At 51.6% G+C, this 55,167-nt stretch carries 61 protein-coding genes, 2 tRNA genes and 1 pseudogene (1 of these 64 only partly in view); 47 read left to right on the top strand and 17 right to left on the bottom strand.

What is annotated here, in order from left to right:
* From ACQY36_RS00760 to ACQY36_RS00785, 6 genes are all read left to right on the top strand, one after another.
* Nucleotides 1-659 (top strand): type IV pilin protein (locus ACQY36_RS00760; RefSeq protein WP_428077311.1); only part of this gene is annotated, 659 nt, incomplete at its 5' end.
* A 149-nt stretch (nt 660-808) separates the two neighbouring features.
* On the top strand, nt 809-2,023 hold the full coding sequence (locus ACQY36_RS00765; protein WP_428077313.1) for a pyridoxal phosphate-dependent aminotransferase: 1,215 nt from the start codon (nt 809-811) through the stop codon (nt 2,021-2,023).
* A gap of 2 nt (nt 2,024-2,025) precedes the next feature.
* Entirely contained in the window at nt 2,026-3,642 is a 1,617-nt protein-coding gene (gene pckA, locus ACQY36_RS00770; RefSeq protein WP_428077315.1) for a phosphoenolpyruvate carboxykinase (ATP), read from the top strand.
* A 132-nt stretch (nt 3,643-3,774) separates the two neighbouring features.
* Nucleotides 3,775-4,032 carry an SWIB/MDM2 domain-containing protein gene (locus tag ACQY36_RS00775; protein ID WP_428056481.1) on the top strand — a complete coding sequence of 86 codons (258 nt, stop codon included), beginning with the start codon at nt 3,775-3,777 and terminating at the stop codon, nt 4,030-4,032.
* A 141-nt stretch (nt 4,033-4,173) separates the two neighbouring features.
* Nucleotides 4,174-4,788 carry a carbonic anhydrase gene (locus tag ACQY36_RS00780; protein WP_428056482.1) on the top strand — a complete coding sequence of 205 codons (615 nt, stop codon included), beginning with the start codon at nt 4,174-4,176 and terminating at the stop codon, nt 4,786-4,788.
* Nucleotides 4,789-6,183, top strand: a complete 1,395-nt coding sequence (locus ACQY36_RS00785) for a PTS transporter subunit EIIC (protein ID WP_428077317.1) — start codon at nt 4,789-4,791, stop codon at nt 6,181-6,183.
* A gap of 100 nt (nt 6,184-6,283) precedes the next feature.
* Here ACQY36_RS00785 and ACQY36_RS00790 read toward each other — a convergent pair whose 3' ends face one another.
* The gene (locus ACQY36_RS00790) at nt 6,284-7,108 is read right to left on the bottom strand and encodes a radical SAM protein (protein WP_428056484.1); all 825 of its coding nucleotides are present in this window, start codon (nt 7,106-7,108) and stop codon (nt 6,284-6,286) included.
* A 65-nt stretch (nt 7,109-7,173) separates the two neighbouring features.
* Between ACQY36_RS00790 and ACQY36_RS00795 the strand changes: the two genes are divergently transcribed.
* The 6 genes from ACQY36_RS00795 (at nt 7,174) to ACQY36_RS00820 (ending at nt 11,361) form a co-directional block, all read left to right on the top strand.
* A complete protein-coding gene (locus tag ACQY36_RS00795; protein WP_428056485.1) occupies nt 7,174-7,596 on the top strand; it encodes a hypothetical protein in 423 nt (140 codons plus the stop codon).
* A gap of 188 nt (nt 7,597-7,784) precedes the next feature.
* Nucleotides 7,785-8,642, top strand: coding sequence for a pirin family protein (locus ACQY36_RS00800; RefSeq protein WP_428077319.1), 858 nt, complete (start codon nt 7,785-7,787; stop codon nt 8,640-8,642).
* A 65-nt stretch (nt 8,643-8,707) separates the two neighbouring features.
* The gene (locus ACQY36_RS00805) at nt 8,708-9,502 is read left to right on the top strand and encodes a hypothetical protein (protein WP_428077321.1); all 795 of its coding nucleotides are present in this window, start codon (nt 8,708-8,710) and stop codon (nt 9,500-9,502) included.
* Between the two features lie 77 nt (nt 9,503-9,579).
* Entirely contained in the window at nt 9,580-10,332 is a 753-nt protein-coding gene (locus ACQY36_RS00810; RefSeq protein ID WP_428071446.1) for a hypothetical protein, read from the top strand.
* Nucleotides 10,333-10,459: 127 nt separating this feature from the next.
* Nucleotides 10,460-10,738 (top strand): LysO family transporter, encoded by a 279-nt coding sequence (locus ACQY36_RS00815; RefSeq protein WP_428077323.1) that lies wholly within the window; start codon nt 10,460-10,462, stop codon nt 10,736-10,738.
* Nucleotides 10,735-11,361, top strand: coding sequence for a lysine exporter LysO family protein (locus ACQY36_RS00820; RefSeq protein WP_428071450.1), 627 nt, complete (start codon nt 10,735-10,737; stop codon nt 11,359-11,361). Before ACQY36_RS00815 ends, ACQY36_RS00820 begins: the two co-directional genes overlap by 4 nt.
* 247 nt (nt 11,362-11,608) lie before the next feature.
* Here ACQY36_RS00820 and ACQY36_RS00825 read toward each other — a convergent pair.
* The 3 genes from ACQY36_RS00825 to ACQY36_RS00835 form a co-directional block, all read right to left on the bottom strand.
* A tRNA-Arg gene (locus ACQY36_RS00825) sits at nt 11,609-11,680 on the bottom strand.
* Nucleotides 11,681-11,727: 47 nt separating this feature from the next.
* Nucleotides 11,728-13,047 carry a Na+/H+ antiporter NhaC family protein gene (locus tag ACQY36_RS00830; protein ID WP_428077325.1) on the bottom strand — a complete coding sequence of 440 codons (1,320 nt, stop codon included), beginning with the start codon at nt 13,045-13,047 and terminating at the stop codon, nt 11,728-11,730.
* A gap of 160 nt (nt 13,048-13,207) precedes the next feature.
* Nucleotides 13,208-14,392 carry an iron-containing alcohol dehydrogenase gene (locus ACQY36_RS00835; protein ID WP_428077327.1) on the bottom strand — a complete coding sequence of 395 codons (1,185 nt, stop codon included), beginning with the start codon at nt 14,390-14,392 and terminating at the stop codon, nt 13,208-13,210.
* 88 nt (nt 14,393-14,480) lie between these two features.
* Between ACQY36_RS00835 and ACQY36_RS00840 the strand changes: the two genes are divergently transcribed.
* Nucleotides 14,481-15,350, top strand: a complete 870-nt coding sequence (locus ACQY36_RS00840) for a hypothetical protein (protein WP_428077329.1) — start codon at nt 14,481-14,483, stop codon at nt 15,348-15,350.
* Nucleotides 15,350-16,582 carry a CinA family nicotinamide mononucleotide deamidase-related protein gene (locus tag ACQY36_RS00845; protein ID WP_428056494.1) on the top strand — a complete coding sequence of 411 codons (1,233 nt, stop codon included), beginning with the start codon at nt 15,350-15,352 and terminating at the stop codon, nt 16,580-16,582. The genes ACQY36_RS00840 and ACQY36_RS00845 overlap by 1 nt, the downstream gene beginning before the upstream one ends.
* Before the next feature lie 68 nt (nt 16,583-16,650).
* On the opposite strand, the gene ACQY36_RS00850 is transcribed toward ACQY36_RS00845, so the two are convergent.
* Nucleotides 16,651-16,974, bottom strand: coding sequence for a thioredoxin family protein (locus ACQY36_RS00850; protein ID WP_428077331.1), 324 nt, complete (start codon nt 16,972-16,974; stop codon nt 16,651-16,653).
* Nucleotides 16,975-17,306: 332 nt separating this feature from the next.
* Between ACQY36_RS00850 and rfbF the strand changes: the two genes are divergently transcribed.
* From rfbF to ACQY36_RS00915, 13 genes are all read left to right on the top strand, one after another.
* Complete coding sequence (gene rfbF / locus ACQY36_RS00855; protein WP_428077333.1) at nt 17,307-18,086, top strand: glucose-1-phosphate cytidylyltransferase; 780 nt, start codon at nt 17,307-17,309, stop codon at nt 18,084-18,086.
* Nucleotide 18,087: 1 nt separating this feature from the next.
* A complete protein-coding gene (locus tag ACQY36_RS00860) occupies nt 18,088-18,996 on the top strand; it encodes an NAD-dependent epimerase/dehydratase family protein (protein ID WP_428071876.1) in 909 nt (302 codons plus the stop codon).
* Nucleotides 18,983-20,065, top strand: a complete 1,083-nt coding sequence (rfbG, locus tag ACQY36_RS00865; RefSeq protein WP_428056498.1) for a CDP-glucose 4,6-dehydratase — start codon at nt 18,983-18,985, stop codon at nt 20,063-20,065. Before ACQY36_RS00860 ends, rfbG begins: the two co-directional genes overlap by 14 nt.
* A gap of 3 nt (nt 20,066-20,068) precedes the next feature.
* A complete protein-coding gene (locus tag ACQY36_RS00870; protein WP_428077335.1) occupies nt 20,069-21,352 on the top strand; it encodes a protoporphyrinogen/coproporphyrinogen oxidase in 1,284 nt (427 codons plus the stop codon).
* The gene (locus tag ACQY36_RS00875) at nt 21,345-22,439 is read left to right on the top strand and encodes a glycosyltransferase family 8 protein (RefSeq protein WP_428077337.1); all 1,095 of its coding nucleotides are present in this window, start codon (nt 21,345-21,347) and stop codon (nt 22,437-22,439) included. Before ACQY36_RS00870 ends, ACQY36_RS00875 begins: the two co-directional genes overlap by 8 nt.
* A 13-nt stretch (nt 22,440-22,452) precedes the next feature.
* Entirely contained in the window at nt 22,453-23,538 is a 1,086-nt protein-coding gene (locus tag ACQY36_RS00880) for a glycosyltransferase family 8 protein (protein WP_428077339.1), read from the top strand.
* Nucleotides 23,539-23,693: 155 nt separating this feature from the next.
* Nucleotides 23,694-24,323 (top strand): TetR/AcrR family transcriptional regulator, encoded by a 630-nt coding sequence (locus ACQY36_RS00885; RefSeq protein WP_428077341.1) that lies wholly within the window; start codon nt 23,694-23,696, stop codon nt 24,321-24,323.
* Complete coding sequence (locus ACQY36_RS00890) at nt 24,320-25,651, top strand: TolC family protein (protein WP_428077343.1); 1,332 nt, start codon at nt 24,320-24,322, stop codon at nt 25,649-25,651. The genes ACQY36_RS00885 and ACQY36_RS00890 overlap by 4 nt, the downstream gene beginning before the upstream one ends.
* Before the next feature lie 7 nt (nt 25,652-25,658).
* Complete coding sequence (locus tag ACQY36_RS00895) at nt 25,659-26,390, top strand: efflux RND transporter periplasmic adaptor subunit (RefSeq protein ID WP_428056504.1); 732 nt, start codon at nt 25,659-25,661, stop codon at nt 26,388-26,390.
* Nucleotide 26,391: 1 nt separating this feature from the next.
* Nucleotides 26,392-27,108 carry an ABC transporter ATP-binding protein gene (locus tag ACQY36_RS00900; RefSeq protein ID WP_428077345.1) on the top strand — a complete coding sequence of 239 codons (717 nt, stop codon included), beginning with the start codon at nt 26,392-26,394 and terminating at the stop codon, nt 27,106-27,108.
* Nucleotides 27,105-28,031, top strand: coding sequence for an ABC transporter ATP-binding protein (locus ACQY36_RS00905; RefSeq protein WP_428077347.1), 927 nt, complete (start codon nt 27,105-27,107; stop codon nt 28,029-28,031). The genes ACQY36_RS00900 and ACQY36_RS00905 overlap by 4 nt, the downstream gene beginning before the upstream one ends.
* Nucleotides 28,028-29,173: an ABC transporter permease gene (locus ACQY36_RS00910; RefSeq protein WP_428077349.1), complete on the top strand. Its 1,146-nt coding sequence runs from the start codon at nt 28,028-28,030 to the stop codon at nt 29,171-29,173. The genes ACQY36_RS00905 and ACQY36_RS00910 overlap by 4 nt, the downstream gene beginning before the upstream one ends.
* Entirely contained in the window at nt 29,170-30,285 is a 1,116-nt protein-coding gene (locus ACQY36_RS00915; protein ID WP_428072039.1) for an ABC transporter permease, read from the top strand. The genes ACQY36_RS00910 and ACQY36_RS00915 overlap by 4 nt, the downstream gene beginning before the upstream one ends.
* Before the next feature lie 47 nt (nt 30,286-30,332).
* Here the strand turns inward: ACQY36_RS00915 and ACQY36_RS00920 are convergent, their stop codons facing one another.
* A complete protein-coding gene (locus ACQY36_RS00920; protein ID WP_428077351.1) occupies nt 30,333-31,280 on the bottom strand; it encodes a bifunctional 4-hydroxy-2-oxoglutarate aldolase/2-dehydro-3-deoxy-phosphogluconate aldolase in 948 nt (315 codons plus the stop codon).
* 180 nt (nt 31,281-31,460) lie between these two features.
* On the opposite strand from ACQY36_RS00920, the gene ACQY36_RS00925 reads away from it, so the two are divergent.
* Nucleotides 31,461-31,763, top strand: coding sequence for a hypothetical protein (locus ACQY36_RS00925; RefSeq protein ID WP_428077353.1), 303 nt, complete (start codon nt 31,461-31,463; stop codon nt 31,761-31,763).
* 62 nt (nt 31,764-31,825) lie between these two features.
* On the opposite strand, the gene ACQY36_RS00930 is transcribed toward ACQY36_RS00925, so the two are convergent.
* Nucleotides 31,826-31,900, bottom strand: a tRNA-Arg gene (locus tag ACQY36_RS00930).
* 168 nt (nt 31,901-32,068) lie between these two features.
* On the opposite strand from ACQY36_RS00930, the gene ACQY36_RS00935 reads away from it, so the two are divergent.
* The 3 genes from ACQY36_RS00935 to ACQY36_RS00945 are packed head-to-tail and all read left to right on the top strand — an operon-like array spanning nt 32,069 to nt 34,104.
* Complete coding sequence (locus ACQY36_RS00935) at nt 32,069-32,215, top strand: hypothetical protein (RefSeq protein WP_428056510.1); 147 nt, start codon at nt 32,069-32,071, stop codon at nt 32,213-32,215.
* Nucleotides 32,205-32,921 carry a hypothetical protein gene (locus tag ACQY36_RS00940; RefSeq protein WP_428056511.1) on the top strand — a complete coding sequence of 239 codons (717 nt, stop codon included), beginning with the start codon at nt 32,205-32,207 and terminating at the stop codon, nt 32,919-32,921. The genes ACQY36_RS00935 and ACQY36_RS00940 overlap by 11 nt, the downstream gene beginning before the upstream one ends.
* A 19-nt stretch (nt 32,922-32,940) precedes the next feature.
* The gene (locus tag ACQY36_RS00945) at nt 32,941-34,104 is read left to right on the top strand and encodes a tetratricopeptide repeat protein (protein WP_428056512.1); all 1,164 of its coding nucleotides are present in this window, start codon (nt 32,941-32,943) and stop codon (nt 34,102-34,104) included.
* A 114-nt stretch (nt 34,105-34,218) separates the two neighbouring features.
* On the opposite strand, the gene ACQY36_RS00950 is transcribed toward ACQY36_RS00945, so the two are convergent.
* The 7 genes from ACQY36_RS00950 to ACQY36_RS00980 all read right to left on the bottom strand — a co-directional run bounded on the left by ACQY36_RS00950 (nt 34,219) and on the right by ACQY36_RS00980 (nt 39,072).
* On the bottom strand, nt 34,219-34,656 hold the full coding sequence (locus ACQY36_RS00950) for a YqaA family protein (protein ID WP_428056513.1): 438 nt from the start codon (nt 34,654-34,656) through the stop codon (nt 34,219-34,221).
* A gap of 65 nt (nt 34,657-34,721) precedes the next feature.
* Nucleotides 34,722-35,573, bottom strand: coding sequence for a hypothetical protein (locus ACQY36_RS00955; RefSeq protein WP_428077355.1), 852 nt, complete (start codon nt 35,571-35,573; stop codon nt 34,722-34,724).
* Nucleotides 35,574-35,635: 62 nt separating this feature from the next.
* The gene (locus ACQY36_RS00960) at nt 35,636-36,073 is read right to left on the bottom strand and encodes a YqaA family protein (RefSeq protein ID WP_428056515.1); all 438 of its coding nucleotides are present in this window, start codon (nt 36,071-36,073) and stop codon (nt 35,636-35,638) included.
* The gene (locus ACQY36_RS00965; RefSeq protein WP_428077357.1) at nt 36,070-36,573 is read right to left on the bottom strand and encodes a DNA-deoxyinosine glycosylase; all 504 of its coding nucleotides are present in this window, start codon (nt 36,571-36,573) and stop codon (nt 36,070-36,072) included. The genes ACQY36_RS00960 and ACQY36_RS00965 overlap by 4 nt, the downstream gene beginning before the upstream one ends.
* 31 nt (nt 36,574-36,604) lie before the next feature.
* Nucleotides 36,605-37,066 carry a C-GCAxxG-C-C family protein gene (locus ACQY36_RS00970; RefSeq protein ID WP_428056517.1) on the bottom strand — a complete coding sequence of 154 codons (462 nt, stop codon included), beginning with the start codon at nt 37,064-37,066 and terminating at the stop codon, nt 36,605-36,607.
* A gap of 54 nt (nt 37,067-37,120) precedes the next feature.
* On the bottom strand, nt 37,121-38,044 hold the full coding sequence (locus ACQY36_RS00975; protein ID WP_428071111.1) for a hypothetical protein: 924 nt from the start codon (nt 38,042-38,044) through the stop codon (nt 37,121-37,123).
* Nucleotides 38,045-38,112: 68 nt separating this feature from the next.
* Nucleotides 38,113-39,072, bottom strand: a complete 960-nt coding sequence (locus ACQY36_RS00980) for a hypothetical protein (RefSeq protein WP_428077359.1) — start codon at nt 39,070-39,072, stop codon at nt 38,113-38,115.
* 110 nt (nt 39,073-39,182) lie between these two features.
* On the opposite strand from ACQY36_RS00980, the gene ACQY36_RS00985 reads away from it, so the two are divergent.
* The 5 genes from ACQY36_RS00985 to ACQY36_RS01005 all read left to right on the top strand — a co-directional run bounded on the left by ACQY36_RS00985 (nt 39,183) and on the right by ACQY36_RS01005 (nt 41,466).
* Nucleotides 39,183-39,659: a methylated-DNA--[protein]-cysteine S-methyltransferase gene (locus ACQY36_RS00985; RefSeq protein WP_428077361.1), complete on the top strand. Its 477-nt coding sequence runs from the start codon at nt 39,183-39,185 to the stop codon at nt 39,657-39,659.
* A gap of 218 nt (nt 39,660-39,877) precedes the next feature.
* Entirely contained in the window at nt 39,878-40,345 is a 468-nt protein-coding gene (locus tag ACQY36_RS00990) for a copper resistance protein NlpE (protein ID WP_428071116.1), read from the top strand.
* Between the two features lie 185 nt (nt 40,346-40,530).
* Nucleotides 40,531-40,830: a DUF2924 domain-containing protein gene (locus tag ACQY36_RS00995; RefSeq protein ID WP_428077363.1), complete on the top strand. Its 300-nt coding sequence runs from the start codon at nt 40,531-40,533 to the stop codon at nt 40,828-40,830.
* 11 nt (nt 40,831-40,841) lie between these two features.
* Nucleotides 40,842-41,033, top strand: coding sequence for a DUF5681 domain-containing protein (locus tag ACQY36_RS01000; RefSeq protein ID WP_428077396.1), 192 nt, complete (start codon nt 40,842-40,844; stop codon nt 41,031-41,033).
* Nucleotides 41,023-41,466, top strand: a complete 444-nt coding sequence (locus ACQY36_RS01005) for a DUF2924 domain-containing protein (protein WP_428077364.1) — start codon at nt 41,023-41,025, stop codon at nt 41,464-41,466. Before ACQY36_RS01000 ends, ACQY36_RS01005 begins: the two co-directional genes overlap by 11 nt.
* On the opposite strand, the gene ACQY36_RS01010 is transcribed toward ACQY36_RS01005, so the two are convergent.
* Entirely contained in the window at nt 41,446-42,168 is a 723-nt protein-coding gene (locus tag ACQY36_RS01010) for a hypothetical protein (protein WP_428077365.1), read from the bottom strand. The genes ACQY36_RS01005 and ACQY36_RS01010 overlap by 21 nt on opposite strands.
* A 191-nt stretch (nt 42,169-42,359) precedes the next feature.
* Between ACQY36_RS01010 and ACQY36_RS01015 the strand changes: the two are divergent.
* The 3 genes and pseudogenes from ACQY36_RS01015 to ACQY36_RS01025 form a co-directional block, all read left to right on the top strand.
* Nucleotides 42,360-42,899: pseudogene (locus ACQY36_RS01015) on the top strand (recombinase family protein); the annotation flags it as partial.
* On the top strand, nt 42,838-43,245 hold the full coding sequence (locus ACQY36_RS01020) for a recombinase family protein (protein ID WP_428077366.1): 408 nt from the start codon (nt 42,838-42,840) through the stop codon (nt 43,243-43,245). The pseudogene ACQY36_RS01015 and the gene ACQY36_RS01020, both read left to right, overlap by 62 nt.
* Nucleotides 43,246-43,510: 265 nt before the next feature.
* Nucleotides 43,511-43,867, top strand: a complete 357-nt coding sequence (locus tag ACQY36_RS01025; RefSeq protein ID WP_428077367.1) for a hypothetical protein — start codon at nt 43,511-43,513, stop codon at nt 43,865-43,867.
* Nucleotides 43,868-43,903: 36 nt separating this feature from the next.
* Here the strand turns inward: ACQY36_RS01025 and ACQY36_RS01030 are convergent, their stop codons facing one another.
* Nucleotides 43,904-45,892 (bottom strand): DUF2075 domain-containing protein, encoded by a 1,989-nt coding sequence (locus ACQY36_RS01030; protein WP_428077368.1) that lies wholly within the window; start codon nt 45,890-45,892, stop codon nt 43,904-43,906.
* A gap of 64 nt (nt 45,893-45,956) precedes the next feature.
* Between ACQY36_RS01030 and ACQY36_RS01035 the strand changes: the two genes are divergently transcribed.
* Complete coding sequence (locus tag ACQY36_RS01035) at nt 45,957-46,190, top strand: hypothetical protein (protein WP_428077369.1); 234 nt, start codon at nt 45,957-45,959, stop codon at nt 46,188-46,190.
* A gap of 344 nt (nt 46,191-46,534) precedes the next feature.
* On the opposite strand, the gene ACQY36_RS01040 is transcribed toward ACQY36_RS01035, so the two are convergent.
* Nucleotides 46,535-47,653, bottom strand: a complete 1,119-nt coding sequence (locus tag ACQY36_RS01040) for a Fic family protein (RefSeq protein ID WP_428077370.1) — start codon at nt 47,651-47,653, stop codon at nt 46,535-46,537.
* 1,023 nt (nt 47,654-48,676) lie between these two features.
* Here ACQY36_RS01040 and rfbA point away from each other — a divergent pair.
* The 7 genes in view from rfbA to ACQY36_RS01075 are tightly spaced (at most 3 nt apart) and all read left to right on the top strand, a layout consistent with a single transcriptional unit that may run on beyond the window.
* Nucleotides 48,677-49,561: a glucose-1-phosphate thymidylyltransferase RfbA gene (gene rfbA / locus ACQY36_RS01045; protein WP_428077371.1), complete on the top strand. Its 885-nt coding sequence runs from the start codon at nt 48,677-48,679 to the stop codon at nt 49,559-49,561.
* A complete protein-coding gene (gene rfbC, locus ACQY36_RS01050) occupies nt 49,548-50,102 on the top strand; it encodes a dTDP-4-dehydrorhamnose 3,5-epimerase (protein ID WP_428077372.1) in 555 nt (184 codons plus the stop codon). The genes rfbA and rfbC overlap by 14 nt, the downstream gene beginning before the upstream one ends.
* Entirely contained in the window at nt 50,093-50,932 is an 840-nt protein-coding gene (gene rfbD, locus ACQY36_RS01055; RefSeq protein ID WP_428077373.1) for a dTDP-4-dehydrorhamnose reductase, read from the top strand. Before rfbC ends, rfbD begins: the two co-directional genes overlap by 10 nt.
* Nucleotides 50,911-51,924 (top strand): dTDP-glucose 4,6-dehydratase, encoded by a 1,014-nt coding sequence (rfbB, locus tag ACQY36_RS01060; protein WP_428077374.1) that lies wholly within the window; start codon nt 50,911-50,913, stop codon nt 51,922-51,924. Before rfbD ends, rfbB begins: the two co-directional genes overlap by 22 nt.
* A gap of 1 nt (nt 51,925) precedes the next feature.
* Nucleotides 51,926-53,005, top strand: coding sequence for a DegT/DnrJ/EryC1/StrS family aminotransferase (locus ACQY36_RS01065; protein WP_428077375.1), 1,080 nt, complete (start codon nt 51,926-51,928; stop codon nt 53,003-53,005).
* Between the two features lie 3 nt (nt 53,006-53,008).
* Nucleotides 53,009-54,559 carry a glycosyltransferase gene (locus ACQY36_RS01070; protein WP_428077376.1) on the top strand — a complete coding sequence of 517 codons (1,551 nt, stop codon included), beginning with the start codon at nt 53,009-53,011 and terminating at the stop codon, nt 54,557-54,559.
* Nucleotides 54,556-55,167 carry the 5' portion of a WbqC family protein gene (locus ACQY36_RS01075; protein ID WP_428077377.1) on the top strand. 117 nt of this gene lie beyond the right edge of the window, so 612 of the gene's 729 nt are visible here — the first part of the coding sequence; its start codon is at nt 54,556-54,558; the stop codon falls past the right edge of the window. The genes ACQY36_RS01070 and ACQY36_RS01075 overlap by 4 nt, the downstream gene beginning before the upstream one ends.

Consider the following 55,167-nt stretch of genomic DNA (forward strand, 5'->3'; position numbering starts at 1 on the left):
AGCCCAGGCTCTGGGCCCTGCCCCCGGCAAGGGGGTTGATTTGTTTTTTTTTTTTTGATAAATTGGAAAAAGCACGGCCCGTCTTGCTTGGCGTTTTTATACGGCATCTGCGCCGGGCAAATCTGCGTTTTCCCGGAGTATTTATGAAGAAAGGTTTTACTTTGATAGAACTGCTGGTTGTCGTGCTTATTATTGGTATTTTATCCGCGGTGGCATTGCCTCAGTATACCAAGGCGGTAGAAAAATCCCGATTTACAGAGGTTGAAACAATTATCAATTTGGGGCAAAAACAGTGCCAGCTGTATTATTTGCAAAATGGGCTGCCGAGCGCTGATGTGTATTTCAGCGGAAATAATCCGGAATCTGTTGGGGTGGACATTCCCAATAGCTTTACGGCGTTTAATAGGTATGTTAGTTATTCTAAATACTATCAGTACTGGATTAAGCTTCAGAGTAACGGTTGGTGCAATATTACAGCAGACAGATTATCTACCCCGGGCTCAGCGACGGGAAATGAAGGCTCGGCTTCTTTGTATTCTTTGCATAATAGCGAACATATGGTCAATCACACCCAAGAATTACGTTTTTACAAAAGAACGAGCGGTTCCGAAGCGGAAGGCATATGGAATTATTTAAAAAATAAGGGTTATACGCTGTAATAAATTGCTTTGAAACTCCCCGCGCGAGATGTATGCGCGGGGAGTTTTTTGCGCGCGTAACGCCGCCGGCGGGGCCGCACGCGGCCCGGACGGATTTTTAATCTCCCTTTTCGGCAAATTAAATGTTAGAATGTGCGTAGAGGGAAAATATGTCCGTTTCTTTAAGCAAACTAGCCAATACCGTCGGCGATTCGCCGACTTTAAAAATAAACGCCAAAGCGCGCGCGTTGAAAGCCGCGGGAGAACCCGTCATCCATCTGGGCGGCGGCGAACCCACGTACCCCGCGCCGCAGGCCGCGGTGGACGCGATTATACAGAAAGCGCAGAGCCGCAGGATTAAATACTCGCCTTCCTCCGGTACGCCGGAAATGAAAAAGGCCGTGCTGGATTATACCGAAAAACATTACGGCCGCCGCTACGAACCCGCGAATGTGCTGGTGTCGGCGGGTGCGAAACAGGCGCTGTTTAATTTCCTGCTGGCCGCGGTGGACGCGGGGGATGAAGTGGTGTTCCCGGCCCCGTATTGGGTCAGCTACCCGGAAATGGTGCGTATGGCGGGGGGAACGCCCGTTATCGTGCGGCCGGAGGCCGGCAGGGGGCTTCACGTCCGCGCCGAGCAGATTTTAAAAGCCGTAACGCCTAAAACCAAGGCGATTTTAATCAACAGCCCGTGCAACCCTTCGGGGCAGATTTACGGCGAAGATTTTATTCAAACCATCGTGGAATTTGCCGAAAAAAACGATATCTTTCTGGTGATGGACGATATTTACCACCAGCTCGTTTTTGACGGCAAAAAAACGCCCAATCCCGCCGCTTACGCCAAAAACGCCCATAATTTGGTGATTATAAACGGCATATCCAAGCTCTACGGGCTGACGGGGCTTCGCATCGGCTGGGCCGTGTGCGCCAACAGAGAACTCATCGGCGCGATGGGCCGTATGCAGGCGCAGAGTACGTCCTGCAACAGCGATTTGTCCGAAGCCGCCGCGGCCGCCGCGTTAAACGGCGACCAAAGCGTGGTACAAGATTTGTGCCGTATCTTAGAAGAAAACCGCGACGCTTTGCTGCAAGAAGCGGCGGCCATTCCCCACGTGCGCGTGGAGAAGCCTGCGGGAACCTTCTATTCGTTTATAGATTTCAGCCACTACAACGCCGATTCCAACGCGCTTGCGCAATATCTGTTGGAAAAAGCGCTGGTGGCCGTTGTGCCCGGTGAAGCCTTTGGGGCGGAAGGGTACTTGCGCATCAGCTACTGTGCGGATAAAGCCTCCATCGTGGAGGGGATGCGCCGCATCCGCTGGGCGCTTGATAAAAACGCTCCGAACGAAATTAAAATCGGGGATAAATTAGTTGCGAGGGATTAACAATGAAAACACTGAATGCAAAACCGGATTTCTTTAAACCGGACTTTGGCCTTGAACACGTCGGCATTAAAACGGATAAAACCGTCTACTGGAACTATTCCACCCCGGCCCTGTACCAGGAATCGCTCTCGCGCGGCGAATCCAACATCGTTTACGGCGGCCCGCTGTGCGTCAGCACCGGCAAACATACCGGCCGCAGCCCCAACGACCGCTATTTTGTGGAAACCAAAGACATTGAAGGCAAACTCTTCTACAACAAAAGCAACAAAGGCATCAAGCCCGAATACTTTGATAAAATTTTCGCCAAAGTGCAGGCCTACGTGCAGGATAAAGATTTGTTCGCGCGCGACGCTTACGTGGGCTCCAGCGAAGCTTCCCGCCTGAAAGTGCGCGCTATTACCGAATGCGCGTGGACGAATATGTTTGTTAAAAATATGTTCATTGAGCCCAAGCAGGAAGAATTAAAAGCTTTCCGGCCCGATTTTACGCTCATCTGCCTGCCCAAAATGAAAGTGGACCCGACCACCGACGGCACCGTGTCCGAAACCGCCATTTTGATTAACTTTGAGAAAAAGGTGATTCTGGTCATCGGCTCCGAGTACGGCGGCGAAAACAAAAAAGCCCTGTTTACCGTAATGAACTTCCTGCTGCCGCAGAAAGGCATTATGACCATGCATTGCTCCGCCAACGTGGGCGATAAAGACGACAGCGCCATTTTCTTCGGCCTCTCCGGCACCGGCAAGACCACGCTGTCCGCCGACATTACCCGCGGCCTCATCGGCGACGACGAACACGGCTGGGACAATGACGGCGTGTTTAACTTTGAAGGCGGCTGCTACGCCAAAGTAATTAAACTGAGCCAGGATGCCGAACCGCAGATTTATTCCACCACCCACCGCTTCGGCACCGTGTTGGAAAACGTGGTGTTTGACCCGGAAACCGGCAAGCTGGATTTGGACGACGACTCGCTGACCGAAAATACCCGCGCCTGCTATCCGCTTAACTTTATTGAAAACGCGGTGGAAAGCAAACGCGCCGCGCACCCGAAGAACATCATCTTCCTTACCTGCGACGCTTTCGGCGTGATGCCGCCCATTTCCAAGCTGACCCCGGACCAGGCCCTGTACCACTTTATCAGCGGATACACCGCCAAAGTGGCCGGCACCGAAAAAGGCGTAAAAGAGCCCACCAGCACTTTTTCCACCTGCTTCGGCGGCCCGTTTATGCCGCTGCACCCGTCCGTGTATGCGGAGCTGCTCAAAAAGAAAATTAAAGAGCACAATGTGGATTGCTGGCTGGTAAACACCGGCTGGATCGGCGGCCCGTACGGCGTCGGCCACCGCATCAGCATCAAATACACCCGCGCGCTCTTAAACGCCGCGCTGGACGGAAAACTGGCCAAAGTTGATTTTATCACCGACCCGGTGTTCGGCTTCCAGATTCCGACTTCCTGCGAAGGCGTCCCGTCCGACATTTTAAACCCGGTGAACTCTTGGGCCAATAAAGAAGAATATATGGTAAAATATGAGTCCTTGGCCAAGTCGTTTATTGAGAACTTTAAAAAGTACGAAGACGGTTGCTCCAAGGAAGTTCTGGCCGCCGCGCCGAAAGTGAAATAACGCGCCGCGCCGAACCTGGATTTACGCCGTACGGAGCCCCTTTGCGGGGACACCCCTTACAATCGGGCTCCAAATATAATAAAATCTAAGAAACGATATTATACGTATCAAGACAACAGGAGAATTAGCAATATGGCAAAAGCAAATGCAAAATTTATGGCGCCTTTGACCCCCAGCGCCGAACTCGCGGCCGTGGTGGGTTCCGCCGCCCTTCCGCGCACCGAAGTCGTTAAAAAAATGTGGGATTACATTAAAAAGAACGGCTTGCAGGACGCCAAAAACAAACGCATGATCAATTCCGACGCCAAACTGGCCGCCATTTTTGAAGGCAAGAAACAGATCAGCATGTTTGATATGAGCAAATACCTTTCCAAACACCTTTCCAAATAAGACAAGCGTGTAACTGGATTTAAAGCCCCGCTCTGAAGAGCGGGGCTTTTTTACGGGCCGCGGACGCGGGGCGCGCGCCGCCCCCGCCGGAAGACGGAGAGAATATGCGCCGGAGGCTTTGTAAACTGCTAAAATAAAAGAATGAGTGAAACTACTTATCCCAATGACGGGTTCCGCCAGCTGATAGAAGGCTACCGCCATTTTTTTGAAGGAAATCCGCCGCGTAAAGGTTTTTGCGCTTTGCGCGCGGAACAAATCGCCAATACCCAACGTCCCCACTCCATGGTGGTAAGCTGTTTTGACAGCCGCGTCTGCCCGGAAGCTATTTTTGCTACGAACGACGGCCATATCTGCGTACACCGCAATATGTTAAACCAAATTGACCCTTCCGATGCTTCCATGATGGCTTCCCTGCGCTTTGCGGCGGAACATTTACAGGTGCAAAATATCATCGTTTTGGGGCACAGCGACTGCAACGCCGTGGCCAAACTCAAAGACCTGGCGGGCCTGCCCGCGGAAATAAGCGCGTGGCTGGGCGGCTGCGGCGCGCGTTACCGGGGGGACAGCTACGCGGACGCCGTTAAAAACAACGTGCTGGACCAATTGGCGCGCCTGAGCGGCCTTGAATTTATCGCGCGCGCGATGCGGGAAAACGGCCTGAATTTGGAAGGGATGTATTTTCATATTGATACCGGACGGCTGGAACGTTACCATTCGGGCCAGGGCCGGTGGGAATTTATTCAAACGGAGGAGTAAATGCCGGCAGATTTAAAAGCGATGTACGAAGGAATTTTGACCGCGGCGGGCGGGGCGGAAAATATCACCACGCTGGGCTGCTGCATGACGCGCCTTCGTTTTACGGTCAAAGATGAGGCGCTGGTGGACCCGAACGCCCTGCGCCGCGTAAAAGACGTGGCGGGATATTTTTATTCCGGCTCCCAGCATCAGCTGATTGTCGGCCCTTCCACCGCCAACAAACTGACCGCGTATTTTAACGAACGCCACGCGTTTGCTCCGCTGAATCTGTCCGGCGTGTATATGCCGGCGCCGGAGCCTTCCGTGGGCGAAACCAAAGAAAACAAAGCCGCCGTGCGGAAAAAATACTCCAGCCGTTTAAGCCGCGTCTGCGCGATTATCGGCAACATTTTTCTGCCGCTTATCCCGGCGTATATCGGCTGCGGGCTGATTTTGGGGATTAATAATATTTTGTCCAAAACCCTGCTGGCCGGAGACCCCAATACCACGGGGCTGCTGGCGGTGTTTGGCAACGGGATTTTTTTCTACTTAAACGCCATTGTGGGTTATAACGCCAACAAAGAGTTCGGCGGTACGCCTTCGCTGGGCGTGGCGTTTGCGGGTATTTTGAATATGGCCGCGCTGGCCGACGTAACGCTGTTTGGCAATGCGCTGGTGCCGGGCAAAGGCGGCGTGATTGCCGTACTGCTGGTATGCTGGGCGGGCAGCTGGTTTGAAAAATTCCTGCGCGCGCGTATCAAGGGCAGCGCGGAGATGTTCATCACGCCGACGGTTACCATTTTAGCGGTGGGCTTTGTGTCGCTGGCGCTTATCCAGCCGCTGGCCGGTTGGCTTTCCGACCAGCTGGCCGTGCAGACGCAAAACGCGCTTAAACACGGCGGCGTGCTGGCGGGCGCGGTGCTGGGCGGCACGTTCCTGCCGCTTGTTATGCTGGGCATTCACCAAAGCCTGGTGCCGATTCACCAGCAGCTGATGAATACGCTGGGCGGCAATCCGCTGTTTCCGATTTTATGTATGGCGGGCGCGGGGCAGGTGGGCGCCGGACTGGCCGTATTGTGGAAAACGAAAAACACCCGGCTTAAAACCATTGTCAAAAACGCTTTGCCGGTGGGCGTGCTGGGCATTGGCGAACCGCTTATTTACGGCGTTACGCTGCCGCTTTTCAAACCGTTTATCGGCGCGTGCGTGGGGGCCGCCCTGGGCGGCGCGGTGATTGCCGCGGCCCACGTAACGGCGGCCATTCCGTTCGGCGTTTCCGGCGTGGTGTTGTTTTTGGCCCTGTCCAACCTGCACAGCGTGCTGTTTTACGCGCTTGGCTTTGCCGTGGCGATGGCGGGCGGATTTGTCTGCACCTGGAAAATGGGTTTTGACGACCCGCCCAACGAAGAAGCTTAATCTTAAAAACCCCGTCTTTTAAGGCGGGGTTTTTGTATGTTGTGAAAACCCCCGGCTGGGCCGGGGGTTCGGTTTTACGGGCCGGTTTTTGTAAAACGTCTTAATTGCCGGAGTAAGAGCGGAAAGAGCCGAAATAAATATCCGCCGGGATGCCCTCGGCGCGGCAGTAGTCCCGTATTTCTTCGCCCAGTTTGCTCCAGTAATCCGTGGGTTCTTCCTGCAGGAAAATATCCCCGTACAGCGCCAGCAGATGCGGATAATGCGCGGCGATGAAAGACATCACTTTTCGCTGGTACGCCGGGCGCATATTCAGGCTGTCAAAGCCGTAGCGGTCCGTGTACGGGCGCGTGAGCGCGATGATTTGTTTCCAGTCGCTGAGTTCCGGAAACAGCGGCGCCCCCATCACCGCCGTGTGTATGCCGGCTTCGTGCAGGATTTTTAAAGCTTCCGTTTTTTCGGAAACGGAAGAAGCCCCCGGCTCGGCCAGCTGGCGGAACGCGTCGTCTGCTGACGAAAAAGAAAAAGCCACTTCGCAGTACGGGATTTGTTTGAATAAATCCAGGTCGCGCAGCACCAGTGCGGATTTGGTCAGCACGTAGACTTGCGCCTGACAGACGACCAGCTGTTTGATTAACCGGCGGGTCAGTTCGTATTGTTTCTCGTAGGGGTTATACGGGTCCGTAACGGAACTGAGCATCACGCGGGTGCGGAACAGCTTGGCCGGACGGAGCGGAACTTCGCAGACTTTGACGTCCAAAAATTCGCCCCATTCTTCGGAGTGGCCCGTGAACTTGCGCATATATTCGGCGTAGCAGTATACGCATTTGTGCGGGCATCCGATATAGGGGTTAATCACGTAATCAAACCCCGGTATTTTAGATTTTGACAGGTATGTTTTGACGGGTGCGGTAGCGATGGTAATCATAAGCGGAGTCTCCCTGGCGAAATATAATTATATAGTGTACAATATCTACAAAGGAGAACGAAATTATGGCATGGGAATGGGCCTCGTTTTGGGAGCGCGTGAAGCGGTTCTTTGATTTCGCCGCCCGCCGCCGCGAACTCTACCGGCAGTGGGACCGCGAAGCGGACAACGGCGATGAAGAAGCGCGCTATAAACTCCTAATGCTTTACCAGGACGAGGGCGAAGAATACTACCCTTTGGCTTTTAAATGGACGGTGGCGGTGGCGAATGCCGGCGCGGACTGCGGGGTGATGCTGCAGGCCGCCGAAATGTACGCCGCCGGCCACGGCGTTCCGCCGGACGACGAAAAAGCCCTGCTGTGGTTTGAGCGGGCTCTTTCGCTGCATATTTTGCAGGGGAAGCAATCCCCCTTGTCGGTAGAAGCCGCCAATTATATCCAGGAGCGCATTCAGGAACTGCGCGCCAAACTGGGTAAAGACATGCGCTGACCGCTACGCATTTACTTTTTTACTGCTCCCCCGCGCTACAGCCGCGTGGGGATTTTTTTTGTTTTTACGGTTTCTTTTAACGGCTCCGGCCTGTACACCGGGGAAATGAACTAGTACATTTCCCGGGGCGGCCGGGGAGAATGGATAGTGTAAAATAAGTAGAAGAAGGACAGTACAGGGGGGAGTTTATGAAAACCGTAAGAAAAGTAAAAGAGCTGGTGCGCGGTTCTGCGCAGCAGGACGGCGCCGGCGTGAAACTGGTGCGCGTGCTCGGGCGCGACACCGTACGGAATTTTGATCCGTTTTTAATGCTGGATGCGTTTGATTCCACCAACCCGGACGATTACACAAAAGGATTTCCGTTCCATCCGCACCGGGGGATTGAAACCGTTACCTATTTGGTGTCGGGGTGTATTGAACACCAGGACAGTATGGGCAACAAAGGGAAAATTACCGACGGCGCCTGCCAGTGGATGACCGCCGGAAGCGGCATTATCCACCAGGAAATGCCCCGCCCCGCCAGGCGGATGCTGGGCCTGCAGCTGTGGATTAACCTGCCCCAAAAGGATAAAATGGCGGACCCGGCTTACCGCGATTTGCGCGCCGATAAAATTCCGGTTGTTGCGGTGGACGGCGCCGAAGTGCGCGTAATTTCGGGCTCGTTCGGCCAAACCGAAGGCGTGTTTCAGGGGGAATATGTAAAGACCACGCTGTTGGACGTAACGCTTGCCGCCGGGGCCGAATTCCGGCTGCCCGTTGCCAAAGGCAACACCGTATTTGCCTATATTTTAGAAGGCACCGGCGCGTTTGAAGAAGGGGGCGAAAATATCGCTTGTAAAACGGCCGTTCTGCTGGGCGGCGGAGACGAAGTCTGCGTCCGCGCCGCGGCGGGCGGCATGCGCTTTGTGCTCTTTTCCGCCAAGCCGCTGGGCGAGGATGTGGCCTGGGGCGGGCCCGTGGTTATGAATACGCGCGAGGAAGTTCGGCAGGCTTTTGGCGAAATCGGCGCGGGAACGTTTATCAAGCATAAACCTTCCGGCGTGTAAACGTATATTTTGCTCCGGGCGCAGGCTCCCTGCGCCCGGAAGTAAGGTTTAAAGGAGGCAGTTCTATGACCCAAGAACACGAGGTCCGTCCGGTCTGGTGGGAGTTGTCGGCCGGCGGTCCGTGTATGCTGTTAAAAAGACTGATTGACCGCCATAACGAAACGCAGTTTGATCCTTTTTCGTGGCTGTCGGTTTGTTATTGCAGCCCGGAATTTGACCGTTCCGACGTTATTGCTCCCCATGTCCGTCCGGACCGCGAAACCCTGAATTACCTGGTAACCGGCCTGGTGGACCCGCCGGACTTGAGCGATGAACGTTTGTCGGAAGTGACTGCTTCGCGCTGGATAAATATGGTGGGCGGCTTAAAACAGGCGGCCCGCAGTGAGAGCGTATATGTGCTGAATATGGAACTGTGGATGCGCGTGCTTCCCGGCGGAGGGAACGGCGGCGGAAAACGCTGGGAATTTGAAAGCGAATACGTACCGCTCGTACGCACGGACGGCGCGGAAGTGCGCGTCGTGTGCGGCCAATTCCAGCACCGCGAAGGCGCCGTGGCGCAGCATCCGCTGGGCACGACCATTTTTGACGTTACGCTCTCGCCGGGAGGCTCGTTTGAGTTTTCCGTCCCCGAAGAAAACACCACTTTTGCCTATATGTTCGGCGGCAAGGCCCAGTTTGGCAAAGACGGCGACACCTACTACGGCGCCGATTCGCTTTTGCGCGTGCGCGGCGGGGAGATTTTTGCCTCCACGCTCAGCACCGGGGGGCGGTTTCTGCTGTTTTCGGCGCGCCCGGTTGTGCGTAAAGGGCCCGCCCCGTGCCCGGATAAAACGTCCGACGTCTGCCAGGTAAAAAAGTAAATCCGTCCCGGCGGACTTGATTTTTAGACAAAAGACAGGTAGAGTAAGATTATACTTCGCAAGCTATGGGGGAATTTATGCGAAAATGGGCTGTGTTGGGAGTGCTGCTGCTGGCGGCTGCGCCCTTGTGCGCGCAAATCCAGCGGACGTATCATTACGGCGTAGTGCCTACGGAAAACATCACTACGTTTGAAGTCAATCCCGCTACCACCGTCATTGACGACAGCGGCGGCGTTTCCGTCAGCCAGGTAACGCTTAAAACCTACCGCGTGATTAACGAGCAGTACAACTGGGGCGTGGAGGTGCCGCTTTCGCGTTATGAGTCGCCGGAGAAATCCGTAAGCGGGCTGGGCGATATGTTGGCTAACGTGTCCTGGTTTCACCCGGAAGAGGACGGACTGTTCGGGTTTGGCGCCAAGATGGAGTTTATTCTGCCTACCGCCACCGACAAACGGCTCGGAGCGGGCAAACTGCAGGCCAGTCCGTCGGCGTTTGTACTGATGTCGTTTCTGGACGGGTTTTATGCCGCCGCGGGATATAAGCATTATGTTTCCGTGGTGGGAGACCACGCCCGCGACGATATTAATATGGGCCGTCTGCGCGCCAACATCGGTTATACGTCGCCCAACCAGTGGTGGGTGCTGACCAATCTGTATTATTATATGGATTACGAGCACAGCGGAATGGCGGAGTTTATCCCGGAGCTGGAAATCGGCACGCTGGTAAACGACGGAACGGCGTTTTATGTAAACGCCAGCACGCACGCCGCCGGAAACTGGAAAACCAAGGACTGGGGCGTGAGCATCGGCTTTAAACTGCTGTATTTGTAAGATATTCCTGCTGAAAAGGCCCGCTTTCCGGCGGGCCTTTTTATGCGTATTGGACGGCCGCCGCCGTTATTGGTATCATAATATATACGCTCCCCGCCCGCTTGGACGGGGACTTTTCTGGCGGAGAATGATGATTACACTGATTGGAACTTTATTTGCAGGGCTTTTTATCGGCTTTCTGGCGCGCGGCCGCCGCTGGACGCTGTGGGCCGGAAAAAGCGTTTCGGGCACGGTATACGTATTGCTGTTTTTGATGGGCATTGGCGTAGGCGGGAACCGGGAGCTTTTGGCTAATCTGTCGGCGGTGGGCGCGGAGGCGCTGGCGCTTTCGCTGTCGGCCGCCGCGGGGAGCATAGCCGTGGGGGCGTGGATGTATAAGAAACTGCTGGAGCGGGGGAGCCGATGAAATCCAGCCTGGCCGTATTGGGGTTTTTTACAGCGGGGTGCTGGCTGGGGACGCGGCCCGAACTGCCTGAATTTTTGCGCGGCGGATTGCTGCCGCTGGCGGCGCTGTATTTGCTGATGCTGGAAGTGGGCGTCAGCCTGGGAAGCGACGCAAAACTGAAAGAAATTTTACGCTCCGTCAAACTGCGCTGGCTGTTGTTGCCCGCGGGCACGGCGGCGGGAACTTTGCTGGGCGCGCTGGCGGCTTCGGTATTTATTACGCGCTGGAGCTGGAGCGAGTGCCTGGCCGTGGGGAGCGGGTTTGGATATTATTCGCTCTCGTCCATTTTAATTGCCCGTCTCAAAGAACCCGTACTGGGCGCGCAGGCGGCGGGTGCATTGGCCACGGTGGCCTTGCTGTCCAATATGATACGCGAAATGTTTACCCTGCTTTTTGCGCCCTTGCTGGTGCGGTTTTTCGGCAAATTTGCGCCGGTGGCGGCGGGAGGCGTAACGTCTATGGATGCGACCTTGCCCGTGATTGCGCGCTACTCGGGAAAGGATATGACTTTTCTGGCCATTGTGCACGGCGTAACGCTGGATTTTTCAGTTCCGTTTTTGGTTGCGTTCTTTTGTTCGCTGTAGAACGGAATAATTTTTGATATTTACAAACTCCGTTGTTAAGCGGGGTTTTTGTTTATGCCGGAAACGGGTCCCTGCCGTTAATTTTCTGACGGAAATTGCTTTCGGGCCGGACCTCGCGGTTTTTGCCTTTCAGCCTGCGGCTTCAAACAAAAACATCGCTCCGGTCTTCTCCTCCCGGCGCGGGCCAAGCAGTTGGCCCGCTTCTCGCGCAAAAACAAAAACCTCACTGACGTGAGGTTTTTATATTTGCGCTCGACGGGAGTCGAACCCATATTACCAGCTTCGGAGGCTGGTGCTCTATCCATTGAACTACGAGCGCGTAAATCTTTCTCCTTTCATTCTATCAAAATTGTACGCCGGACGAAACTAGGCTTCCATCGCACCGTCCGCCGCCGGCTGGGAATGTGTGCGCGGGAACCCCAGCCAAATCGCCAGCAGCGCGCCGACGCCCAGCAAATACGGATAGTACAGGTATTTCATAATTCCCACCGGCGATACGCCCGAGAGGCTGGCCGCCATCAGCAGCTGTGCGCCGTAGGGGATAATGCCCTGCACAAAGCAGGAAAAAATATCCAGCAAACTCGCCGAGCGGTTGGGCGCAATATGAAAACGCTGTGCGATTTCTTTGGCAATCGGGCCCGCCATAATCAGCGCAATCGTGTTGTTGGCCGTGCAGAGGTTGGCAAAACTGACGACGCCCGCTATGCTCAGCTCCGCCCCTTTGCGCGAACGGATGCGCGCCGTCATCTTTTGAATAATCCACGCCAGGCCGCCGTTATAGCGAATCATTTCCAGCATGCCGCCCGCCAAAATGGTAACGATAATCAGCTCGCCCATGCCGTTGATGCCGGCCCCCATGGAGGTCGTCCACCCCCATACGTCAAACGCGCCCGTTAAAAGGCCGATCAGCCCGCATAACACCGTGCCGCCCAGTAATACCACCATCACGTTTACGCCCATCACCGCGGCCGCTAATACGATAAAATAGGGCAGCACTTTAATCCAGTGGATGTCTCCCGTTACAAAAGCACTTTGCGCGCCGCTGCCTATCAGCACGTAAATAATGGTGGTTAAAACGGCGAAGGGCATTACGATGGAAAAGTTCGTTTTAAATTTGTCCGACATTTTGCACCCCTGCGTGCGGGTGGCTACAATGGTGGTGTCGGAAATGAAAGACAGGTTGTCGCCAAACATCGCGCCGCTGACCACCACCGCGCTCATCAGCGCGGGCGAGATGCCCGTCTGCGCGCTGAGGCCGGCGGCCACCGGCGTAAGCGCGACAATCGTCCCTACCGACGTACCAACCGACACGGAAATCACGCACGCCGCCAAAAATACGCCCGCCGCCAGCACATTGCCGGGCAGGATGGCCAGCGTCAAATTCACCGTGGCGTCCACCGCGCCCATGGCTTTGGCCGTTTGCGCAAACGCGCCCGCCAAAATAAAAATCATCACCATCAGCATTATGTTGGAGTTGGCCGCGCCTTTGCAAAAGAGTTCAATGCGGCTGTGCAGGCCGCCGCCTTTACTCATCCAAACGGCCACAACGGAAGACAATACAAAAGCCACCGTGATGGGCATTTTGTAAAAATCACCCGCCGCCAGCGAGACGGCCAGGTAAGAAATTAAAAATACCGCCAGCGGGATTAAGGCGAGCGGATTGGGTTGGATTTTTTCGGGTTTCATAATGCTCCGTGCCGCCGGACAAAAAGAAACCGCCGGTAAAAATGCGGTCGGCGGACGGCGGGAATTAAGTTAAAGACAATAATATTATATAAATTTTAACGGTTTTCCGCTGTGCGGCGTATCGGGCGGCTGCGGAACCGCCCGGAAAACGGGCGTCTTTTTAGTTGTTGGCGGCGGTATAGATGCGCAGTAAATCTTCTTTGGCCAGCGGTTTAAACTTGCTGACCGTGCGCGTGCCGCCGCGGCTGCATTTGTCGGCCAGTTCGCAGAGTTCCGAAGAACTCAGCTGGCGGCCCAGCAGCTGCTGCAGACCGGTGGGCATTCCCAGAGATGTAAAGAAACGTATCGTGGCGTCAATGCCCTGGCGGGCCGCGCTGTCAATGTCCGTCGTCAACGCAAGCCGCCAGACGTTGGACGTGTAGCGCGCAAAGCGGGCCGGGTCTTCTTTATATACATATAACGCCCACGCGCCCCAGACGGCGGAAAGGCTCTCCCCGTGCGGGACGCCGAAACGCCCGCTGAGTTCGTGCCCTAGCTGGTGTACGGCAAATTCTTTATCCGCGCCCAGGCCCGTCAGATTATTGTGCGACAGACTGCCCGCCCACATCATTTCGCTTTGCGCCTGATAGTCCTGCGGATTTTGCACGGCGGCGGGCCCGTAGTGAATGACGGTGCGCATCAGCGCTTCGGCCAGCGCGTCGGTCAGTTCGTTGCCCTGCATGGGGGTAAAATAGCGGTCCAGCGTGTGCATTAAAATATCCGTTACGCCGCAGGCAAGCTGTTTGGGGGAAAGGGTAAAAGTCAGCTCCGGGTTCATCAAGGCAAAGCGCGGGCGGTTAAAAGGGGTGTTGAGGCCGCGTTTGTCTTTGTGGGAATCGTCCGTCAGCACGGCGGAGTCGCTGGTTTCGCTCCCGGCGGCGGAAATCGTCAGCACGCTGCCCACGGGCAGAGCGGCGTGCACGGCGGATTTGCCCGTCCAGTACGCCCAGATATCGGTGTGCGGGTTGGCCGCGCCGACGGCGATGGCTTTGGCGGTGTCAATCACGCTGCCGCCGCCGACGGCCAGGATAAAGTCCGCCTGAAACGTAAGGGCGAGAAGCACGCCTTTGCGCGCAAAAGAGAGCGTGGGGTTGGGCTGTACGCCGCCCAGGGTTTTGACCGTCAGCCCCGCCATCATCAAAGATTTTTCCACCCGCGTGAGCAGGCCGCTTTTTTTCGCGCTTTCGCCGCCGTACACCAATAACACGCGCGAACCGCCGTGTTTGACGACGGCCTCTCCGGCGCGTTCTTCGGCGTGCGCGCCGAAGATGATTTCGGTGGGCGCGCAAAAGGTAAAATCTCTCATAGGCGTTCTCCTTAAAAAATTATTATATAACACTTTGCGCCCGTTTCGCCCGGTGAAAGTGCTAGAATATGCGTAGTTGGGGGAATGGATGAAAACACATTTTCGTATTACCGATCCGAAGGAAAAAGGCTGTAAAAAAGAATTTACTTCCGCCTTGTTGATTGCGCTGGCGCCCCTGGCGGCGTGGGCGGTGGCGGCGTGTATGGCGGGCGCCGGAGAGGCGCTGGGCGTATTAAGGGACTTTTTGCTGGCCGCGTGGCGGGAAGAAGCCGTGCTGACGGGCGTATTTGTTTTCGTGTACGCCGCGAGCCTGTTCTTTGTGTTTTATTGGTGGAAGATGTGGCAAAAAAGCCGGGCCGCCGAAGGCCGCGTGAGTGATTTGTATTTTCAAGCAGAAGGGGCCGTGGTGGTAAAAGGCGGGCAGGGAATTTTTTTCGCCTATTCTTCTACGGCGTTTACGCTGGGTGTGAAAACGGCCGAGATACTTACCCGGCACGGCCGCAAAGAAGCAATTTCCGCCTTGGAACTGGAGTTTAAGCCCGTGGAGGGCGAAGCGGTGCGTTTTGCGTATGCGCCGAATTTTTTGGTGTGGCCCGTTATTTATAAGCTGATGGCCCACGGACGGAAATTTAAAACTTTTAGGCACAAAGTGTCGGAGGGAAAAGAAATGGCCGCCGCGGTGCGCAGGCAGCTGGCGCGGCACGAAGCATGCGGCGATTGCAGCTTGATGCCGCCCGGAAATTTGCTGATGGTGTCTGCCGTCGGGCTGGTGCTGACGCTGACCGGGTCGCTTATCCTGTGGTCATTTCAGGGGCCTATCCTTGCCGGCGGGCGGCATATGCCGCTTAGCGGCGGGTTGTTAATCGGGTTATTGTGCCCGTCGTTGCTTTGTGTGTTGGGCGTAACTGTTTTGGGTGTGTGCGTACACGATTTATTGCAAAGAAGGAAAGGAAAATAATGAAAAGCGTGATTATTACCATTGGGGACGAGATTTTGCTCGGCCAGATTTTAGACACCAATTCCCGCTTTATCGCGCGCGAACTGGCGGCGCTGGGCGCGGAAACGGTGGAGATGCGCTCCGTGTCCGACGAAAAAGGAGAAATCCTGCGCGCGGTGGACGACGCGTTCAAACGCGCCGACGCCGTGATTGTAACGGGCGGCCTCGGCCCCACCAAAGACGATTTGACGAAAAACGTGCTGGCTGAATACTTCGGCACCGAATTGGAATTTAACCCGCAGGCATATGGCTGGCTGGAAGAAATCTTTTCCGCGCACCCGGAGCGGATGAACGCGTACAATAAATCCCAGGCCATGCTGCCTAAAAGCTGTACGCCGCTGCGCAACAAAAAGGGCACGGCAAGCGGGATGTGGTTTGAAAAAGACGGCAAGGTGCTCGTCTCCCTGCCCGGCGTGCCGTTTGAAACGGAATACCTGTTCCCGGCCGAAGTACTGCCGCGGTTAAAAGAAAAATTTCACGATTTACTGCTGCGTTACCGCTTGGTTACCGTTTATGATATTCCGGAAGCGGAGCTGGCGATGAAACTGGCCGCGTTTGAAGATACGCTGGAAGAAGGCCTGGGGCTTGCCTATTTGCCTTCCGCGGGGCTGATACGCCTGCGGCTGACCGCCAGGGGAAAAGCCGTGGACAGGCTGGACGGGTTTTTTAATAAGCTCTTAAAAGCGCTGGACGGGCTTTCGTTTGAGACCAACTGCGCGGACACGGCGGAAGAAGAAATCGGTCGGCGGCTGGCCGCCGGAGGCGTAACCGTGGCGTGCGCCGAAAGCTGTACGGGGGGAAATATTGCGCATTTGATTACGGCGCGGCCCGGCGCGTCGGCTTATTTTTTGGGCGGCGTGGTGGCGTATGCCAATGAGGTGAAGAAAAATGTGCTTGGCGTGCGTGCGGAAGATTTGGAAAAGTACGGCGCCGTCAGCGAGCCGGTGGCCCTGCAAATGGCCGAAGGCGCGCGGCGCGTAACGGGGGCGGATTTTGCCGCAGCCACCACCGGCGTGGCCGGGCCGGACGGCGGCACCCCGGAAAAGCCCGTGGGAACCGTGTGGATTGCCGTCGCGGGGCCGAAAGGCGCGCACGCGCGGAAGTTTGTATTTTCCCATACGCGCGAGCGCAATATCGGGCGCGCTTCCGTAAAAGCCCTGCGCATGCTGTTGGAAGAAATAGAAAAAGCGTAAATTTGCCGCAGATAAAATAAAAGCACACGGGTGCCGTTTGGAACCCGGGTGCTTTTTGCGTACGGGTCTTATAAAAGCGCGTTCAGCTTTTTGCGTAGTTCTTCTTCCGGGTATTCGCCCGAAATGGTTTCCTGCACTTTGCCGTCTTTTACAAACACAAACGTCGGCACGCCGCTCACGCCGAACTTGCGGCTGCTGTCGGGCGACTGGTCCACATCCACGGCCAGAACGGCGGCTTTGCCCTTATAGTCTTTGGCCAGCTTGTCCGCCGCCGGTATCATACGGTGGCAGTGCGGGCACCAGGTGGCAAAAAACATCACCATTTCCGCTTTTTTGTATTTTTCAAAGGCCGCGTCAAACGACGCGTCCGTTACCGTTAATTTCGTATCCATATTATCCCCCTTTTCCTGCATACCCGTAGTATAACTTCATTTCCGGCGTTTGTCCTGTATTTTTAAGGGTTAGTTTTTTAATAGGCTGGCGGCCGCCGGCAAAGGGCTTGACTTGTTTTTTTTTTTTGTTAAATTGGAAAGGGTATTAAAAAGAATCCTAAAGCCGCAAAGACGGCAGGACGCGCGTTTTTGGGGCTTTTAAATGAGTTTTAATATACACCTGTATAGGTGTATTAAGGTTATGCAGGAATGTCCGTCAGGACGGCCTCCGCCAAGAGCCCTGCATAACTTTATTTTAATATATCTCTCTAGCGGAGGTTAAGGAGCTATATATGAAAGTATTGCTGTTAGCCGGAGGATTGGGCACGCGGCTGGGGGAAGAAACTTCCATCCGTCCGAAACCGATGGTGGAAATCGGAGGGTATCCGATTATCTGGCATATTATGAAGCTTTATACGCACTACGGACTGACGGATTTTATTATCCTGTGCGGATACAAAAGCGAAGTCATCAAAGAATACTTCCTTAATTACTACACCAATAATTCCGACGTAACCATCAATTTCACCAGCAACGAAATAGACATCCACCGCAACCGCTGCGAGCCCTGGAAAGTAACCCTGCTCTACACGGGGCGCAACGCCATGACGGGCAGCCGCATTAAACAGGCCCGGCACTACGTGGGGGACGAACCCTTCCTGCTGACGTACGGAGACGGGGTGGGGGACGTGAATATAAAAAAACTGCTGGAGCACCACAAAAAATCGGGCAAAACGGTTACGCTGACGGCGGTGCAGCCTTCGGGGCGTTTTGGCGCGCTTAACATTCAGGCGGACGATTCCATTTCGCACTTTCAGGAAAAACCGGTGGGGGACGGGTCGTGGGTCAACGGCGGTTTTTTTGTGTGCGAGCCGGAAGCGTTTAATTATATCCCGGAAGGGGAGAACGCCATATGGGAAAAAGAACCTTTAATGAAGCTGGCGGAAGCGGGGAAGTTAAACGCCTATAAACACGCGGGCTTTTGGAAGCCGATGGACACGTTAAAAGACAAGCTGGAACTAAACGCCCTGTGGAACAGCGGCAAAGCCCCCTGGAAAGTGTGGGAAGACTAAGATGAAAAAAATTCTTATTACCGGAGCCAGCGGATTTATCGGCCGCTGCGTAACGGATGAAATGATTAAACGCGGATACACCGTGTACGCGCCGTCGCTTTCGCCGTCGCTGCCCCCGCAGGACGGACTGCTGCAGAGCCGGTTGGATTTTTTTGACCGGGAAGCGTTAAAGCGTTATTTGGCGGAACACCGCTTTGAAAATCTCATTCATCTGGCGTGGTATGTGGGGCCCAAATGCCATATGAGCCCGGGAAATATGGACTGGCTGGGTTTATCCCTGGATTTATTAAAGAGTTTCGCCGAGTATGGCGGGAAAACTTTTTTAGGGGCGGGCACCGTGTCCGAATATGATTTTTCGTGCGGATTGCTGCGCGAGGACGCCACTGCGCTGGCAAATCCGTCTTTATACGGGCAGAGCAAGGCCGCGTTGTATAACGTGGGAAAAAGTTTTTGCCGCCAGGCGGGCATAGCGTTTAAATGGCCCCGTATTTTTAATTTGTACGGCCCGTATGAACGCCCGGCGCGTTTGATGCCCTCGGTTATTTGTTCCATGCTGAAAAATGAAGATGTAAAAGTCAGCCCGTGCACCAAGTTTTTGGACTATCTGCACGTTTATGACACGGCGCGGGGGATAGCGTCTTTATTTGAATCCGATGTTACGGATGCGGTAAATATCGCTTCCGGGCAGCCTGTTCAGCTGCGCGCGGTGGTGGAGGAAATAGCGCGGCAGACCGAGTTTCAAGGGCGCATCTTATGGGGTGCGCTGGAAGAAAATTTTGCAGATCCCGTTATTGTCGGCAGTAATGTGCGTTTGACGCAAGAAGTGGGGTGGCAGCCTGTTTATACGCTGCAAACAGGCCTGCGGCAAACTATTGATTGGTGGAAGGAGTTTTTGTATGAACACGTTTAACGGCGTATACGAAGGGAAAACTGTTTTGGTAACCGGACATACCGGATTTAAAGGTTCGTGGCTTGCCATTTGGCTGACCAGCTTGGGAGCGAACGTGGTGGGATATGCGCTGGATGCGTATTCGGACCGAAGCAACTATTGCGCCTCGCGTTTAAAAGAACGTCTGTTTGCCGACGAGCGCGGCGACGTGCGCGACTCCGCCCGGTTGGAAGCGGTCATCGCCCGGTATCAGCCGACGATGATTTTCCATTTGGCGGCGCAGGCCTTGGTGCGCACTTCGTATGAGCACCCCAAAATGACGTACGAAACCAATTTGATGGGTTCTTTAAATATCTTGGAAGCCGCCCGCAAGTTTGACTGTATCAAACAGGTTATTATGATTACGTCGGACAAATGTTATGAGAACGTAGAGCAGATTTGGGGATACCGGGAAACCGACCGGATGGGCGGGTATGACCCGTATTCCTCTTCCAAAGGCTGTGCGGAGCTGATGATTGCTTCCTGGCGCAATTCTTACTTTAATCCCAAAGATTACAGCAAACATGGCAAAGCCGTGGCCAGCGTGCGCGCGGGGAATGTAATCGGGGGCGGGGACTGGAGCGATAACCGTTTAATTCCCGATTGCATCCGTTCGTTGGAGGCCGGAAAAGATATTGAAATCCGCAGCCCGCAGGCCACCCGCCCGTGGGAGCACGTGTTGGAACCTTTATCCGGTTACTTAAAAGTAGGCGAAAAATTAATGCAAGACCCGGTGGCCTACAGCACCAGTTTTAATTTCGGCCCCAGTATAGAAGCCAATAAAACCGTGTGGGAAGTGGTGCAGAAGGTGGTGGAATGTTATGGCAAAGGCCGGGTGGTGGATGCTTCCGAACCGGGCATTCTGCACGAAAACACTTTGCTCAGCCTGGACGTTACCAAAGCTTACCGTATGCTGGATAAATGGCACGCCCGCCTCTCATTCGGCGAAGCCATTGCGTTTACGGTGGCTTGGTATCAAGAGGCCGTGGGCGGTACGGATATGTGGGATTATTGCGTCCGGCAAATCCAAGCCCACAGCGATAAAGAATAACGTATGACAGAAATCGTGGTGTTGGGGAGCGGCGTGGCCGGATTATCGGCCGCTTTCCACCTGGGCAAGTCGGGCCGGTCGGTCCGCGTTTTTGAAAAAGACGCGGACTGGGGCGGTTTATGCGGCGGCTTTACGCTGGACGGTTTCCGGTTTGACCGCTTTGTACACTTTACCTTCGCGCAGGATTCGTATGCGCGGCAAATGTTTGCGGCTTCCGGGCCGCTGTGGGAGCATGCTCCCGTCTCTTCCAATTATTACCGGGGCTGTTGGGTGTACCATCCGGCCCAAAACAATCTCTACCCGCTCCCGACAGAGGAGAAAGTGAAAATTATTGCGGACTTTGTCCGCCGGCGGAAAATCCCCCGGGAACAAATTTCCGATTACGAAACCTGGCTCCGCGTCCAATACGGGGATTATTTTGCCGAGCGCTTTCCCTTTGCTTATACGCGTAAATACTGGGGGGCCGAGCCGCACGAGCTGGAAGTAAAGTGGGTGGGGAACCGGATGCATTCTCCTTCCCTGGAAGAAGTATTGCGCGGCGCGTTTGAAAAACCGGAAGGGAATTTTTATTATACGTCCGTGATGCGCTACCCCAAACAGGGAGGCTTTCGCAGTATTCTAAACGGTCTGCGCGCGGGGTGCGATATAACCCTGAATAAAAAAGCGGTGCGGATTGATCCCGCCGGGAAAAAGGTATTCTTTCAAGACGGGAGCAGTGTGGAATACGGCGTGCTGGTTTCGTCTCTGCCGCTGCCGGAAATTATCAACATATTGCCGGACGTGCCGCCTGCCGTGTCCGCCGCCGCGCGTGCGCTGAGGCATACCTGCGGCTATCAGGTTTCGCTGGGCTTTCGCCGCCCGGACGTCGCCCGCCGCCTGTGGTTTTATATTTATGATGAAGACATCCCGCCCGCGCGCGTATATTCCCCCAATTTAAAATCCCCTGACAATGCGCCTGCCGGGTGCAGTTCTTTGCAGGCGGAGGTGTTTTATGACTGCCGTGCTTCCGTTCCGCCCGCATCGGAGGTGTTGCGCAATACGGTGCAAAAATTAATGGCTATGGGGCTGTTTAAAGAGGAAGACCTTCTGGTGCGGGATATACGCTTTGAACCGTATGCCAATATTACGTTTGTGCCGGATATTTACCGGAACAGACAAACCGTTCTGGATTATTTGCACGGCCTGTCTGTTGAAAGTATCGGACGCTTTGGCAAATGGGAATATATGTGGACGCACCAGGCTTTTGAAGACGGAAAAAATACCGCACAGAGGATAATAAATGAATAATAAATTTACGGCTGATGAGATATTACCGGCTTTTAAGGATAATTATTCCGTATGGGCATTACGCTCCAGCAACGAATATGTTCCTTATTTGCTGGCGTGTTTGGCTTCTTTTGCCGCGCATATGGATGTGAATCATAATTATGACGTTTTGGTGTTTGAGTCAAAAATTACGCCGAAGAATAAAGAAATTATCCGCTCTTTTCTGGCCCGTCCCAATGTGTCCGTGCGTTTTGTAAATCCCCGGGAAGTGCTGGCGCAGTATGAGCTGCGCTTTCCGGCGCATTACAGCCTGGAATGTTTCTTCTCCGTTACGGCTCCGCTGATGCTAAAAAATTATTCCCGCGTCCTGTTTACTGATTTGGATGTTATCATCCGGCGGGATTTGCGTGAACTTTATGAGATAGATTTGCATGGAAAGCCTATGGCTGCGGCGCTGGACTATGCGGCTAAAGGAATGTTTGAATCCAATAACTGGGATTTGCTGGCCTATACCACGGATTCTTTAAAATTGGCTAATCCGCGTGTGTATTACAATACGGGCGTGTGCGTATTTGATTTGGACTATTTCCGTGCGCATAATTGTACGGCGGAATTGTTGCAAATGCTTCATGGGTCCAATTTTCGTTATTTGGAGCAGGATGCGCTGAATATTTACTTTCAAGGCAAAATCCGCGAGCTGCCCGTGTGCTGGAACTGGCCGCCCAAAAACTCCTATTTTAACGATATCTGGGCAAAGATGCCTGCGGCGGACCGCCGTGCTTATGAGGCGGCGGAACGGGAAGCGGGCGTCGTGCATTATATTGGCATTAAACCCTGGGTGAATCCGGAAGAACACTCCGCGTGGCTGTGGTGGGGATATTTTCGCCAAACCCCGCTGTATGAAACCTGGATATTGGAGAACTTGCGTACAAGCGTGCGGCGGCTGATATGGGAGCTGCCCCGCTGTAAGGTGTCGGGATATTGGTTTGCTTTGCTGGGCAGGGCGGCGCTTCTCAGCCGGCACAGAAAAGCCTTTCGGGAAAAGGCCCGTCTATATCAAGAGAAACTGTTACACGGCAATTGGAACCTTTCATTTTTTAAGCGTTAGGACGCGGTGATATATGAACGTGAATTTAGTAGAGGATGTGGAACCCTTTTTTAAGGAAAACTTCGCCGCTGCGGCGATGAGCGCGAGCAACGAATATGTCCCGGCGCTGGCGGCGGCGCTTGTATCGCTGGCGCAGAACGCTTCAGCAGAGCATAATTATGATTTAATCGTATTTGAACGGGCTATTACGGCGGAAAACAAACGGATTTTAAAACAGCTGGTGGAACGAAAGAATATTTCCCTGCGGTTTGTAAATCCGGCGCCGGTATTGCAGAACTACTGCCTTCCCGTTTCCGGCCATTTTGCGCTGGAATGTTTTTTCCGTATTGTTTCACCCCTGGTCCTTAAACGGTATGAACGTTTGGTGTTTACGGATTGTGATTTAATTTTTAAATCGGACGTGTGGGACTTGTATCATACCCCGCTGGAGGGGCGTCTGTTGGCCGCCGCCATAGAACAGGTTTGGCCCGCGCATTTGAGAATGCCCGAGTCCGGCTTTATGGATTATGCTCTGCATACGCTGCAGTTAAAGAATCCGTACCAATACTACAATACGGGCGTACTCGTGCTGGACTTAAAACGCTTCCGGCAGACGAACGCGTGCCGGAAATTGTTGGAAATGGCGGACGGCAAATCCCTGCGGCTGTTGGAGCAGGATGTTCTGAATATGTATTTTGACGGACAGTTTTGTTCTCTTCCCGGCGAATGGAATTGTGTGGATGAGGGAAGCTTTTCCGCTTGTTCGGGTTATTTTACGCCGGAAGAGCGGGAGGAGATGGCGTCCCTGCGCGCGCGGGCGAAAATTCTGCATTATGCCGGCGCCGTCAAGCCGTGGCGGGAGGAAACGGAAGCGGCCGAGTGGTGGGCCTATGCCAAGCGCACCCCATTTTATGAGCTGGCCCAAAAACGGCGTGATGAGAATAACAGCCCGGACTTTGCTCCTAACCGGAGAGATATCCGGCGGTACGGTATCAATTATGTGTTATATACGCTGGTGAAGCTGCTGCGGCATTTAACGTGGGGCGGCTGGCGAAAGAGCATAACCGCCCGGCGCAATACGCTGAAATGCCGGATAGAAAACGCCCGGCGCTTTAGATAAACGGCGTTATGATTATAAACACCCCGCTTCGGCGGGGTTTTTTATGGCGTTTCCCGCCGCAAGCCATCCCTTCCCGCCTAATAAAAAATACGGCTTGACAATATAGTTATACAAGCGTATAATAATTATACAGATGTATAAGAAAGGAGACTCTTATGGGAAGAACCTCGGCGGGGAACGACGCCAAACTCATTCAAACGGGCATCCGGCTGGCGCGCGCCAAAGGGCTGGGCGGATTTACCGTGCGCGAAGTGTGCGCCAAAAGCCGGGTGAATCTGGGCATGTTCCATTATTATTTCACCAATAAAAATAATTTTGACCGTAAACTGCTGGCTACTTTGTATGAAGAGCTGATGAAAGACATTCGCGTGGACGTGTCGGACCGGTGCAGCGCGCGGGAAAACGTGCGCGCCGTGCTGCGCGCCATTCGGCGTTTTGCGCGCGAAAACCGCCGGATGCTTTCTTCCATGGTCGGGGACGTATTCGGCGGGAATGAAAAAATTCTGGCGTTTATCAGCCGGAATTTTACCCGGCACGTTTCGGTGCTTTTTGCGCAGCTGGAGCGCGCGCATAAAGAAGGCCTGCTGCGCGTGCCGGACCCGCTTTCCGCCATGCTGCTGCTGGCGCCGCCGGTGGTGTTTCCGCAGGTGCTGGCGGGGCTTTCCGAGCGCATTACGTTCCCATGGCCGCCGAAAGTAAAAAAGGCCCTGCGGGAGTTAACGTCCGGGGACGGAGACGGGCGCATTGATTTATTGTTGGACGTCGTATTTAAGGGGGAGAAATGAAAAAATTAGGAAGCGTATGGGCCGTGCTTTTCTGTTGCGTGTGCGCGGGGGCGGCGGAGGTGAAAGACCTTTCGCTCGCGTCGTGCGAGGCGGACGCGGTTGCTTTTTCGCCCGCCGTCCGGGCCGCGCAGGCGCAGGCACAGGCGGCGCGGGCATCGTACTACAGTACGCGCTCCAGCTTGTACCCGGGGCTGTATTTGGATGCGTCGGGAAGCTGGACGTCCGAAGTGCCGGAAGTGAATATGGGCCCGCAGACCTTTGAGTTCGGCAGCGAATGGGGGTATTCCGCCGGGCCGACGCTGGAATACGTACTGTTTGACAAAGGCGCGCGGTCGGCCGCGTCTAATAGTGCGCTGGCGGTTTACCAGAGCAAACTTTCGGAGCTGGTCCTTGCGCGCAAGCAGACTTTGCTGCAGCTGCGCCAGGCGTATTTTGCCGTACAGCGCGATTTGGAAAATATCTATTTACAGTCCGAACAGTTAAAAGTAGCGCGCAAACAGCTGGCGGATGTGGAGTCCGCCTACCGCGCGGGCGCCAAAAGCCGGCGGGACGTGCTGATGGCCGAAAAGCAGGAACTGCGCACCGCCGTGGACGTGAGCTCGGCGCGCAGCGCGCTGGGGCGCGACTTGCGGGAACTGTTTAAACTCACGGGCACCGATTACGGCATTAACCCCGCCTACGCGCTGGACTGGCGCGTGCGCGAAAAACTGGAGGGCGAAACTTCCGCCGTCATCCGCGCGGACGAACCCGCCCAAACGGTGCGGCGGTTTGCGTCTGTTTCCGGGCTGGATTTTGACGAGGAAACGCCAAAGCTGTCCGCTTATGACGAGCTCGTAAAATCGTATGAATACGCGGCGCGCGGGTATGCGGCTTCCGTCTGGCCGCGCGTGGGGCTGAGCGCGGGGGCGTACTGGCAGTACCCCAACGGGCCCATTCACGAAGACGTATTTTTAGGCAAGGCCGGGGTTTCCCTGCGCCTGCCGCTCTTTGAAGGGGGCAAAAATAAAGACAAAGCCCAGGCGCAGCGTTTTTCCGCCGATGCGGCGCGCGAACAGAAAAAGGATGTGGCCGAAGCGTTAAAAGCTTTGTTTTATTCCGCCAAAGACGCTTTAACCGCCTTGGACGTGGAGACGGAGCTGACGCGCCGGCTGGTGCAAAAGGCCAATCAGTCCGCCGGGTTGACGTACCAGGCGTATAACGCGGGCGCGGTAACCTTTTTGGAAGTGGACGACGCCAATCTGGCCGCGCTGCAAAGCCGGATGATGCTCAGCGAGCTGAACATCCGGCGTTTAAACAATTTGGCCGTCATGGACAGTTTGGGAAAATAGGAGCGTTATGAAAAAAATCATTTTAATTGTGGTTGTGCTTTTGTTAGCCGCCGTAGCGGCGGGACTGCTGTTCTTCCGGCATACGCCGTTTGCCTACAGCGGCGTGGTGGAAGCCGTGGAGGTGGACGTGCCGAGCCGCCTTTCCGACACCATCGCCGAGTTAAACGTGCAGGAAGGAAGCCCCGTGAAAGAAGGCGAAGTGCTGGCGCGGCTGGACTGCCGGGACACGCGCTTAAAAGCCGTTATCGCCCAAAAAGAATTTAAACGCGCCGAGACGCTTTTAAAAACCACCGCCGGCTCGCGTGAAAATTACGATTTGAAAAAACACCAAAACGACCAGGCCGCCCTCTACGAAAGCTGGTGCGGCATTGTAAGCCCCATTACCGGCAAAGTGCTTTATAAATACTACGAGCCGGGCGAGTTTATCGCCGCGGGGCGCAAACTGGTTACCGTGGCCGATATGGGCCAGGTGGACGTGTGGGTGTATGTGGAACATAACCTGCTGGCCAAGCTGGCGGTGGGGGAGACGGTAACGGGCCTGCTGCCCGAAACGGGGCAGCAGTTTGAAGGTAAAATTTTAAGCATTAACGACGAGGCCGAATTTACGCCTAAAAACGTGCAGACGCGCAAAGAACGCGAACGGCTGGTGTACGGCGTAAAAATCCGCTTTGATAACGACGCGGCCCGCACGCTGAAGGCCGGGATGACGCTGGAAGTGGCTTTCGGGGGGAAAAAATAGTATGGCGGCTTTGAGCGCGGAAGTGAAAAACGTCAGTAAAAAAATGGGCCGCGCTCAGGCGCTTGACCGGGTGGACGTGTCGTTTGCCGCCGGGGAAGTGCACGGCATTGTGGGGCCCAACGGGGCCGGGAAAACCACACTCATCCGCCTGGCGGCGGGGCTGCTGCACCCGGATGCGGGAAGCGTGGTCTATGCGGAAAAAGGCGCGGAGGTGCCGGCGGAAAAGGCCAAACATTTTACCGGATACTTCCCGCAGGAGCCCAGCCTGTACCCGGATTTGACGTGCGAAGAACATTTGGAGTTTTTCCGCGATTTGTACGACCTGCCCCAGCCGGAATTTACGCGCCGGGCGGACGAACTTTTTAACGCCACCGGCATGGCCCCGTTTAAGGACCGCCCCGCCGGGAAATTGTCGGGCGGAATGTACAAAAAACTCGGGCTGATGTGCGTGCTGTTAAACCGGCCGAAACTGCTTTTATTGGATGAACCCACCGTGGGGGTGGATCCCGTCAGCCGCCAGGAACTGTGGGACCTGGTGTACGGATTTGCGGGCCCGGAGATGACCGTGATTTTAAGCACGTCTTATATGGACGAAGCCGGGCGGTGTGCGCGCGTGCACGTGCTGGATGAAGGGCGTTTGCTGGCGTCCGGCGCGCCGGAGGAATTGATGAGGCATTTTGGCGTGAGCGATTTTGCCGACATCTTTTTAAAAAAATGAACGAAGAAAAAATTGTTATCAGCGTGAAAGATTTGGTGGTCGCTTTCGGTTCGTTTAAAGCGGTGGACGGCGTATCGTTTGACGTGCGCCGGGGGGAAATTTTCGGCTTTTTGGGCGCCAACGGCGCGGGCAAAACCACCACCATCCGCACCATTTGCGGCATTTTAAACCCTACGTCGGGTACGGTAAAAGTAAACGGGCAGGACGTTTCTTCTTCCACCGCCGTGTTAAAGCCGCACATCGGGTATATGTCGCAGAAGTTTACGCTCTACCCCGATCTGACCGTGCGGGAAAATATGAACTTTGCGGGCAGCCTCTACGGCATGAGCCCGGAAGCCATTTCCCGCCGCGCGCGGGAGCTGACGGAGTTTATCGGTCTGCCGCATGACCTGCCGGACCCGGTCAGCCACCTTTCCGGCGGAGTCAAGCAAATGGCCGCGCTGGCTTCGGCTTTGCTGCACGAGCCGGACCTTATCTTTCTGGACGAGCCCACCGCCGGTACGTCGCCCGCTACCCGCGTGGCGTTTTGGGATTTAATCCGCCGCCTGGCCAGGCAGGGGAAAACTGTTTTTGTTACTACGCACTATATGGATGAGGCCGAATACTGCGGGCGGATTGCGCTGATGGAGCGGGGGAAAATCGTGGCGATGGGAACGCCGCAGGAACTGAAAGATAAATTTTTTGCCGTCAAGCCGCTGGAACTTTCGTTTCTAAAACCGGTGCAGGCCGCGCTGCGCGCCGCATTGGATAAGGCGGGGATTGCGTCGGCCGTGTTTGGGGACAAACTGCGCGTGCGGGCGCATGACCGGCAGGCGTTTAACCGCGCGGCGCGGCCGTTTGAAGGCGCATTTGAGGCGCGCGAAGTGCCGCCCGCGCTGGAAGACGTGTTTCTGGAAGCCGTAAGCGGGAGGAAAGGGGTATGAAGCTGTCTCTTCGCCGGGTGCGTTCCGTCGCTTATAAGGAATATAAGCATATCCTGCGCGACCCGTTTACGCTGATTGTGGCGCTGGTGCTGCCGCTGGTGTTTGTGGGAATGTTCGGCTTTGTGATTGACCTGGACTACAAACATATGCGCGTGTTCGTGCGCGACAACGACCAGACGAGCGTATCGCGCCGGTTTTTGCAGGAGGTGGCTTCCTCCGGCTATTTTGATTTAACCCCCGTACACGGGCAGCTTCAGGCCGATAAAGCCCTGGGGCGCAACGACAGCCCCGCCCTGATGATTATTCGTTCCGGGTTTGGGAAAAACGTCCGCGCCGGGGATCCGGCGAAGCCGGGCCAAGTCCAACTGCTGGCGGACGGGACGGACAATGTGCAGGCCGGCATTATGGGCACGTATATGCAGGGCGTTTTGCAAAAAGCCAATGCCGTATTTATGCGCGCCAATGCGGAGTCGGCCGGGGCGGCGCAGGCTCCCGCCTCGCTGATTCGCAGCCGCTTTTTGTTTAACCCGGAACTGAACAGCCGCTGGTTTATCGTCCCCGCTTTAAGCACCATTATTATCGGCCTGCTGGCCATCGTGCTGACTGCGCTTACCGTAGCCAAAGAATGGGAAAACAGCTCTATGGAACTGTTGCTCTCCACGCCCGTGCGTCCGGCGGAAATCGTGCTGGGCAAACTGATACCGTATTTTCTGCTGACGTTTTTTGATATTCTCATCGTCTTTGCGCTGGCGATTTATGTGTTTCACATTCCGTTTTTGGGGAGTTTCCTGCTCTATATGCTGGCGTGCGGCGTGTATATTACGGGCGCGCTGGCGCTGGGGCTGGTGATTTCTGTGGTAACGCGCCAGCAGCAGGCGGCTATCCAGTTTGCGTTTGCGGTGGGGCTGCTGCCGTCGTTTATTTTCTCGGGCTTTATGTTTCCCATTGAAAATATGCCGGCGTTTTTTCAGTATTTTACGGCTTTGTTTCCCCAGCGGTGGTTTTTGCTTATCAGCCGCACCGTGTTTTTAAGCGACGCGGCCCCCGTTACGCTGGCTGCGGCTTTTGCCGGCATCGGGCTGTTTGCGGCGGTGATGATTGTGCTGGCCGTCAAAAAATTTAAAACGGATGTGGAACCATGAAATTACGTATGCGCACCTTAAAAGGTTTTTTTGTAAAAGAAATCATCCAGATTATGCGGGACCCGAAGATGATTATGGCTATTTTCTTTATTCCCGTGATTCAAACGGTGATGTTCGGCCTGGCGCTGACGAGTGAAGTCAAAAATATTAAATTTGTGGTAGCCTCCAAACCCGGCAAAATCGCGCGGGAACTGGAAAACCGCGCGCTGGCGTCGGGCTGGTTTGTAAAAGTGCCCGGGATAAACGGCGCGCAGGTGGCGGATCCGGCGGAACTCATCGCCGCGCACCGGGCCGAAGCCGTGCTGGTGGCTCCGCCCGAAGGGTTTGAAAAAGCGTTGGAGCGCGGGGACCGGTCCATCCAATTATTGTTAAACGCCACCAACGCCCAGCGCGCCCAGCAGGTAAACGGGTATGTACAGCAAATCGTGGCCGAGGTGGCCGCCGCCAACGGGTATAATACCGGGGGCGGGCTTATCCGGCTGGATATGCGCGTGCTGTTTAACCATTATATGGATACGACTTCGTTTATGATTCCCGCGCTGTTGGTAATGTCTTCCTTTATTGTGCTGTTGGTGGTGGGAGGTATGGCGCTGGCCAAGGAAAAAGAAACGGGCACGATGGAAAAGCTGATTGCGTCCCCGTGCAGTGTGGAAGAAATTATGCTGGGCAAAACCCTGCCGTATTTTGTTATCGGATTATGCATTGTGGGGCTTATTTTGTTTATCGGTGTGGCGGGGTTTGGTATTCCCTTTAGGGGCGGTTTGTGGCAGATTGGCGTCAATTCCGTGCTGTTTGCCGTTTCCGCGCTGGCCTCCGCTCTTTTAATCAGCACGGTTGTGCGCACCCAGCAGCAGGCTATGATGGCGAGCGTACTGTATTTGATGCCGGCCATTCTGCTCTCCGGCGTGTTCTTTCCGGTGGCGAATATCCCGGTGTTATTTCGGTGGATGTGTTATGTGAACCCGATGATGTACTCGGTGGTGAATTTCCGCTCCGTTATTTTAAAAGGTGGGGACTTGGCGTATTTCTGGCAGAACTGCGGGTGGCTGGCGCTGCTTTCTGTCGTGCTGTGTGCGCTGGCGTATAAGAACTTTAAATCCAAGCTCAATTAAAAAACACCCGGAATTTTATCTTCCGGGTGTTTTTGAAAGTTCGTGCGTTATTTTTGCAGAATGTGTACGGCAAAGCCGCCGATTTCATCCTGTAAGTACACTACGCGCAGGCGGCCGTCCGGGTTGTAGCCGGCGCTGTCCCAGTTAAACCGGGCTCCGGCCCGCTCCAGCTGGTAGGCCGCGCGGTCTGCATTGGCGGCGGCGACGGCGATATGCCCGTGCGTGCCGTAAAACTGCTTTTTCATCACTTCAATATAATCCGCCGCAAAGTAGGCGCCGCCGCGGTCCTCTTTTTTAAATCCGAATAATTTTTCAAACGCTCCGGCGGTTTCGTCCGCCGTTTGCGCGTTCGGCGTGTTGATGCCCACATGGCGCAGTTCAAACGCCAGCATCTTGAGTACGGCCTCTTTGGCGCGGCGCGTAACAGCCGCCGCATCCTGCTCGCCGGTGAGCGAGCCGTGGGTTATTCCTTCCACGGCGCAGGCCAGTACGGCTTTGTGGGAAAGATAAGCGTTCATCGTGTCCGCGGTTACGCCGCCCGAAATAAAAAACCGCATATCGGGGAAATCCGCGCACAGGGCGTTTAATGCGGCGGGGCCGTTTGCGCCGTCGGGCGAAAAGCTGACGGCCGTAAGGCCCAGCCCGGCCGCGGCTTGTACGTCGGCGGATGTGCGGCATTCCGGCAGGGCGGGGATGTTTTTCTCCGCGCACAGACGGATAATTTCGGGATTTACGTCCGCGGAAATGATAAAGCCCGCGCCCGCTTCCAGGGCGTCTTGGGCTTCCTGCGGCGTGCGGATGTTGCCCGCGCCGGCAAGCAGGCGGGGCGAGACTGCCTGAATAAATTCTAGTGCTTCGGGTGCGTCATATGCTGTTAAGACGCATGAAATACCGCCCGCCTGCAAGGCCTGTGCCAGCGGCGCCGCTTGGGATGCGTTTGGGGCTTGGATAAACACAACAATACCGTTTTTATAAAGCTGCTGAAGGGTTTTCATGTGATGGGGCTCCTTGCCTGCGCGTACGGCGCAGGCTGATGTTTCCATTTTATAAGCTTTTGGGGTGCGGCGTAAAGAGCTCCTGCCGCGTGGATTTTGACTATGAACCCCGGGGATGAATGAACAAACCGCCCGCGCGCTGTTTGACGTTTTATTGTGTGTGCAAAGATGGGCGGGGCTGTGAATAAATATAAATACGCGGAAAATTTATACATAAAAAACCCCAGCTTGTGGCTGGGGTTTTTTAAAAGTCCCTACAATAGTCCCTACACTATCGCCGGTAAATGGTGCGCCCAAGGCCGTATTGTAAAGAACGGCATACAAGTTCGTCGGGCTTCCAATAAAAATCCCCGCTTTCGCGGGGTTTTTAAATGGTGCGCCCAAGGCTGTATTGTAGAGAACGGCATACAAGTTCGTTGGGTTTCCAATAAAAATCCCCGCTTTCGCGGGGGTTTAAATGGTGCGCCCAAGGCCGTATTGTAGAGAACGGCATACAAATTCGTTGGGCTTCCAATAAAAATCCCCGCTTTCGCGGGGTTTTTAAATGGTGCGCCCAACAGGAATCGAACTTGTATCTTCAGCTCCGCAGGCTGACACTCTATCCATTGAGCTATGGGCGCTTAAATCGGATTTTTCTTTTGCGGATTTCCTGCTACCTAATTATTTTAACATTTTTGTTTTTACATTTCAATCGGATTTCCCGCGGCGGATATGCCCGACGGAAACTCCAGCTTTATTATATCATTTTACCGCCTCGCGCCGCCGCATTAAACTGCTATAATAACCATATGAAAGAAGAAAAAACCGGCACTTATGTGTACGATAAAAAATCAGGAAAAATGGTAAAAGTGTCCGACCGTATCCCGTCGGTTCGGAAACCCGGCGGCCACGCGTGCGGCGGCTGCTGCGGGCACTGTCACTGCCATGACGACTAACCCTTCCGTTTCGTCTATTCCTCCCGGCGAGCCGCAAAATTTGTTTTTGCAGGCCCTGAGGGGGCTTTTGTCCGTTTTGCAAAAAGTGTTTTTGCCGCATCTGGTGGCCGGGATGGGGCTTTTTATGATGGCGGCATATGTTACGTATGCCCTGCTGTTGGAGCCCGCCCGCCTGCCCGCACCGGTGGAATTCGCCGCGGCGTGCGTGTTTTTCGGTCTCTACGGTCTGGCGGCGTTTGTATATTCCGTCTTGGCCGCGTGTGCGTTTGCCCTGCGCGCGGCCTGCGCCAGCTGGGAAGATTTTATTGATGATACATTGGGCCTTGTAAAAGAAAAAGTGGCCTCCAGAATTGACAATATGAACGAGGGCCTTGCCAAAGAGCAGGCCAAGGTGGTCGTGGCCGGAAGCGTGAGCGAGGTGTTCGGGCTGTTCGGCAAGTATGAGCGGAAGTCTTTTCTGCGCTGGCTGTCGGCGATATTATTAGGCGTGGTAACATTTGCGATGCGCTCGGTGCTGGTGGCGCGCATTGTTAAAATTTCCGGTACGACGGTGAACCTGGGCAAGCTTTTTGCCGGGCGCGCCACGCTGGTCGGGGCCGTATTTTTAAACCTGCGGTTGTTTTCCACTCTCCTGCTGGGGCTGTTTTATAGTCTGGGGCTTTTAGCGCTTGCGCTTAATTTTCTTTTTGTATTTTGGATGAAATAATAGTTTAATAGAAATAGGTATGCGTAAACTTTTTTTATTGCTTCTTTGTATGTGCTGCGTATCGGCCGCTTTTGGCGAGACGGCCGCCCAGCTGCTTGCCCGCGCCAAAACGCAGGCGGACCCCAACGCGCAGATTAAACTGCTTACGCGGGCGGTTGCCAAGTCGCCCCGGATGGCGGACGCCTACCATTACCGGGCGGACGCTTATTTGAATTTGGGCCGTTATAAGCAGGCGCTGGAAGATTATTCCCGCACCGTATCGCTGCGTCCGCGCGATCCGTTCCGTTATTATGCCCGGGCGCTTGCCTACCAGAAGATGGGCCGGCCGTCCCTGGCTCAGGCGGATTTGACGAAAGCCATTTCCCTTAAACCCGCGTACCGCAATTTCTATCTCGCCCGTGCGCGCGCCAACGCTTCGCTGGGAAAGTACGAAGACTCGCTGGCCGACTACCAAAAATATTTGGGCAGGCGCAAGCCTGCGCCGGCCATCGCCGAGGAATTGGTGCCGGTGTATTTGGGGGCGTACCGTTATGAGGCGGCCCAAAAACAGGTGTCCGCGCTGCAGGCCGCCGGGAATGACACGGCGGACGTGCATTTTTGGCAGGGGCGGGTGCTGTCCGGCCAGAACCGGCTGGACGAGGCCGTTTCCGCCTACAGCAAAGCCATTAACCGCGACGAAGGCTACGCGCAGGCCTACCGTTACCGCGCCGGCGCGTTTAAAGATATGGGGGATTATCCCGCCGCGCTGGAAGATTATACCGTTTTATTAAAACTCCAGCCCGAAGCGGCGTTTTATAACCGCCGGGGACTCGTGCGCGAAGAAATGAAACAATTTAAAGAAGCGGCCGAAGATTACACCCGCGCCATTGAGCTGGCGCCCAAGTGGGCCATTCCGTACAATAACCGGGGATTTGCCAAAATGAATTTGAAGGATTGGAAAGGCGCAAAAGAGGATTTGGAAACCGCCATCCGGCTGGACGGCTCCAGCCCGACGCCGTACGTCAACTTGGCGGGCGTGTATTGGCTGAGCAAAAAAGACCGCAAAAATACGTACGACAATTTGGATAAAGCCGTGCGGCGAAATTTTAAGAATTTTGAATCGCTCTACGATGAGGACCAGAAAGGCTGGATGTTTAAAAACATTAACAAAACGGCCGAGTTCCGCGCGGTGCTGTACAAATAAATTGTTTTGTATTTTTATCCCGCTTCCGTGGTTCGGGGGCGGGATTTTTTATGGCTAAAGAAATCCCCCGGCCGCGCCGGGGATGTTTAGTTTCGGAAAATTGTGCGGGTAAAATTAGACGATGCCTAAATAAATCAGCCAGATAACGCCGTAGCGCAGGCATTTGGCCAGGCCCGCCGCCGTGAGGTAAAACCCAAAATTCACTTTTGCCGCGCCGGCTACGATGGTAATCGGGTCCCCGATGAGGGGAACGCCCGCCAGCAGAAGCGTGGCTTTGCCGTGGCGTTCAAACAGGCGGCGCGCTTTTTGAATATACGCGGCTTTGATGGGGAACCATTTGTCGTTTTCAAAGCGGGTTAAATAACGTCCCAGCACCCAGTTGGCCGATACGCCGATAAACGTCCCCGCGCATGCGGCCGACACCAGCAGCCAGGCCGTGTATTTGCCCGTAGCCAAAAAGGCGAACATAATCAGCTCTCCCTGCGCCGGGATAATACTGGCGGAGAGAATGGAAATAAAAAATTGAAAAATAAGAATATGCAGTTCCGGCATAAGCCCCCTATGTACAGCATAGCGGACGGAAGAACATTTTGCCAGCGCAAATAAGGGTTAAACGGCTACAGGCCCCAGAGTTCTTTTTGCACGCGCGGCGGCAGCGGGTGCGCGGCGTAGGGGGTTATTAAAAATCCGTCCGCCTGCGGGGTGATTTTGTACCAGCGCGGGGCGCCTTCTTTTTTTAACAGCGCGATGGCTCCCAGCATCTTGCCGGCGGGTTCGCCCGGGGAGTTGATTTGCGCCGTAAAAATAACCGGGATGCGCTGTTCCCCGCGTCCGCGGCGAAGGGCGTCAAGCAGGGCCGAAGAGGGGCTGGCCGTCAAAGCGACGGGCGGTATGGGGGCCGCGTCTTTTTCCGCGGCGGGCTGAGAGAGGAGGCCCTGGCGCAAAATCCGGCGCAGGTCCGCACCGTCGGCATTTAGCCCCATCCCGCTAAAAACGCGGCCTTCGCGCGCGTAAAGCGGCGCAGCGGGCACATTATCTGCCGGCGCGGGCGAGAGGGCGGCGAAATCTTTTACCCGGAAAGATTCTTTTTCAAGCGGCGGATACTTGGGGTGCGCCGGCGGCTGGAGCCCCCATTTTTGCAGATTGACCAATGCCCGGCGTTTGGAAATGCCCGCGCGGGTTTGCAAATTCCACAGCAGGCGTTTGTTGCGGGTGGCGAAATTGGCGGAGGAGGCGAGCTGTTTTTCGGCCTGCACGAGCGGCGCGCGGACGGTCTGCGCGGCCGTTGTTTGGGCGGCGTATGCCGCGCGGCGGGCGGCTTCTTCTTTCATTAAAATACGGGAATACTGGGGGGAGCTTTTGGCCAAAAACATAAAAAAGCGCGGGCCTTGCGCCTGCGCCCATAGAGCGGAAGAAGAAAAACCGCATAGAATCAGTACCGGCAATAAACGCGAAAAGGGTGTTTTCATACTTCCATTGTAAACGTAAAAAGAGGCGAAGGCAAGGGCCAAAAGACCTAGAAGGGCCCAGACTAAAAGAAACCCAAAAATACCGCGTAGACGGCCAGATAACGGCCCAGTTTGCTGACGGTAACCAGCGTTAGAAATACGTCCAGCCGCACGCCCAGCGTGCCGGCGGCGAGGGTGAGCGGATCGCCTATAAAAGGCACCCAGGCCAGCAGCAGGGACCAAACGCCGTATTTTTGGAAAAACGTTTCGGCCCTGGCAAACTGTTTGTCCGTCACCGGGAACCATTTGCGTCCGCGAAAACGCGCCAGATACCTGCCCAGCCACCAGTTGATAACCGAGCCCAGCACATTGCCCGCCGTAGCCGCCGCCAGCAGTAAAACGGGGGAATACTTTTTGACGCCGAGGAGCCAAAATAAAATCCATTCCGATTGCGAGGGAATGACCGTAGCCGCCGCCAGCGCGGCCAAAAACAACAAAGACAGCGCCGAAAACAGGCTCACGGGCGGGCCCCGGTACCAGGCAGTTTAAGTGCGGCGCGCCAGAGGGCCTTTTTCTCTTCGTAGGAGCGCGAAGCGTGCGCCGGGCTGGTGGAGGGAAGGGTGATGCAGTTTTTGCCGGCAGGCTCCCCAAACGCGCGTTTAAAATGCGTCCGCGCCGCCTGGCCGTTGAACAAAAGCGTGCGGATGGCGGGAAAACGTTTGAAAAGGGACGGAAAATCGTTGGGGTGGGGGCGGGTGATGCTGCCGTCCAGACTGCCCTTGCGTTCACAGGACTCCAGCGCGTCCCATAAACCAATGTGATGAATGAGCAGCGTGTTTAATTTGTCCCGGTAACTTTCAGGCGTGCGCCCGGCGGCCAGCAAATCAAACATCAGCCGCCAAAACTGGTTGTGTTTGTAGGCGTAGTATTCCCCGGCCTTCAGCGAGGCGCCGCCGGGCATGCTGCCCACAATTAAAATGCGCGTATGTTCGTCGGCGCAGGGCGGGAAACTGTGTATCATAAAAGGCTCTCCGGGCCGCAGGCGGGCGGCGTTACGGGTTTTGGCGGAAATACTCTTCCAAAATATTCGCCGCACAGCGGACTTTTTCCGGGCACGGACGCGCTTTATAATAGTCCGGCGTGCGGGGTTCGGGAGACGGATCCTGCGGGCCGGCGGGCAGCGCCAGCAGTTCGCGGCAGATGATGGAGCCGTTTTCGTCCTTGAAGCGTTTGGCCAGTTCTTGCACGCGGGCGTACAGCCTGGCCTTGGCTTCGTGGTCGGACGGGGTTTCGGAAGCGTATTTAAGCCCCAAGGCCATAAACATCGCGCTGACCGCGCCGCATACTTCGCGCAGGCGGCCGATGCCTCCGCCGAAACAGGCGCTTACGCGCAGGGCGGTTTTATCGTCCAGGCCCAGGTCTTTGCTAAACGCCAAAAATACGGCTTGGGCGCAGTTGTGCCCCGCAAGAAACAGCTGTTTGGCCTGCTCGCCTTTGGAAAGGGTGCTGTCCATAAATAACGCCTCCGGCTAAAAAATATATATTTGTTCCAGCGCGGTGTTCGTGTGTTACGGCTGTTTGCTGTACGGCGCAATCACGAACGAATGGCCGTCTTCGGCCAGTGTTACCCGGCACCACAGCGGCGTACCCGAAGGGCCCTGGATAAAAATGGATACTTCCACAAAGTCCGCCGGCGGAATCGTTTCCGTAATCAGGTGGTATCCTTGGTAGTCGGGGTTTCTCCAGCCGCGTACCGTTACTACTACCGGGATGCGTCCGTTTTCAAAACTGTTTCGGGCCGCATAAGAGGCGGGTTCAACCGAGTTGGTCGCGAGATTGATTTGTTTGACGTCCAAATCTTTCATCATATCTTGTGTGACCGGCATCGTGCCCATACTGCCCATCCGCATTAACCTGCCCAAATCATTGGCGTTCTGGCCCGCGTCTTCCGGGCGCAGACCGTTTTGGAGCATATTGCGAAGCGCATCGCCGTCCAGCCCCATCCCGCGGTAGAGATAAATCTTGTTGGTGGGAACGGGCGGTGCGGGAAGTATGTCTGTAAATCCGTCCAGCGTTAAGCCGGTTAAATCGGGTACGGTAATGGAATGGGGGAGTGTTTTCGGCCAGCCGTTGGGCGGACGTACCCCGCGCAGCTCCACCACGCGGCGCAGCGCCTTGTGCAGGGACAGCCCGTTGACGCGTTGTTCGTATTTGACGACCGCGCCCGGAAACTTTTGTGCGGCGCGCGCTTTAAGAGAAGACGGCGCGGCAAGCGGCGCCGCCGCTGGCATATGCGCCGCAGCGGCGGGCAGAATGGCCGGATATTTGCTCCAGGCCGCCGGTATGGCGGCGGCTTCGCGGGCCGCATTTTTGCCCAGCGCCTGCGGGAGTTTTGTCACGCCTTTTTGAAGAGTCTGCGCCTGGGCGGCAACAAAACTGACAGTTAAGAAAAGCCCGGCCGTCCAAACGGCCGCGTATTTGCGTAAGGTCATAGAGCGCTCCTAAAAAAGTTTATCAAACCAATATGGCAAAAACACAGGCCGAAGACCTGTGTTTCCCATCAATTGCCGACGGAATTATACGGCGTAATTTTAAATCCGTCTTCCGCCGGTTCAATTTTACACCACGCGGGCTTGCCGTTTACTTCCAACAGCGCAATCACTTCGTGGATTTGCTCGGCGGGAATATCGTGTGCTACGGTAACGATGGCGCCGCGTTCCACAGATTCTTTGACGGACACCATTACAACGAGGCCGTTTCCGGCATGGCGCCAGGCGTAGTGCAGGGCGCTGTCGGGAGAATCGGTCAGGTTGATGACGCGCTCGCGCGCGACGGCTTTTAAGGCGGCCATTCCGCCCGCGCTGGCATAGGCGAGGCGGCGGTCGTTGCTGTTGCGGCCGACATCTTTAATTAACAGGCCGTTTTCCAAAATGTTGCGCAGGGAGGCGCCGTCCGCCGCCAGGCCCAGGCCGCGGTACATATAATGCGGATGGCGGACAAACGGCAAAGGGGGAACCAAGCCGTCTTTGTAGCGCAGGGCTTTAAAATCCGGTGCGGTGAATGCGTTTTCGGTCAGCAGGGCCGGCCGGCGCGGTTTTTGAAGGGGTTTGGCCCCCCAGCTGCGCAGATTTTCAACCGCGGTTTTAGACGGAATCCCTACCGTAGTTTGCAGGCTGTAGAGCAGTTTTTTATGGCTATTTACAAACCGGGCGACGGTGGTGTTTTCCGGCAGTGCAGCCGGCGCGGGTATGGCGGCGGCCGGTGTGGCCGTCGGCGTAACTGCCGGTTTGACGGCCGCGGAAACGGGCTTGACCGCGGCGGAAGCCACCATGCTGCGATGGGTTGCCTGCAGGAGCGCATTCATCGTTTGAGGGGAAGTTTTGCTTAAATGGCCGATGCCGCTCATCCCTTTGCTTACGCCGGAAAGAATGGCTTTGCCGGATTGGGCAGAAAGATTCGTCCCGCACAGGGGCAATACAAAAAGAGTAAGAAGAAATACAAGTTTTTTCCAATTTTTCATATGATAATATTATATTTAAAATATCTTCGGAAAAAACAGGGTCAAAGGACCTATTTTTTGTTGGGTCCGGGCCCGGGGACTTTGGCGGTATGGCGCGGGAGGAGCGTGAAATGGACGAAACATTTGTGTATTATGAAAGCCCGGTAGGGCGGCTGGCGCTGGCCGGCGACGGGGAATACGTCACGCGGGTGGGATTTTGCCCCGCCCCGTGGACGGAAAAAATGCCGCAGGGCGAAACGCCGCTTTTGGCGCGCGCCCGACGCCAGCTGGAAGAGTATTTTGCGGGCCGACGAAAAAACTTTGATTTGCCGCTACGCCCCGCCGGGACGCCGTTTCGCTTGCGGGTGTGGCGCGCGCTTTTGAATATCGGGTATGGCGAAACTTGCAGTTACAGGGAACTGGCAAAAGCCGTGGGAAACGGAAAAGCTTCGCGCGCCGTGGGCGGCGCCAATCACGCCAATCCCATCGTGATTATTATTCCGTGCCACCGGGTAATCGGCGCGAACGGCACGCTGACGGGATACGGCGGAGGGCTGGATAAAAAAACGTTTTTACTGGAGCTGGAAAAGAAACATATCCGGCCGTGAATATAAAAAATCCGCTTTTAAAAGCGGGTTTTTTAATCCGGGGCCGTTATTTAAAAAGTCCCGGCCAGGGCGGCCGGGAAGTTCTACACAGGGAGTCTCCCCGGTTTGGCGTCCGGGAAGCGGACAACAGGTGTCCACCCATATAACCCAAAAAAACGCCGTTTTATTGCACCGGTTTTGCTATGATAAAACTATCAGCAGGAAGAAAGGAGAGATATATGGCAAAGAATGTATGGGTTATTTTTGCAGCGGCCGGGTTGCTGGCCGTATCCGCCTGCGGCCGCGCGCCGCAGGATGAAAATGCGGACGGTGTGGAAGTGGCCGAAGTAACGGAAACGGTAACGCTTCCGACGGATATGCACAACGCCGCGAATTCGCTGGATTATAAAGGGGTTTACGAAGGGTTGCTGCCCGCGGCTGACGGGCCCGGGATTCAGACCACGCTGACGCTTGCGCCGGACGGAACGTTTGTTTGGCGTTCCGAATACTTGGACGAACAGGACGGCGTATTTGTGGACCGGGGGACGTATACGCTCACCGGGAATGTGGCCGCGCTGGAAGTGCCGGGAGAGGGCGTGCGCTACGTCAAGGTGGAAGAAGGGCGTCTGCGCCTGCTGGACCAGGATAAAAATGTGATTACCGGTTCACTGGCGGATATGTACGTGCTGGAAAAGACGCAGAAATAAACCGTTTGTTTGATGCAAATCTGTTTAAAAGGCCGGGAGGAATTGTTCCCCCGGCTTTTTGTATGCGGGTATGTGAACGGGGATTTATTGTGCCCCAACAAAACCCCCGGCGTAGCCGGGGGATGTTTATTATCGGCCTATAGTAAGCGGTAATGTGTACACAAGCCGTACTATAGGAGATAAGTATGAAAAAACAAACTAACAAAACACGCAAAATTACCCTTAAAAATCTTCCGGATATACCGGCAGCTATGGCGGTTGATATCCAAGCAAAAAGCTCCTCCTCTACCCCTAAACGGGATCCGCGTATTCCGCCCGCAGGAACGGTGCTTACCAAAACCTACCACGGCCAAACCCTAGAAGCTAAAGTGCTTGAAAATGGCTTTGAATATCAAGGCAAAGTGTATAAAAGCATATCACGTGTAGCAATGGAAATTGTCCGCCACCCTATCAGCGGATATGTATTCTTTGGGTTAAGCAAATGACTCCATATAGAATGCCGCCGCTGACGGGCAGATTTGTAAAGGGCCGCTCTGGCAATCCCCTGGGGCGGCCCAAGAAGAAGCAAAATGCGCAGCTACTGGAGACGGCTATCTTGTTCTTTGACACATTAGCCAAGGCCTATTATCAAAAAGGAAAGGCAGCTCGGAAGATAGAAAAAGTGAGGGAAGTATTAAATGAGAAATAAATGCTATTTGCCCAAAAGCTTGGAAGAAATAAAGAATTTAAGTGATGAAAAACTTCAGTTCTATTGGGATATATTTTATGCTTATCCCCTGCGCGGACGCAAAGGGAAATATCGCCCTTTGTGGTATGCTATCCAGTGTGAATTATCCGGCAGCAAACTGGCGGATAAATACATTACCCGATTGAACCGTTATGCAGCTAATCCGGAAAAATACATCCAGCGCGCTAAGAAGAAAAGATACAGTTTGGCGATCGGTACGGTGATTAGCAAAACCTACAAGGGCAAGATATATCACGTTACCGTAAAAGGAGAGAGCGCCTATGAGTGGGAAGGCGAGGAGTATGATAACTTATCCGCCATTGCCGGTAAAATAACGCAGGGCCACATCAGCGGCCCCAAATTTTTGGACTGTCTAATTCTCTGCTCTGAGTAAAGGTAATAATATTTCTTCCATATCTGATATAATTTTTTTCATGAAGTTATCATGTATAGATAAATCCCAGATCTGCATACTGTAACCATCTGTTTTATGATCACGAGAACTTTGTCCCATTAGAAGCATTTGAATATTTACATATATTTTTTGATGAATATTTTTTCTTACTTGATCAAATAAACAAATCAACGGTTCTCCAAAATAAATTTTAGCCTGTATTTTTAGAGTCATAAAATTGTTTATTGTATTTAGTTCTTTGTCAAAACGATAGAGAAATATGACTCCTTCTTCTATCGGTTTTTGTGTGTCAGAAGAAACATCTTTTCTTTTTTTTATCACTTCTTGTGCTTTTTGTATTTCGTCCGGTGAAGTGAATGGATTGCTAATTCTTAAGATGGCCTGTTCTACCTCATAACAAGCGGTCATAATTTCTTCAGCCAATTTAATTTTTTTATCATGAAGTCTTTCTTTGCTTTGTTTGCTAATATCTTCTTGTATAGCTTTTTGTTTATTCCCCCAAGAGGTAACACTGTTAATACTTAAAATGACTCCTAAGAATGCTGCTGTTGAAGCTAAAATTCCGGAATAACTATCTAGTTTGATCCGGTATTTTGCATATAAGACAATTTCTAAAATTACCAATAAAATTATCAGCATTATTATTCCTAATGACTGACGGTTTTCTTTTACAAATTTCATATTTGACTTCTCTCCCATTAGTAAGCGGTAATGTGTATAGGAGAATTGTACCAAATATGCCCAAAATCAACTGTGCAATCTATACGCGTAAATCTACTGAACACGGCCTGGATATGGAGTTTAACTCGCTCCAAAACCAGGAGGAAGCCTGCAAGGCCCATATCCTCTCCTAAGCGTTTAACCAATGGGAATACTATAAAACCTATTCGGACGGTGGCATCAGCGGTGGCACGATGGAACGGCCCGGGCTTTTACAAATGCTGGCCGATATCCGCGCGCGCAAAATACAAATGGTGGTTGTGTACAAAGTGGACCGGCTTTCCCGCTCCATTATTGATTTTCACAAAATGATGTAGGAGTTTGATAAATACGGCTGCAATTTTGTGTCTATCACGCAATCGTTTGACACCTGCAACTCTATGGGGAAACTGACGCTTAATATGCTTTTATCCTTTGCACAGTTTGAGCGGGAAGTATCCGCCGAGCGCGTGCGGGATAAAATAGCCGCCAGCAAAGCCAAAGGCCTTTGGATGGGAGGCATGCCCCCGCTGGGGTATGATGTGCAAGAGAAAGCCCTTGTTCCTAATCCGCAGGAGGCCGGCTTGGTCAGCCTTATCTATCGCAAATATCTGGAAATAGGGAATATATTAGCCTTGGCCCGTTGGCTCAATGCGCAGGGCTATCACAGTAAACGCTGGATATCTGCCCGCAGTACAAGCCCCCGGCGGTAAACCCTTTCAAAAAAGCAGTATCCAGCGCATTTTAACCAATCCGGTCTACCTTGGGCAGGTGGCCCATGCGTCTAAAAATAAGACCTACAAAGGCCAGCACCCGGCTATCCTATCGGTTGAGATATGGGAGCAGGTGCAAGCCCAACTGCGGCGGCGCATTAAGAGCCCGCAGGCGTTTAGCGGCTACCGCCGACACCGCACTCTTCTGTCCGGCAAATTACAAGTGAGCAAGGGCACTCTTTCCGCATTACTTCTTCCAAAAAGCAAGGCCGCCAGCTGCTGTATTATTACACCGGAACGGGCGGGCATTATTTGCCGGTGGGGCAGTTGGACGATTTTGTGCTAAAAATGCTTAAAAAGGCCTGCTGGGGGGAAATTTCACCTGTCCGAATACATCCCTGCCAGACGAACAATTAAGCCCTTGGATCAGCAAGGCCGTATGCCAAACTCGCGGTCAGCAGCATCTGATTACGCTGTATTTGGAGGAAAGCCAACTTCCGGCTGATATAGCCGACTTCCTTCTGCGGCCAGAAAGCAGTCGGGATAACATGCTTTATCTCCGGCGTATAAACGGCAGATTATGTATTCAAGCCGGTTTTATAGTGGATAATGTGTCCGGCACAAAACTACAAAACGGTACGGCACGCAATATTTTGACTATTCAGCAAATAAATGAAAGCTTGGTGCGGGGGCTCGCACGAGTGTGGCAGTGCAAAAAAATGGCAGAAAAAGGGCTGGCTGTGCAGGAAAGAGCAAAAACCCTTGGCCTAAATAAACGGACTTTTGCCCGCTATATGAACTTATGTTATTTGGCCCCTGCCATTGTAGCAGACATTTTGGAATACAAAAACCCCAAGCACTTTACCTTGCGTCAGTTGATGGATTTAGCCGAGGGAGACAGTGATTTTAAGCAGCAGGAAAAGGAATGGGAAAAAGGCTCCGCAAAAATGGGTTTTTGTTCTATTTGAACACAGAAAATTTTCATAAACTGAATTTGTACTTTTTCAGAGAGTTATTTGTAATTCAGGTAAGCCAAGTGATTTAAGATAATTATATGTGTTATCATAAAAAGCGGGACACCTTGTTTTATCTTCTAAACTACCTTTTGGAATAAAGATAACCATCCCCTGGCGGGCTCTAGTGAGTAAGACACGGTATGTGTTCTTCAAATAAAGTTGCTTTTCAGTGGAGTTAACATGGTTCCAGCGACTACCAGTAAAATTATTAAATGTCCATTTTTGTCCATTAAATCGAAAATCTGCATCCCATGCCACAATAGAAAAGTCCACTTCTAATCCTTGCACGTCAAATTCAGTAACCACATCTTCTAGCGCGTAGCAAGACCGCACATCTTCTTTATCATTTAAAAACCAGTTGGCGACAGATATTTCATTTTTAACATAGATCCCTTCCGGTTTTAGGCGCAAGGCCCCGCTGCTAGCTAATAATCCGTACTTATTCGTTCCTCTTGCTTGTTCTTTGACCCATTGTTTAGCGGTAGGCAAATCACGAGTAATTACCAAAGGATATTTGTCCTTTATTTGATCATATAAATATTTAGCTTGTTCACTATTTACATCTAATAATGCCTTAACAAAAGAAGCTAAATGCGGCGTGCGGAATGATCTAACAGAGGTATTTAAATGTAACGCTGGGTTTTCAATTATAGTTAGACCTTGTATCAGCTCACTCCATGTTTTATCACGACGGTATTCTTCGTCATTTAATTGAGGAGTAATATACACATCCCAATTTGGAAAGGAACGTCGAAATGCGTCAAACCATTCTGGCAAACCAGCTTCTCCGGTATTTATTTCTTGACCGCCACCAACAAGACAAATAATTACTGCCCAATCGCCATGTCTATCCATGGTACTAATTAAAAATTCGGGTTCACTATATTGGAAATTTGGGATTCCTTTCTTGGCACTCATAAATTTAGATAGCATTTCTTTTGTCCAAGAACGTTGCGCTTCATCAAAAATAGCGACTCTCTCTGGCGGTACATAATTGTTGCCTACAAAATAGTCCCTATATTTATGAATAATTTGAATAAAAGCCGAAGTGCTACGCAGAGCTTCACTTTTTGTAATACTCTGACCTTTTTGTTTTTCTTGCTCCACTTTATCCCGCGCAAGGGCTTCTTGTAGTACTTGAACCAGAGGGAAATTACCAGACAAGAATACAGCATGTTCGCCCTGTGCGGCATTAGAGCGCTCAATCGCTACATTTAACCCAACTAATGTTTTGCCAGCCCCAGGGACTCCAGTTACAAAGCAAATGGATTTGCGATAGTTTTGTTTACTATGTTCAATAATTTTGGAAAGTTCAGCGGTAGTTACTGTTAAATTAGTAGCGCCAGCGTCACTGCGGGTAATATCGTGCACATTATGTCCTCTGTATAATGCTTGTGCCGCCTCTACGATGGTAGGAGTGGGGAGGTATTCTGATTGTTCCCATTGTTTGTAATCGAACGGGCTGTCGCCATATTTTGCTGTAACTTGAAAGATTGTTTCTGCAAGATTATGGGCATTACAACGCAAAGGAAATACAATGCGTTCCTTATCAAGGATGTTATTTTCTACTGCGGGAGCCAATGTAGAAACAATAATAGGAACTAGTAATTTGTGATGACTCTCTTTGTGAAAATTACGTAAATCCAACGCATAGTCATATACCTGATCATAAGCTGTAGAGTGATATTCTCTATCACCACATTTAAATTCCAATAAAAATACGATATTCTTATACAGACAGACCACATCTACCCGTTTCCCCATACGAGGAATAGTGTATTCAAATATAACCTGCCCTTCATTGAATTTTGCCAATTGCTCTTTGAGAATGGAAATTTCTTGTCCCCAAGTATTACTTTGCTCAATAGTGGTGTCAGCGGTAGCATTATTGGAATGAATAACACCCAAGATTTCTTCTGTTGGTTGTTGAAGAAATTGGATTAACGGGGCGGAATAATATGATCTTAAACTTCGCATAATATATGTCCTTATTCTACATCATTCATAAATAATTGTGAATGAAGTAATGTAAGAGGGATTTTTGATGTTTATAAAAACAAAATTTATTTCCGATCTTCAAATTTACCTCATTAGAGAACAAGACCCGGAAACGGGTCTTTCTTGTATCCTTAAAGACCTCTCTAAAACCGGGACTTATAAAAATTCCGCGCTTTTCCCATCGGGCGGCACTTATCAATCCAACAAAAAAGGCATCTCTAACGAGATGCCTTATAAAATGGTGGGGCAGGCGTGCGTGATGGTTTCCTCTCTCTAAAACCCAGACGTTGCTTTCCCTGTTTATCAGGGTAAAAACAGGGATTTTTGCCCATTTTAGGACTATTTTGCGGACTTTGGAGATATCCCGTTATAAAGAGCTACGTCGGAGGAAACCGGATCCGGAAGTTCCAAATTCCCTAAAACACTTAACAGGGAAAAAACAAAGATATGCAGGGAAAAATTATTAAATGGCAGGGAAACTGCCCGTAGATACCAGGGTGTTTGAAAACGGCCTTTTACATCTCTTTTTTGCGTTTAGTTTCATAATAAATCAGCACAATCTACGCAAAAAATGCGTAGATTGTGCTGATTATAGAAATATCTGTCTATAGAAGAGAAGTTTTATAATTCTTCTTCTGTTTTAATCTTATCCGGTAAGGTATAGTGAGTGCTCCTTCCGTCGCCGTGTTTGATAAGCAAGCCGTGGCCTAACAAATCCGTAATATCCCGGTTAGCCGTCATTTGCGTTATTTTGTTAATTTTAGCCCACTTGGAAGAAGTTAGCTTACCATTAAATCCTTCAAAAAGAAGTCCAATCATCTTCTTTTGCCGTGGATTTAAGTCGGCATTTGCTTGGTTCACGAATTGATATTTAAGCAAAATTATACGCGTAGCGCTGGAGGCGCTTTCTAATGCCCGTTTTAAGCAAATCAAAAACCACTCCATCCATTCTGTAATATCAAGAGAACCTTGCTGGCATTTTTCTAGTATGCCATAGTATGCTTTTTTCTCTTTTTGTATTTGGGCGGACATACTATAAAACCGCTTGCTTCCGTTATCGGATTTGGTAAGGAGCATATCGGTAATAGCACGGGTAATACGTCCATTTCCATCGTCAAACGGGTGAATGGATACAAACCATAAATGAGCTACCGCTGCTTTAATAATTAAATTTTCCGAAGAATTATTTATATAGTCCAAAAAATCTTTCATGTCAGCGGGCACTTCTGCTGCTGGCGGGGCAACATAATGTACCTTTTCCATACCAATAGGGCCAGACACTACTTGCATAGGGCCTTTCTGGTCTTTCCTATACATAGCGACATCAATTTTAAAAAAGCCGCTGTATCCGGTAGGGAACAAGCAATTATGCCACCCAAAAAGACGTTCGTCTGTTAAGGGGGCATTATAATTGTGCAAAGCATCCAACATCATATCTACCAAGCCGTCCACATTACGCTTGCTGGGAATGCTGTCTGCAATGGATATACCTAATTTGCGGGCAATAGAAGATCGCACCTCTTGAAGGTTCAGTTTTTCGCCTTCTATCTCGGCAGAGGTAACAATATCTTTTGTGATGTTGTCCAAATGGGCGGTGTCTTGCGGTTGGAGCCCTACGGCAGACATTTGTCCAAACAAAAAACCTTTGGCCGTTAATACTTCGGTCAATAAGGAATTTATTTTTTGATGTTCCCAAGTAAAATGGGGCCAACCTTCATTTTGATAGATATAATGTTTCATACCAGTATCTTAACAATAATCTTAACATTTTTCAAGTGTAATCTTAACATTATTTGTTATTTGTATTCTGAAATATAATTTTATAATCTTAACATTTTATTGTATTCAAGTTGCCAAAATACTGTGCGGGGGCAACAAGAGAGACTGTTTTTAATTCATTCTGAGCATTTTCCCTAAAATTTCCACGGATTCGTTAGCCAAGAACGGCTCGTATTTGGCTTTATTGTCCGAAATCAAGCAGTACCGGGGGCCGTTTTCACTATTAAAATCCCCAGCCGTTTGATTTTAAGGCCGTCTTCTCTGCGGCACAGAACCACGCTGTTAAGCGGCGGCAGGGTACCGTCGACTGGTTAAAGAGTATTTCTGGGATATTGGATCGGTATATGAAGTATTTTGATCAAATAAGGGAGTCTTGCGTTAGCGAGGAGAACTTTTTGATTTCTTCCCGTTATAAAAATTTTTGTAAAATAAGGTTTTTTTGTGTCTCGTAATAGAAGTGTTTTATATGAGGTAGAATTTGTTGCGTTAAATTTGTTATACTAAAATAAATTATATATTAGAGGTTTGAGTAGTACATCCGCGTAGGCGGTTTTATACAATTTATCTGTTTTGGGAATCCTATTGGAGAATAGGAAGTCGTTTAATAACGTGCTAATCCCGTCCCAAAATAGCTGGTTTAGGCAGAAGATGAAGGGAAGTCATGAGCCCTTTGTCTTCTGCCGAGTGTTTCGCATATTTTATATGCGGAACCACGGCTGTTTAATGACTGGGACTGGGATTAGCCTCGGAATTATTCAGCCGTTTTTCTTTTCTTCACTGATTTGCCTTTCTTTTATTAAGCCCACAATAGGATTCCTGCATATAAACTAAATTCTGTGATGAGGATTTAGAGTTTTTCATATGGGTCAGCACATCCATATGAAGGGGAAAAGGGCTTTTTCCTCCGCCAAGAGTATTAGCCCTTTTCCCAAGTATAGAATGCAATATTTTTAGACGTAAAGGCTATTTGAAAGGGAGAATATCATGAAGGGCATCATTTTGGCCGGAGGTACGGGCAGCCGTTTGTATCCGGCGACGTTTGGCATATCCAAGCAGCTCATTCCCGTTTACGACAAACCGATGGTTTTTTATCCTCTTTCCGTGCTGATGCTGGCCGGGATACGGGACGTTCTTATCATTTCCACCCCGGCGGACCTCCCTCTCTACAAAAAACTCTTTGGAGACGGCTCCGCTTACGGCCTTCGGCTTTCTTACGTCGAACAGCCCAAACCCGAAGGGTTGGCCCAAGCGTTTATTCTGGGAGAAAAATTTATCGGCTCCGACAGCGTCTGTCTGATTTTAGGCGACAATATCTTCTATGGCCGCGACTTAAAGAAACTGGTGGGGGAGGCCTCCGCCAAAAAAACCGGAGCGACCGTGTTTGCTTATCACGTCAAAAATCCCACGGCGTACGGCGTAGTGGAAATAGATTCGGAAAAGAAAGCTTTGTCTATAGAAGAAAAACCCCAGGCTCCCAAATCCAACTGGGCCGTGACGGGGCTTTATTTCTATGACAACCGCGTGGTGGAGGTGGCCAAAAGTCTGAAACCTTCCGCACGTGGAGAGTTGGAAATTACCGCAGTCAATGACTGGTATCTGAAGCGGGGAGAATTGTCCGTCCAGCTGATGGGGCGCGGTATGGCCTGGCTGGATACGGGCACGCATTCGGACCTTATTAAAGCCTCTATGTTTATTGAGGCCTTGGAAAGCCGCCAAGGGCTTAAAATCGCCTGTCTGGAAGCCATTGCGTTCAAAAACGGTTGGATTGGAGAGGATGTGCTCTTACAAAGAGCCGCTCTGATGAAAAATACGAAATACGGGGAGTATTTGCGGCGTATTCCGGAGGACATGAAAAATGGATTTTTTTAAGCCGTTTATTGAGGGACTGCTGGTGCTGACGCCCCGGGTGTTTGAGGATAAGCGCGGATATTTTTATGAGTCTTACAACCGGCAAACCCTGCTCCGCGCGGGAATCTCCGCCGATTTTGTACAGGACAATGAGTCTTTTTCCGTTCAGAACACCCTGCGCGGACTTCATTTCCAAAAGCCGCCGTTTGCGCAGGCGAAGCTGGTGCGCGTATTGGAAGGAGCCGTCTGGGACGTGGCGGTGGATTTGCGCCTGAATAGCCCAACGTTTGGCAAATGGTTCGGTGTGGAGCTTTCCGGCGAAAATAAAAAACAGTTTTTTATTCCACGCGGATTTGCCCACGGATTTTCCGTCCTCACGCCAACGGCCAAGTTCGCCTATAAGTGCGATAACTATTATAACAAAGCCTCCGAAGGGGCGGTCCGGTTTGACGACCCGGAACTGGCGGTTGATTGGAAAATAGACTTATCTAAAGCCGTTTTGTCGGAAAAAGATTTAAAAAATCCGTTGTTTGACGCATATAAGGAACATCCATGCTTTTGATTACGGGAGCAAACGGGCAGTTGGGCCGTTCTTTAAAAGATATTTTGGGAGACAATGCGCTGTACACCGACGCGGCGGAATTGGATATTACCGACGAACAAGCCGTGCTGGAGTTTGGGGACGGGCATGATTTCTCGGCAATCATCAACTGCGCCGCATACACCAATGTGGATAAAGCCGAACAAGAGGCGGAGCTTGCCCGGAGGATTAACGCCGCAGGGCCGGCCAACTTGGCAAAATTGGCGGCGAAAAAAGAGGTTCCTCTGCTGCATATTTCCACCGATTACGTATTTGATGGCTCGGCCAATGCGCCCATTTCCGAATCCGCCGCCACCGGCCCGCTGGGCGTGTACGGACGGACCAAGCTGGAAGGGGAACACAATGTGTTGAGCTATGCGGGCACCGTCGTTATTTTGCGTACGGCTTGGCTGTACAGCGAGTATGGGAAAAATTTCTTAAAAACGATGCTGGCTCTGGGAAAAGAAAAAACGGAAATCCGCGTGGTGGCCGACCAGTTCGGCACGCCTACTTACGCCGCCCATTTGGCCCAGGCCGCGCTGCGCATTTTGCCCGCCGTTAAACCGGGAAGCAAAGAAATTTACCATTTTACGGACGAAGGAACGGCCACGTGGTATGATTTTGCCCACTATATTTTAACGCAGGCGCACGCCGCCTGCCGGGTTCGTCCCATACTGACCCTGGACTATCCCACACCGGCCAAGCGGCCGGCTTTCAGCGTATTGGATAAAAACAAAATCAAACGGGATTTCGGTTTGAATTTACCCCATTGGACCAAAGGAGTGGAAGAATGTCTCAAGAAACTGTCTTAGTAACGGGCGGCGCCGGGTTTATCGGTTCCAATTTCGTGCCGTATTTTTTGGAAAACTTTCCGCAATACCGCGTTATTAATTTGGATAAACTGACTTATGCGGGTAATTTGGACAATTTAAAAGAATGCGAAGGCAATCCGCACTATACGTTTGTAAAAGGCGACATTTGCGATGCGGAGTTGGTAAACAAACTGTTTGCCGAGCACGATATCCGGGGCGTGTTTCATTTTGCGGCGGAATCGCACGTGGACAATTCTATAAAAGGTCCTTTGCCGTTTGTCAAAACGAACATAGAAGGGACGTTTACGCTGCTGGAAGCGGCCCGCCGCCATTGGATGAGCGCGCCCGGGCAAGTAAAACCGGGGTATGAAAACAGCCGTTTCCACCATATTTCCACGGACGAGGTGTACGGCACGCTGGGGCAGACGGGACTCTTTACCGAGACGACGCCCTACGCGCCCAATTCTCCGTATTCTGCAAGCAAGGCTTCAAGCGATTTTTTGGTCCGCGCTTATTTCCATACCTACGGCATGAACGTAACGACGAGCAACTGCTCCAACAATTACGGTCCGAAACAACATGATGAAAAATTGATTCCGACGATTATCCGCAAGGCGTTGGCCGGGCAGGCGATTCCGATATACGGGGACGGGAAAAACGTGCGGGACTGGCTGTACGTGCTGGACCATTGCCGGGGGATATCGCTCGTTTGGCAGAAGGGCAAAGCGGGAGAGACGTACAATATCGGCGGGCGGAACGAACGGAATAATTTGCAGATAGTGGATACTATTTGCGGTTGGTTGGATAAATTGCGTCCGTCCTCTGACGGGAAATCTTATAAAGAACTGGTTACTTTCGTGCAGGACCGCGCGGGGCACGACCGCCGCTACGCCATAGACGCGACGAAGCTGGAAACGGAATTGGGGTGGAAAGCGGAAGAAAACTTTGAAAGCGGTATTTTAAAAACGGTTAAGTGGTATTTGGATAAATGATATGGAAAAAATTTTAGTTACCAAACCGTATCTCCCTCCGATTGAGGAATATAAAGCGCAAATTGACTTAATTTATGCCTCTAATCAGTTGACAAACCAAGGTCCGCTCTTGCAAGAATTAGAGGAAACATTGCGAACATTTTTACAGGTTAAATACTTCCAGTACGTAACCAATGGAACCATTGCCTTACAACTAGCGCTGGAAGCTCTGGGTATTGATAAAGGGGAAGTGATTACAACGCCGTTTTCATATGTGGCAACAACTTCCAGCATCTTATGGCAACGCTGCAAACCTGTATTTGTAGATATAGAGCCGAAAAATTTTACCATTGATCCTAGTAAAATCGAAGCGGCTATTACCTCTAAAACTCGCGCAATCATGCCGGTTCATGTTTTTGGTTATGCGTGTGATGTGGAAAAAATTCAAGAAATTGCCGAGAAGTATCATTTAAAAGTTATTTATGACGCTGCGCATGCATTTGGTTCTGTATATAAAGGAAAATCTTTATGTAGTTATGGTGATGTTGCTACTTTGTCTTTTCATGCAACGAAACTCTTTCATACTGTGGAAGGCGGAGCCGTAATAATTAGAGAAAAAAGCGTTAGCCAAAAGCTGGACCTGGTCAAACGTTTTGGTCATTGTGGCGATAATCATTTCTGTTTGGGAATTAATGGAAAACAATCTGAATTCCATGCGGCTATGGGACTTGCTGTTTTGCCTCATTTGGGGGAAATTGTAACGGCCAGAAAGCGCATCTGTGAATTATATGATCAAGAATTGGCCGGGCAGATAGAACGACCCCAAATGCAAAAAGAATTAATTTATAACTACGCTTATTATCCGGTATTGTTTAAAGATGAAAAAACTTTGTTACGCGTATTTAAAGCATTAAATAATGAGGGAATTTATCCCAGACGGTATTTCTATCCGTCCCTCAACACTTTGCCGTATTTAGATGAACGAATATTGTGCCCCATATCGGAAGATATTTGTTCCCGTATTGCGTGTCTTCCGTTATATCCAAATCTGAGGGAAGAAAGTATTTGGCGAGTTATACATATATTACAGAGCATAATTTAACCTATGAGCATTCATAACTTTGGAAAACGCAATTTAATTGCAATAGAAAGCTGTGACGCCCAACAGTTGGATATTACTGTTTACGGAAGTGACAATAATATTACTATCGCTAAACTTTGGCATACAGGAAAAGGGAAAGTATCAATTGTTCTTTATGGACATTTTTGTAATATAAAATTGGAAAAATCAATTTATATTCATAATGGACTTCAAATTCGGTTGGGCAAGGACGCTCAACGTAAAGTTAGTTATACAAATGTAACGATTGGAAAACAATGTAGCATAGAGCAGGCAAAAATTATTACATTTCATTCCAATCAAAATATTATCATGGGCCAACAATGTATGTTGGCAAACAATGTTCTCATCAAAGCAACAGATGGACATCCAATATATAATAAACAAGGTGTATTTTCAGCTCCTGGTTCTGGAATTCGTATAGGGGACAAAGTGTGGTTTGGGGAGAATTGTGTGTTACTCAAAAATGCACTTGTTGGCGACGGATGTATTGTTGGAAGTCATGCTGTAGTAACCAAACCATTTCCCCAGAAACATTGTCTCTTAGCCGGTAACCCGGCTCAAAAAAAGAAACAGAATGTATTTTGGAAAAAGAATGATCCAAATTGGCTTGCAAATGGAAAATATCTTTATACACAGTTTCAACCACTTAATCATACACAATTGCCTTACTTACTAACAGTTTATGTATTAACATATAACCATGAAGATAGCATTGCAAAAACTCTTAACAGTATATTAGAGCAGAAAACCAAATATCCGTTTATTATTACAATTCTAGAAGATCATTCTACTGATAATACGCTGGCAATTTGTAAGGAATTTCAAAAGAAATATCCATCTCGAATTCATATTATTGCCCAAATGAAAAATACAAAAGGCGAACATAGCCGTTGGGCAAAAGAAAAAATTAATACAAAGTATTGGTGCACTCTTGAAGGGGATGACTACTGGGACGACGAAACAAAAATTGAAACGGCGCTGGATGTATTAGAAGAGAATCCAGAGTATATAGCTTTTGCACATGATACAATCTGCCGTTCTGTACAAAAAAATTATGATTATTCTTTATATCATAATTCTGCAGATGCGCGTTGTTGGAATACTGGTAAAACACGTCAAGTTTCATTTGAACGACCCATATATATTCATACATCGGCAATTATCTATCGGCATATTGTGGATTTTTCGCAATATACATTGCCACTAATAGATACCTATATATTTTTCTATCATTTGAGTTTTGGACCAGTATTCTTTATAGACAAAATCATGTCTATTCATCCTCAAACAGGAAAAGGTATGTGGTCTTCTCTGTCTCAGCGCCAGCGAAATTATAACAACGAAATCATTCATTATGAACTTAACCAAGCTTTAGGGTATCGTTTCAATGCTTTTTTTTCCACTATTGTACGTAAAACTAAAATGTTGCGACGATTACAACATATATTTGGAATTAGCGTTGGTTGGAAAATTTATATTTTTTTACAAACTATTCAATTTAAATTAGCTATTTTGCGAGATAAATTACTATGAAACTAGGTATCATGCAACCTTATTTTTTCCCTTATTTGGGATACATCAGTTTAATAAAGCATACAAATCAATTTATTTTATTTGATTCTGTTCAATTTATTAAGCACGGATGGATCGAGCGTAATAGAATACTGAAACAAGGGGGAGGTTGGACTTATATTGCTATCCCATTGGAAAAACATCCAAGAGAAACATTGATTAAAGATATTCGTATCAGAAAAGAACCGTGGCAAGAAAAGTTAATTGCTCAACTTACGTTTTACAAACGACGAGCACCTTATTATGCTCAAACTATAGATGTGGTCAAGGAAGCTATTGCCTTAGATACAGATAGTATTACTTTGTTAAATTACAATGTATTAAAAACTATATGCAAATACTTGTCTATACCGTTTAATTGTCAAATATTTTCCAAAATGAATTTACAAATCGAGACGCCGCATGCTCCAGATGAATGGGCTCTGAATATATGTAAAGTTATTAATGGAACTACGGAATATTGGAATCCTCCGGGGGGCATCTCTTTTTTTGATAGAAAAAAATATGAATGCTCACAAATCAAGCTCGTTTTTCAACAAGTGGAATTATTACCATACTCTCAATATGGC

The organism is Candidatus Avelusimicrobium alvi (genome assembly GCF_958451995.1).
Taxonomy (GTDB): domain Bacteria; phylum Elusimicrobiota; class Elusimicrobia; order Elusimicrobiales; family Elusimicrobiaceae; genus Avelusimicrobium; species Avelusimicrobium alvi.

Coding starts and splice junctions, on each gene's coding strand:
- ACQY36_RS00975 (WP_428071111.1), bottom strand. CDS start 38,044: ATGACCTTACGCAAATACGCGGCCGTTTGGACGGCCGGGCTTTTCTTA.
- ACQY36_RS01010 (WP_428077365.1), bottom strand. CDS start 42,168: ATGAAATTTGTAAAAGAAAACCGTCAGTCATTAGGAATAATAATGCTG.
- ACQY36_RS00835 (WP_428077327.1), bottom strand. CDS start 14,392: ATGAGAGATTTTACCTTTTGCGCGCCCACCGAAATCATCTTCGGCGCG.
- ACQY36_RS00840 (WP_428077329.1), top strand. CDS start 14,481: ATGAAAACACATTTTCGTATTACCGATCCGAAGGAAAAAGGCTGTAAA.
- ACQY36_RS00980 (WP_428077359.1), bottom strand. CDS start 39,072: ATGAAAAATTGGAAAAAACTTGTATTTCTTCTTACTCTTTTTGTATTG.
- ACQY36_RS00790 (WP_428056484.1), bottom strand. CDS start 7,108: ATGATTACCATCGCTACCGCACCCGTCAAAACATACCTGTCAAAATCT.
- ACQY36_RS01000 (WP_428077396.1), top strand. CDS start 40,842: ATGCCGCCGCTGACGGGCAGATTTGTAAAGGGCCGCTCTGGCAATCCC.
- ACQY36_RS01020 (WP_428077366.1), top strand. CDS start 42,838: ATGCGCAGGGCTATCACAGTAAACGCTGGATATCTGCCCGCAGTACAA.
- ACQY36_RS00780 (WP_428056482.1), top strand. CDS start 4,174: ATGAGTGAAACTACTTATCCCAATGACGGGTTCCGCCAGCTGATAGAA.
- ACQY36_RS00900 (WP_428077345.1), top strand. CDS start 26,392: ATGGCGGCTTTGAGCGCGGAAGTGAAAAACGTCAGTAAAAAAATGGGC.
- ACQY36_RS00765 (WP_428077313.1), top strand. CDS start 809: ATGTCCGTTTCTTTAAGCAAACTAGCCAATACCGTCGGCGATTCGCCG.
- ACQY36_RS00845 (WP_428056494.1), top strand. CDS start 15,350: ATGAAAAGCGTGATTATTACCATTGGGGACGAGATTTTGCTCGGCCAG.
- ACQY36_RS00935 (WP_428056510.1), top strand. CDS start 32,069: ATGAAAGAAGAAAAAACCGGCACTTATGTGTACGATAAAAAATCAGGA.
- ACQY36_RS00955 (WP_428077355.1), bottom strand. CDS start 35,573: ATGAAAACACCCTTTTCGCGTTTATTGCCGGTACTGATTCTATGCGGT.
- ACQY36_RS00850 (WP_428077331.1), bottom strand. CDS start 16,974: ATGGATACGAAATTAACGGTAACGGACGCGTCGTTTGACGCGGCCTTT.
- ACQY36_RS00985 (WP_428077361.1), top strand. CDS start 39,183: ATGGACGAAACATTTGTGTATTATGAAAGCCCGGTAGGGCGGCTGGCG.
- ACQY36_RS00995 (WP_428077363.1), top strand. CDS start 40,531: ATGAAAAAACAAACTAACAAAACACGCAAAATTACCCTTAAAAATCTT.
- ACQY36_RS00945 (WP_428056512.1), top strand. CDS start 32,941: ATGCGTAAACTTTTTTTATTGCTTCTTTGTATGTGCTGCGTATCGGCC.
- ACQY36_RS00875 (WP_428077337.1), top strand. CDS start 21,345: ATGAATAATAAATTTACGGCTGATGAGATATTACCGGCTTTTAAGGAT.
- ACQY36_RS00940 (WP_428056511.1), top strand. CDS start 32,205: ATGACGACTAACCCTTCCGTTTCGTCTATTCCTCCCGGCGAGCCGCAA.
- ACQY36_RS01070 (WP_428077376.1), top strand. CDS start 53,009: ATGAGCATTCATAACTTTGGAAAACGCAATTTAATTGCAATAGAAAGC.
- rfbB (WP_428077374.1), top strand. CDS start 50,911: ATGTCTCAAGAAACTGTCTTAGTAACGGGCGGCGCCGGGTTTATCGGT.
- ACQY36_RS00820 (WP_428071450.1), top strand. CDS start 10,735: ATGAAATCCAGCCTGGCCGTATTGGGGTTTTTTACAGCGGGGTGCTGG.
- ACQY36_RS00895 (WP_428056504.1), top strand. CDS start 25,659: ATGAAAAAAATCATTTTAATTGTGGTTGTGCTTTTGTTAGCCGCCGTA.
- ACQY36_RS00795 (WP_428056485.1), top strand. CDS start 7,174: ATGGCATGGGAATGGGCCTCGTTTTGGGAGCGCGTGAAGCGGTTCTTT.
- rfbD (WP_428077373.1), top strand. CDS start 50,093: ATGCTTTTGATTACGGGAGCAAACGGGCAGTTGGGCCGTTCTTTAAAA.
- rfbA (WP_428077371.1), top strand. CDS start 48,677: ATGAAGGGCATCATTTTGGCCGGAGGTACGGGCAGCCGTTTGTATCCG.
- ACQY36_RS01005 (WP_428077364.1), top strand. CDS start 41,023: ATGAGAAATAAATGCTATTTGCCCAAAAGCTTGGAAGAAATAAAGAAT.
- ACQY36_RS00870 (WP_428077335.1), top strand. CDS start 20,069: ATGACAGAAATCGTGGTGTTGGGGAGCGGCGTGGCCGGATTATCGGCC.
- ACQY36_RS00800 (WP_428077319.1), top strand. CDS start 7,785: ATGAAAACCGTAAGAAAAGTAAAAGAGCTGGTGCGCGGTTCTGCGCAG.
- ACQY36_RS01065 (WP_428077375.1), top strand. CDS start 51,926: ATGGAAAAAATTTTAGTTACCAAACCGTATCTCCCTCCGATTGAGGAA.
- ACQY36_RS00775 (WP_428056481.1), top strand. CDS start 3,775: ATGGCAAAAGCAAATGCAAAATTTATGGCGCCTTTGACCCCCAGCGCC.
- ACQY36_RS00890 (WP_428077343.1), top strand. CDS start 24,320: ATGAAAAAATTAGGAAGCGTATGGGCCGTGCTTTTCTGTTGCGTGTGC.
- ACQY36_RS01040 (WP_428077370.1), bottom strand. CDS start 47,653: ATGAAACATTATATCTATCAAAATGAAGGTTGGCCCCATTTTACTTGG.
- ACQY36_RS00970 (WP_428056517.1), bottom strand. CDS start 37,066: ATGGACAGCACCCTTTCCAAAGGCGAGCAGGCCAAACAGCTGTTTCTT.
- rfbF (WP_428077333.1), top strand. CDS start 17,307: ATGAAAGTATTGCTGTTAGCCGGAGGATTGGGCACGCGGCTGGGGGAA.
- ACQY36_RS00910 (WP_428077349.1), top strand. CDS start 28,028: ATGAAGCTGTCTCTTCGCCGGGTGCGTTCCGTCGCTTATAAGGAATAT.
- pckA (WP_428077315.1), top strand. CDS start 2,026: ATGAAAACACTGAATGCAAAACCGGATTTCTTTAAACCGGACTTTGGC.
- rfbC (WP_428077372.1), top strand. CDS start 49,548: ATGGATTTTTTTAAGCCGTTTATTGAGGGACTGCTGGTGCTGACGCCC.
- ACQY36_RS00990 (WP_428071116.1), top strand. CDS start 39,878: ATGGCAAAGAATGTATGGGTTATTTTTGCAGCGGCCGGGTTGCTGGCC.
- ACQY36_RS00965 (WP_428077357.1), bottom strand. CDS start 36,573: ATGATACACAGTTTCCCGCCCTGCGCCGACGAACATACGCGCATTTTA.
- ACQY36_RS01030 (WP_428077368.1), bottom strand. CDS start 45,892: ATGCGAAGTTTAAGATCATATTATTCCGCCCCGTTAATCCAATTTCTT.
- ACQY36_RS00805 (WP_428077321.1), top strand. CDS start 8,708: ATGACCCAAGAACACGAGGTCCGTCCGGTCTGGTGGGAGTTGTCGGCC.
- ACQY36_RS00815 (WP_428077323.1), top strand. CDS start 10,460: ATGATGATTACACTGATTGGAACTTTATTTGCAGGGCTTTTTATCGGC.
- ACQY36_RS00785 (WP_428077317.1), top strand. CDS start 4,789: ATGCCGGCAGATTTAAAAGCGATGTACGAAGGAATTTTGACCGCGGCG.
- ACQY36_RS00830 (WP_428077325.1), bottom strand. CDS start 13,047: ATGAAACCCGAAAAAATCCAACCCAATCCGCTCGCCTTAATCCCGCTG.
- rfbG (WP_428056498.1), top strand. CDS start 18,983: ATGAACACGTTTAACGGCGTATACGAAGGGAAAACTGTTTTGGTAACC.
- ACQY36_RS00905 (WP_428077347.1), top strand. CDS start 27,105: ATGAACGAAGAAAAAATTGTTATCAGCGTGAAAGATTTGGTGGTCGCT.
- ACQY36_RS00860 (WP_428071876.1), top strand. CDS start 18,088: ATGAAAAAAATTCTTATTACCGGAGCCAGCGGATTTATCGGCCGCTGC.
- ACQY36_RS00810 (WP_428071446.1), top strand. CDS start 9,580: ATGCGAAAATGGGCTGTGTTGGGAGTGCTGCTGCTGGCGGCTGCGCCC.
- ACQY36_RS00915 (WP_428072039.1), top strand. CDS start 29,170: ATGAAATTACGTATGCGCACCTTAAAAGGTTTTTTTGTAAAAGAAATC.
- ACQY36_RS00880 (WP_428077339.1), top strand. CDS start 22,453: ATGAACGTGAATTTAGTAGAGGATGTGGAACCCTTTTTTAAGGAAAAC.
- ACQY36_RS00920 (WP_428077351.1), bottom strand. CDS start 31,280: ATGAAAACCCTTCAGCAGCTTTATAAAAACGGTATTGTTGTGTTTATC.
- ACQY36_RS00885 (WP_428077341.1), top strand. CDS start 23,694: ATGGGAAGAACCTCGGCGGGGAACGACGCCAAACTCATTCAAACGGGC.
- ACQY36_RS00950 (WP_428056513.1), bottom strand. CDS start 34,656: ATGCCGGAACTGCATATTCTTATTTTTCAATTTTTTATTTCCATTCTC.